This window comes from Azospirillum agricola (assembly GCF_020005195.1).
GTDB lineage: Bacteria > Pseudomonadota > Alphaproteobacteria > Azospirillales > Azospirillaceae > Azospirillum > Azospirillum agricola.
On the sequence record NZ_JAIFZR010000005.1, the window covers coordinates 56653 to 111337 of the forward strand.

58 protein-coding genes and 1 tRNA gene (1 of these 59 cut by a window edge) are annotated in these 54685 nt (G+C 69.3%); 28 read left to right on the plus strand and 31 right to left on the minus strand.

Annotated elements, in window-relative coordinates:
• The 5 genes from JN22_RS15040 to JN22_RS15060 all read left to right on the plus strand — a co-directional run.
• Positions 1 to 419: the 3' portion of a DUF1013 domain-containing protein gene (locus JN22_RS15040; protein WP_085557171.1), read on the plus strand. It extends 196 nt beyond the left edge of the window; the window shows 419 of its 615 coding nt (coding positions 197-615); its start codon lies off the left edge, out of view; its stop codon occupies positions 417 to 419.
• A 55-nt stretch (positions 420 to 474) separates the two neighbouring features.
• Entirely contained in the window at positions 475 to 1080 is a 606-nt protein-coding gene (locus tag JN22_RS15045; RefSeq protein ID WP_085554758.1) for a UbiX family flavin prenyltransferase, read from the plus strand.
• A gap of 113 nt (positions 1081 to 1193) precedes the next feature.
• Positions 1194 to 1871, plus strand: a complete 678-nt coding sequence (locus JN22_RS15050) for a carbonic anhydrase (protein ID WP_085554759.1) — start codon at positions 1194 to 1196, stop codon at positions 1869 to 1871.
• An 85-nt stretch (positions 1872 to 1956) separates the two neighbouring features.
• Positions 1957 to 2214 (plus strand): hypothetical protein, encoded by a 258-nt coding sequence (locus tag JN22_RS15055; protein WP_085554760.1) that lies wholly within the window; start codon positions 1957 to 1959, stop codon positions 2212 to 2214.
• 237 nt (positions 2215 to 2451) lie between these two features.
• Positions 2452 to 2883 (plus strand): hypothetical protein, encoded by a 432-nt coding sequence (locus tag JN22_RS15060; RefSeq protein WP_085554761.1) that lies wholly within the window; start codon positions 2452 to 2454, stop codon positions 2881 to 2883.
• Here the strand turns inward: JN22_RS15060 and JN22_RS15065 are convergent.
• The gene (locus JN22_RS15065; RefSeq protein ID WP_085554762.1) at positions 2873 to 3337 is read right to left on the minus strand and encodes a TIGR02444 family protein; all 465 of its coding nucleotides are present in this window, start codon (positions 3335 to 3337) and stop codon (positions 2873 to 2875) included. The genes JN22_RS15060 and JN22_RS15065 overlap by 11 nt on opposite strands.
• A 5-nt stretch (positions 3338 to 3342) precedes the next feature.
• Complete coding sequence (locus JN22_RS15070) at positions 3343 to 4437, minus strand: ATP-dependent 6-phosphofructokinase (protein ID WP_085554763.1); 1095 nt, start codon at positions 4435 to 4437, stop codon at positions 3343 to 3345.
• Positions 4438 to 4729: 292 nt separating this feature from the next.
• Between JN22_RS15070 and JN22_RS15075 the strand changes: the two genes are divergently transcribed.
• On the plus strand, positions 4730 to 4930 hold the full coding sequence (locus JN22_RS15075; RefSeq protein ID WP_085554764.1) for a YdcH family protein: 201 nt from the start codon (positions 4730 to 4732) through the stop codon (positions 4928 to 4930).
• 173 nt (positions 4931 to 5103) lie between these two features.
• Here JN22_RS15075 and JN22_RS15080 read toward each other — a convergent pair whose 3' ends face one another.
• The gene (locus JN22_RS15080; RefSeq protein ID WP_223677741.1) at positions 5104 to 5550 is read right to left on the minus strand and encodes a group III truncated hemoglobin; all 447 of its coding nucleotides are present in this window, start codon (positions 5548 to 5550) and stop codon (positions 5104 to 5106) included.
• A 263-nt stretch (positions 5551 to 5813) separates the two neighbouring features.
• On the opposite strand from JN22_RS15080, the gene purE reads away from it, so the two are divergent.
• The 4 genes from purE to JN22_RS15100 all read left to right on the plus strand — a co-directional run bounded on the left by purE (position 5814) and on the right by JN22_RS15100 (position 10416).
• The gene (purE, locus tag JN22_RS15085) at positions 5814 to 6281 is read left to right on the plus strand and encodes a 5-(carboxyamino)imidazole ribonucleotide mutase (protein ID WP_085557173.1); all 468 of its coding nucleotides are present in this window, start codon (positions 5814 to 5816) and stop codon (positions 6279 to 6281) included.
• Between the two features lies 1 nt (position 6282).
• Positions 6283 to 7374 carry a 5-(carboxyamino)imidazole ribonucleotide synthase gene (locus tag JN22_RS15090; RefSeq protein WP_085554765.1) on the plus strand — a complete coding sequence of 364 codons (1092 nt, stop codon included), beginning with the start codon at positions 6283 to 6285 and terminating at the stop codon, positions 7372 to 7374.
• 33 nt (positions 7375 to 7407) lie between these two features.
• Positions 7408 to 8520 (plus strand): alkaline phosphatase D family protein, encoded by a 1113-nt coding sequence (locus tag JN22_RS15095; protein ID WP_085557174.1) that lies wholly within the window; start codon positions 7408 to 7410, stop codon positions 8518 to 8520.
• Positions 8521 to 8727: 207 nt separating this feature from the next.
• Positions 8728 to 10416, plus strand: coding sequence for an EAL domain-containing protein (locus JN22_RS15100; protein WP_085557175.1), 1689 nt, complete (start codon positions 8728 to 8730; stop codon positions 10414 to 10416).
• Between the two features lie 25 nt (positions 10417 to 10441).
• On the opposite strand, the gene JN22_RS15105 is transcribed toward JN22_RS15100, so the two are convergent.
• The 4 genes from JN22_RS15105 to fumC form a co-directional block, all read right to left on the minus strand.
• Complete coding sequence (locus tag JN22_RS15105; RefSeq protein WP_179166166.1) at positions 10442 to 10612, minus strand: hypothetical protein; 171 nt, start codon at positions 10610 to 10612, stop codon at positions 10442 to 10444.
• Positions 10613 to 10787: 175 nt separating this feature from the next.
• Entirely contained in the window at positions 10788 to 11510 is a 723-nt protein-coding gene (locus JN22_RS15110) for a DUF599 domain-containing protein (protein ID WP_223677742.1), read from the minus strand.
• Positions 11511 to 11556: 46 nt separating this feature from the next.
• Entirely contained in the window at positions 11557 to 11823 is a 267-nt protein-coding gene (locus JN22_RS15115; RefSeq protein ID WP_085554767.1) for a ribbon-helix-helix domain-containing protein, read from the minus strand.
• Positions 11824 to 11919: 96 nt separating this feature from the next.
• Positions 11920 to 13311 carry a class II fumarate hydratase gene (gene fumC, locus JN22_RS15120; RefSeq protein WP_085554768.1) on the minus strand — a complete coding sequence of 464 codons (1392 nt, stop codon included), beginning with the start codon at positions 13309 to 13311 and terminating at the stop codon, positions 11920 to 11922.
• Positions 13312 to 13524: 213 nt separating this feature from the next.
• On the opposite strand from fumC, the gene JN22_RS15125 reads away from it, so the two are divergent.
• On the plus strand, positions 13525 to 13785 hold the full coding sequence (locus JN22_RS15125) for a hypothetical protein (protein WP_085554769.1): 261 nt from the start codon (positions 13525 to 13527) through the stop codon (positions 13783 to 13785).
• Positions 13786 to 13794: 9 nt separating this feature from the next.
• On the opposite strand, the gene JN22_RS15130 is transcribed toward JN22_RS15125, so the two are convergent.
• Positions 13795 to 15324, minus strand: a complete 1530-nt coding sequence (locus tag JN22_RS15130; RefSeq protein ID WP_179166167.1) for a radical SAM protein — start codon at positions 15322 to 15324, stop codon at positions 13795 to 13797.
• Positions 15325 to 15552: 228 nt separating this feature from the next.
• Here JN22_RS15130 and JN22_RS15135 point away from each other — a divergent pair, with 228 nt between their 5' ends.
• The gene (locus JN22_RS15135; protein WP_085554771.1) at positions 15553 to 17307 is read left to right on the plus strand and encodes a thiamine pyrophosphate-dependent enzyme; all 1755 of its coding nucleotides are present in this window, start codon (positions 15553 to 15555) and stop codon (positions 17305 to 17307) included.
• Between the two features lie 25 nt (positions 17308 to 17332).
• On the opposite strand, the gene JN22_RS15140 is transcribed toward JN22_RS15135, so the two are convergent.
• Positions 17333 to 17647: an HNH endonuclease family protein gene (locus tag JN22_RS15140; protein WP_085554772.1), complete on the minus strand. Its 315-nt coding sequence runs from the start codon at positions 17645 to 17647 to the stop codon at positions 17333 to 17335.
• A gap of 87 nt (positions 17648 to 17734) precedes the next feature.
• Between JN22_RS15140 and JN22_RS15145 the strand changes: the two genes are divergently transcribed.
• A complete protein-coding gene (locus JN22_RS15145) occupies positions 17735 to 17968 on the plus strand; it encodes a hypothetical protein (RefSeq protein WP_085554773.1) in 234 nt (77 codons plus the stop codon).
• 73 nt (positions 17969 to 18041) lie between these two features.
• On the opposite strand, the gene carA is transcribed toward JN22_RS15145, so the two are convergent.
• On the minus strand, positions 18042 to 19214 hold the full coding sequence (gene carA, locus JN22_RS15150) for a glutamine-hydrolyzing carbamoyl-phosphate synthase small subunit (protein ID WP_085554774.1): 1173 nt from the start codon (positions 19212 to 19214) through the stop codon (positions 18042 to 18044).
• A gap of 387 nt (positions 19215 to 19601) precedes the next feature.
• On the opposite strand from carA, the gene JN22_RS15155 reads away from it, so the two are divergent.
• The 5 genes from JN22_RS15155 to JN22_RS15175 all read left to right on the plus strand — a co-directional run bounded on the left by JN22_RS15155 (position 19602) and on the right by JN22_RS15175 (position 25318).
• A complete protein-coding gene (locus JN22_RS15155; protein WP_085554775.1) occupies positions 19602 to 20063 on the plus strand; it encodes a GatB/YqeY domain-containing protein in 462 nt (153 codons plus the stop codon).
• A 140-nt stretch (positions 20064 to 20203) separates the two neighbouring features.
• Complete coding sequence (gene dnaG / locus JN22_RS15160; protein ID WP_085554776.1) at positions 20204 to 22120, plus strand: DNA primase; 1917 nt, start codon at positions 20204 to 20206, stop codon at positions 22118 to 22120.
• 156 nt (positions 22121 to 22276) lie between these two features.
• On the plus strand, positions 22277 to 24268 hold the full coding sequence (gene rpoD, locus JN22_RS15165) for an RNA polymerase sigma factor RpoD (protein ID WP_085554777.1): 1992 nt from the start codon (positions 22277 to 22279) through the stop codon (positions 24266 to 24268).
• 198 nt (positions 24269 to 24466) lie between these two features.
• On the plus strand, positions 24467 to 25135 hold the full coding sequence (locus JN22_RS15170; protein ID WP_085554778.1) for a DUF6232 family protein: 669 nt from the start codon (positions 24467 to 24469) through the stop codon (positions 25133 to 25135).
• A 107-nt stretch (positions 25136 to 25242) separates the two neighbouring features.
• Positions 25243 to 25318 (plus strand) — tRNA-Ile (locus JN22_RS15175).
• A gap of 35 nt (positions 25319 to 25353) precedes the next feature.
• On the opposite strand, the gene JN22_RS15180 is transcribed toward JN22_RS15175, so the two are convergent.
• Both JN22_RS15180 and serA read right to left on the minus strand, forming a co-directional pair.
• Positions 25354 to 26091 (minus strand): hypothetical protein, encoded by a 738-nt coding sequence (locus JN22_RS15180; protein ID WP_085557176.1) that lies wholly within the window; start codon positions 26089 to 26091, stop codon positions 25354 to 25356.
• A gap of 62 nt (positions 26092 to 26153) precedes the next feature.
• Entirely contained in the window at positions 26154 to 27398 is a 1245-nt protein-coding gene (serA, locus tag JN22_RS15185; RefSeq protein WP_085557177.1) for a phosphoglycerate dehydrogenase, read from the minus strand.
• 244 nt (positions 27399 to 27642) lie between these two features.
• Here serA and arsC point away from each other — a divergent pair, with 244 nt between their 5' ends.
• The 3 genes from arsC (at position 27643) to JN22_RS15200 (ending at position 30102) form a co-directional block, all read left to right on the plus strand.
• Entirely contained in the window at positions 27643 to 27984 is a 342-nt protein-coding gene (gene arsC / locus JN22_RS15190) for an arsenate reductase (glutaredoxin) (RefSeq protein ID WP_085554779.1), read from the plus strand.
• Between the two features lie 33 nt (positions 27985 to 28017).
• Positions 28018 to 28971, plus strand: a complete 954-nt coding sequence (gene prmB, locus JN22_RS15195) for a 50S ribosomal protein L3 N(5)-glutamine methyltransferase (protein WP_211099668.1) — start codon at positions 28018 to 28020, stop codon at positions 28969 to 28971.
• 120 nt (positions 28972 to 29091) lie between these two features.
• On the plus strand, positions 29092 to 30102 hold the full coding sequence (locus tag JN22_RS15200; RefSeq protein WP_085554780.1) for an alpha/beta fold hydrolase: 1011 nt from the start codon (positions 29092 to 29094) through the stop codon (positions 30100 to 30102).
• On the opposite strand, the gene JN22_RS15205 is transcribed toward JN22_RS15200, so the two are convergent.
• Positions 30099 to 30692: a GNAT family N-acetyltransferase gene (locus JN22_RS15205; RefSeq protein ID WP_085554781.1), complete on the minus strand. Its 594-nt coding sequence runs from the start codon at positions 30690 to 30692 to the stop codon at positions 30099 to 30101. The genes JN22_RS15200 and JN22_RS15205 overlap by 4 nt on opposite strands.
• Positions 30693 to 30898: 206 nt before the next feature.
• On the opposite strand from JN22_RS15205, the gene JN22_RS15210 reads away from it, so the two are divergent.
• Positions 30899 to 31285 carry a hypothetical protein gene (locus tag JN22_RS15210; RefSeq protein ID WP_223677743.1) on the plus strand — a complete coding sequence of 129 codons (387 nt, stop codon included), beginning with the start codon at positions 30899 to 30901 and terminating at the stop codon, positions 31283 to 31285.
• A 4-nt stretch (positions 31286 to 31289) separates the two neighbouring features.
• Here JN22_RS15210 and JN22_RS15215 read toward each other — a convergent pair whose 3' ends face one another.
• Both JN22_RS15215 and JN22_RS15220 read right to left on the minus strand, forming a co-directional pair.
• The gene (locus tag JN22_RS15215; RefSeq protein ID WP_085554782.1) at positions 31290 to 32225 is read right to left on the minus strand and encodes a CDP-alcohol phosphatidyltransferase family protein; all 936 of its coding nucleotides are present in this window, start codon (positions 32223 to 32225) and stop codon (positions 31290 to 31292) included.
• On the minus strand, positions 32222 to 32920 hold the full coding sequence (locus JN22_RS15220; RefSeq protein ID WP_085554783.1) for a phosphatidylserine decarboxylase: 699 nt from the start codon (positions 32918 to 32920) through the stop codon (positions 32222 to 32224). Before JN22_RS15220 ends, JN22_RS15215 begins: the two co-directional genes overlap by 4 nt.
• A 131-nt stretch (positions 32921 to 33051) precedes the next feature.
• Between JN22_RS15220 and JN22_RS15225 the strand changes: the two genes are divergently transcribed.
• A complete protein-coding gene (locus tag JN22_RS15225; protein ID WP_085554784.1) occupies positions 33052 to 33510 on the plus strand; it encodes a hypothetical protein in 459 nt (152 codons plus the stop codon).
• Between the two features lie 12 nt (positions 33511 to 33522).
• Here the strand turns inward: JN22_RS15225 and JN22_RS15230 are convergent, their stop codons facing one another.
• The 5 genes from JN22_RS15230 to JN22_RS15250 all read right to left on the minus strand — a co-directional run bounded on the left by JN22_RS15230 (position 33523) and on the right by JN22_RS15250 (position 38797).
• Positions 33523 to 33960 (minus strand): DUF29 domain-containing protein, encoded by a 438-nt coding sequence (locus JN22_RS15230; protein ID WP_085554785.1) that lies wholly within the window; start codon positions 33958 to 33960, stop codon positions 33523 to 33525.
• 74 nt (positions 33961 to 34034) lie between these two features.
• The gene (locus JN22_RS15235; RefSeq protein WP_085554786.1) at positions 34035 to 35108 is read right to left on the minus strand and encodes a BMP family ABC transporter substrate-binding protein; all 1074 of its coding nucleotides are present in this window, start codon (positions 35106 to 35108) and stop codon (positions 34035 to 34037) included.
• A gap of 72 nt (positions 35109 to 35180) precedes the next feature.
• Positions 35181 to 36113, minus strand: coding sequence for an ABC transporter permease (locus JN22_RS15240; protein ID WP_085554787.1), 933 nt, complete (start codon positions 36111 to 36113; stop codon positions 35181 to 35183).
• Positions 36110 to 37186, minus strand: a complete 1077-nt coding sequence (locus JN22_RS15245) for an ABC transporter permease (protein WP_085554788.1) — start codon at positions 37184 to 37186, stop codon at positions 36110 to 36112. Before JN22_RS15245 ends, JN22_RS15240 begins: the two co-directional genes overlap by 4 nt.
• Positions 37187 to 37219: 33 nt before the next feature.
• Positions 37220 to 38797, minus strand: coding sequence for an ABC transporter ATP-binding protein (locus JN22_RS15250; RefSeq protein ID WP_085554789.1), 1578 nt, complete (start codon positions 38795 to 38797; stop codon positions 37220 to 37222).
• A 250-nt stretch (positions 38798 to 39047) separates the two neighbouring features.
• Between JN22_RS15250 and ygfZ the strand changes: the two genes are divergently transcribed.
• Together ygfZ and JN22_RS15260 are read left to right on the plus strand one after the other, a co-directional pair.
• Entirely contained in the window at positions 39048 to 39953 is a 906-nt protein-coding gene (gene ygfZ / locus JN22_RS15255; protein WP_223677744.1) for a CAF17-like 4Fe-4S cluster assembly/insertion protein YgfZ, read from the plus strand.
• Positions 39954 to 40053: 100 nt separating this feature from the next.
• A complete protein-coding gene (locus JN22_RS15260) occupies positions 40054 to 40578 on the plus strand; it encodes a PRC-barrel domain-containing protein (protein WP_085554791.1) in 525 nt (174 codons plus the stop codon).
• A 105-nt stretch (positions 40579 to 40683) separates the two neighbouring features.
• On the opposite strand, the gene JN22_RS15265 is transcribed toward JN22_RS15260, so the two are convergent.
• Genes JN22_RS15265 through crcB form a run of 4 tightly spaced genes read right to left on the minus strand, consistent with a single transcriptional unit; the run spans position 40684 to position 43524 of the window.
• Positions 40684 to 41382 (minus strand): ATP12 family chaperone protein, encoded by a 699-nt coding sequence (locus JN22_RS15265; protein WP_085554792.1) that lies wholly within the window; start codon positions 41380 to 41382, stop codon positions 40684 to 40686.
• A complete protein-coding gene (locus tag JN22_RS15270; protein WP_223677745.1) occupies positions 41382 to 42083 on the minus strand; it encodes an HAD-IA family hydrolase in 702 nt (233 codons plus the stop codon). Before JN22_RS15270 ends, JN22_RS15265 begins: the two co-directional genes overlap by 1 nt.
• On the minus strand, positions 42080 to 43123 hold the full coding sequence (locus JN22_RS15275) for an RluA family pseudouridine synthase (RefSeq protein WP_085554794.1): 1044 nt from the start codon (positions 43121 to 43123) through the stop codon (positions 42080 to 42082). Before JN22_RS15275 ends, JN22_RS15270 begins: the two co-directional genes overlap by 4 nt.
• Positions 43120 to 43524 (minus strand): fluoride efflux transporter CrcB, encoded by a 405-nt coding sequence (gene crcB / locus JN22_RS15280; RefSeq protein WP_085554795.1) that lies wholly within the window; start codon positions 43522 to 43524, stop codon positions 43120 to 43122. The genes JN22_RS15275 and crcB overlap by 4 nt, the downstream gene beginning before the upstream one ends.
• An 86-nt stretch (positions 43525 to 43610) precedes the next feature.
• Here crcB and JN22_RS15285 point away from each other — a divergent pair, with 86 nt between their 5' ends.
• Positions 43611 to 44192: a cysteine hydrolase family protein gene (locus JN22_RS15285; protein ID WP_085554796.1), complete on the plus strand. Its 582-nt coding sequence runs from the start codon at positions 43611 to 43613 to the stop codon at positions 44190 to 44192.
• Here the strand turns inward: JN22_RS15285 and JN22_RS15290 are convergent.
• Together JN22_RS15290 and dnaE are read right to left on the minus strand one after the other, a co-directional pair.
• Positions 44155 to 45066 (minus strand): hypothetical protein, encoded by a 912-nt coding sequence (locus JN22_RS15290; RefSeq protein WP_085554797.1) that lies wholly within the window; start codon positions 45064 to 45066, stop codon positions 44155 to 44157. The genes JN22_RS15285 and JN22_RS15290 overlap by 38 nt on opposite strands.
• 4 nt (positions 45067 to 45070) lie before the next feature.
• Positions 45071 to 48556 carry a DNA polymerase III subunit alpha gene (gene dnaE, locus JN22_RS15295; protein ID WP_085554798.1) on the minus strand — a complete coding sequence of 1162 codons (3486 nt, stop codon included), beginning with the start codon at positions 48554 to 48556 and terminating at the stop codon, positions 45071 to 45073.
• A gap of 163 nt (positions 48557 to 48719) precedes the next feature.
• Here dnaE and JN22_RS15300 point away from each other — a divergent pair, with 163 nt between their 5' ends.
• Both JN22_RS15300 and JN22_RS15305 read left to right on the plus strand, forming a co-directional pair.
• The gene (locus JN22_RS15300; RefSeq protein ID WP_085554799.1) at positions 48720 to 49328 is read left to right on the plus strand and encodes a hypothetical protein; all 609 of its coding nucleotides are present in this window, start codon (positions 48720 to 48722) and stop codon (positions 49326 to 49328) included.
• A 163-nt stretch (positions 49329 to 49491) separates the two neighbouring features.
• Complete coding sequence (locus tag JN22_RS15305) at positions 49492 to 50373, plus strand: EamA family transporter (protein WP_085554800.1); 882 nt, start codon at positions 49492 to 49494, stop codon at positions 50371 to 50373.
• 229 nt (positions 50374 to 50602) lie between these two features.
• On the opposite strand, the gene JN22_RS15310 is transcribed toward JN22_RS15305, so the two are convergent.
• The 5 genes from JN22_RS15310 to JN22_RS15330 all read right to left on the minus strand — a co-directional run bounded on the left by JN22_RS15310 (position 50603) and on the right by JN22_RS15330 (position 54405).
• The gene (locus JN22_RS15310; RefSeq protein WP_085554801.1) at positions 50603 to 51460 is read right to left on the minus strand and encodes a dienelactone hydrolase family protein; all 858 of its coding nucleotides are present in this window, start codon (positions 51458 to 51460) and stop codon (positions 50603 to 50605) included.
• A gap of 86 nt (positions 51461 to 51546) precedes the next feature.
• Positions 51547 to 52296 carry an ABC transporter ATP-binding protein gene (locus JN22_RS15315; RefSeq protein ID WP_179166168.1) on the minus strand — a complete coding sequence of 250 codons (750 nt, stop codon included), beginning with the start codon at positions 52294 to 52296 and terminating at the stop codon, positions 51547 to 51549.
• A complete protein-coding gene (locus tag JN22_RS15320; RefSeq protein ID WP_085554803.1) occupies positions 52289 to 53536 on the minus strand; it encodes a lipoprotein-releasing ABC transporter permease subunit in 1248 nt (415 codons plus the stop codon). The genes JN22_RS15315 and JN22_RS15320 overlap by 8 nt, the downstream gene beginning before the upstream one ends.
• Positions 53537 to 53660: 124 nt before the next feature.
• Positions 53661 to 54116: a hypothetical protein gene (locus JN22_RS15325; protein ID WP_085554804.1), complete on the minus strand. Its 456-nt coding sequence runs from the start codon at positions 54114 to 54116 to the stop codon at positions 53661 to 53663.
• A gap of 1 nt (position 54117) precedes the next feature.
• Positions 54118 to 54405, minus strand: a complete 288-nt coding sequence (locus JN22_RS15330; RefSeq protein WP_085554805.1) for a hypothetical protein — start codon at positions 54403 to 54405, stop codon at positions 54118 to 54120.
• Positions 54406 to 54685: the final 280 nt, after the last annotated feature.

Genomic DNA, 54685 nt, shown 5'->3' on the forward strand with positions numbered 1-54685 from the left:
GCTGCGAGAAGAACGAGGCCCTGCGCCTGAAGCTTCTGGTGGTCGATCTGCCGCAGGTGGCCGCGCGCTCCAAGGGTCCGCGCTACACCCCGATCACCAAGCGCGGCGACAAGCCCGACGCCATCGCCTGGCTGCTGAAGCACCACCCGGAACTGTCGGACGCGCAGACCTGCCGGCTGATCGGCACCACCAAGCCGACCATCGCCGCGGTGCGCGACCGCACCCACTGGAACGCCGCCAACATCAAGCCGCGCAACCCGGTCATGCTCGGCCTCTGCTCGCAGCGCGAGCTGGAGGAGGCGCTGGCCCTGGCGATCCGCCGTGGCGGCACCCCGCTGCCCCCGCAGGATCCGGACGAGGACGGCTACGGCAGCGAGCGGGACGACGAGTCCTACTCCGAGCAGGAAGACGCGCATTGATCTCGCACCGGGCCTTCCCCCTTGCCGGCGGGAAGGCCCGCGGGACATCCCACCCATGACCTCCCCCTCCCCCGCGCCCTCCCGTCTCGTCGTCGGCATCAGCGGGGCGTCCGGCGTCGTGCTGGGCATCCGCATGCTGACCACCCTGCGCCGCATCGGCGTCGAATCGCATCTGGTGGTCAGCCGCTCGGCCGAGGTGACGCTGGCGCACGAGACCGACCTGAAGGTCTCGGATTTGCGGGCGCTGGCCGACGTCAACTACGCCGCCGCCGACATCGGCGCCGCCATCGCCAGCGGCAGCTTCCGCACCCTGGGCATGGTGGTCGCCCCCTGCTCCGTCCGGACGATGAGCGAGATCGCCAGCGGCGTGACCTCCACCCTGCTGACCCGCGCCGCCGACGTGGCGCTGAAGGAGCGGCGGCGGCTGGTGCTGATGGTGCGGGAGACCCCGCTGCATCTCGGGCACCTGCGCACCATGACCGCGCTGGCCGAAATGGGGGCCGTCATCGCCCCGCCGGTCCCCGCCTTCTACGCCAAGCCGCAAAGCATCGACGACCTGATCGACCATTCGGTCGGCCGCGTCCTGGACCTGTTCGGGCTGGACGCCGGCAACCTGCGACGCTGGGGCGAGCCGTCGCCGAAGCCGGCCACGGAAGGTTGAGGGCTCTTTTCGCCGCGCCGCAACGGGGACTTGGACTGCAAGAGCAATGCCGCTATACCCCAATGGAGCGGGGCCGGCATCGCGCCGGCCGGCAGGACGAGGGACAACCGGCGATGCCTGACAGCCAACAGAGTCAACCCATCCGTCAGCTTCTGGCCGGCATCAAGGGGTTCCGCGCCCGCTATTACGAACGACGTCCCGACAGCATGCGGCAATTGGTCACGGAAGGGCAGCACCCCGAGATCCTGATGATCGGCTGCTCCGACAGCCGGGTCGATCCGGCGCTGCTGACCCAGGCCGAACCGGGCGAACTGTTCGTCGTCCGCAACGTCGCCAACCTCGTGCCGCCCTACCAGCCCGACGGCAGCTACCACGGCACCTCGGCGGCCATCGAATACGCGGTCCGCTCGCTGGGCGTCTCGCACGTCATCGTGCTGGGCCACGCCCAGTGCGGCGGCATCCAGGGGCTGATCCGCCTGCGCACCGGCCAGACGACCGACGACGATTTCGTGTCGCCCTGGGTGTCGATCGCCGGCTCGGCGCTCGACCCCTACCTCGGCGGGACCGGGAACGAGGCCAGCAAGGCGGACGCCGAGCGGCTCCAGCAGAATCCCGGCGTCATCGAGCGCGCGGCCATCCGCACCTCGGTCGACAACCTGATGACCTTCCCCTTCGTCCGCGAACGGGTGGAGGCCGGCACGCTGAGCCTGCACGGCTGGTGGTTCGACCTGGAAAGCGGCGAGCTGTGGGCGACCGAAGGCAAAAGCAGGGTCTTCCTGCCGGTCGAATGAACCCGCGAAGGGAATGGAGGGCGGCCTTTCGCTGTTGAGGGGGGATGGATCAACCCATCAATCCCCCAACAGGAAAGGCATCACCATGAAATCCGCCCTCCGCCTCGCCATTCTGGTGGCCGCCCCGCTGGCGCTGGCCGCCTGCAACCAGTCCGGCAACGACCGTGGCCTGTTCGGCAGCAGCGGCGGTGGCGGCCTGTTCGGTTCGGGCGACTCCGACGCGCGCTACGCCCGCAACGGCCGCTGCGACGATCCGCGCTACAACACGTCCAACGGCGGCCGCGCCGAGGCGGGCACCGACGATTACGACTGCTCGCGCCACGGCGACGGGGTCAAGCGCTGACAAGGATACGGCATCGGGCCGGCCCCCTCCGGCCCGATGCCGCATTCCGACCGCAAATCCCGACATTTGGTTTCACAAAGTAACCTTTGTTGTCTTGCGTGATTGTCGAGGCGGATGCTTAAAACGGTCATGCCTTGCCTTTGCCGGAGCGGATTAAGGTCCGCATCCGGAATAGCCCTGGATTGTGCCGTGACCGACGCCTTGATATCCCCCGCTTCGTCCAACCAGGAGCGGGCCATGACACGCCTTTCGAGCCGACCGCCGCGCCGTCCGTCCGGCCGCCTCATCCGGCTCCTTCCGGTTGCCGCCGCGCTGCTCGCCGGCGTTCCCTTCACCGATTCGACCGCGCTGGCGAACGAAGGGGCCAAACCCGGCGGCGGCTGCCCTTGGGCACAGGACGTGTCGCTGGAGGTCAACGGCAAGACGCTGACGCTCAACCAGGCGGTGTTCGCCACCGCCGGCGCCGAGCCGGTCGTCATCGAGCCCTACCAGATCTATCCCCTGGTCGATCAGCTCAAGCTGCGGATCGTCGGCCCCAAGGGACGGGAATGGGAAGCCTCGCTCACCCGTCTGGTCAGCGGCAAGCGGTGCAGCGCCTTCTACGTCGGCAAGGCCTTCCTGGTGTCCGACGTCGAGCGCGATCCGAACACGCTCATTCTCAACCGCTGAAGCCGCCTCCGCCGGCCAGCGCCGCGACCAGCGCGGCCAGAGCCGGGTCGCCGCCCGGCACCAGCAGCGCCATGTTCGCCGCCGCCAGGGCCACGCCGCCGCCAGGGCACGGCGACAGCCCGCCGGCCGCGAACAGCCGGTCCTGCTGGATGCGTTCGGCCTCCAGCTCCACCGCCTTCATCCGGGTGTACAGCCCGTCGTCCTCGGCCTTCACCCGGCGGCGCACGGCGCGCAACGGCCGGACCACCTCCCGCCGCCAGTCCGCCACGGCGGCGTCGATCCGCTCCAGCGTGGCCGGCGACAGGGCCGCCGCGCAGTCCATCCCCGCCCAGGCGGCGAACAGCAGCAGGTTGACGTCGACGCCGCGCCCGTCCTGGAGCGCCAGACAGGCGGCGGGCACCCCCGGCCGCCCGTAGACGGCCAGGGAGAAGGCCCAGAACGGGTTGGCGGCCATCCGCCTCAGTCGCCGAAGCTGATGCTGAGACCGCGCGCCGTCTTGACCAGCGCGCTGTCCAGCTCGACGCAGGAATACTGGGCGATGGCGTCGGTGATCGGCACGTCGATCACGCCGCGGTTCGACCAGGCGACCATGCGGTCGAACTTGCCCTCGGCGATCAGGTCGACGGCGTGGACGCCGAAGGCCGAGGCGACCAGACGGTCGCGCGGGCTGGGCATGCTGCCGCGTTGGACATGGCCCAGCACGGTGACGCGGGTCTCGGCCCCGGTCGCGTCGGCGATCTTCTCGCCGATGTAGTCGCCGATGCCGCCATAGCGCTTCTCACCGCCCTGGAGCACCTTCTTGACGCCGGTGCCCTCCAGCGTCTTGACCGCCTCCGACACCACCACCAGGGCGAAGTTGCGGCCGGTGGAGCGCACCTCCTGGATCTTCTCGGCGATGCGTTCGATCGAATAGGCGATCTCCGGGATCAGGATCACGTCGGCCCCGCCGGCGATGCCGGCGGCCAGCGCGATGTGGCCGGCGTCGCGGCCCATCACCTCCAGCACCATGACGCGCTGGTGGCTGGCGGCGGTCGGCTGGAGACGGTCGAGCGCCTCGACCGCCACGGCGACGGCGGTGTCGTAGCCGACCGAGACCTCGGTCATGCCGAGGTCGTTGTCGATGGTCTTCGGCACGCCGACCATCGGGAAGCCGCCCTTCTGGGCCAGCTTGTGGAGGATGGCGAAGCTGCCGTCGCCGCCGATGCCGATCAGCGCGTCGAGGCCAAGCTCGCGGTAGCCGCCGATGATCTCGTCGGAGCGGTCCTTCAGCGTCCCGTCGCTCATCGGGTAGGCGAAGGGATCGCCCCGGTTGGTGGTGCCGAGGATGGTGCCGCCCTGGCGCATCATGGTGCCGTCGACGTTGCCGAGGTCGAGCGTCTGGTACTGGACCGGACGCTGCAACAGGCCCTGCGTCCCCTCCTTGATGCCGAGAACCTGCCAGCCGTAACCCGCCGCGCGGTGGACCGCGGCGCGGATGACCGCGTTCAGGCCGGCGCAGTCGCCGCCGCTGGTGAGGATGCCGATGCGCTTGCCGGCTTTGATGGGGGCGTTCATTGAGGGTTTCCGTCCCGTTTCGACTGTTTGTTGCGGTGGGCGCCCATGTTACCGGAACAGGCGTTTCCCGCAATCGCCGAAGGGGAAAAGTCCCGTCCGGATTCCCGGACCGCCACCGAACCATAACCTGCGGGAGAGGCTTAGGTTTCGCGCTGCCGCTTTTCCGGAAATCTGATATAGTCCCGCCCGCTTGAGCAAGGGGCACCCCGTGACGCCGCCACGGCGGGCGCGGGTCAGGAACAGACGAAGACGCAAAAGTTTCAAGAGCAACCGGCCACTCGCAACGGGCGCAATGAACGAGCAAGAGATCCTGAAGGAAAAGCTGGCCACCCTGCGCAGCGAACACCGTGATCTGGACGACGTCATCGCCCGGCTGGTCGAGCGCGCGCCCTACGACCAGCTCCAGATGCAACGCCTGAAGAAGCGCAAGCTGATGTTGAAGGATCAGATCATGCTGCTGGAAAGCCGTCTGCTTCCCGACATCATCGCCTGACGGCGGCGGACCATCCCCGATCCTTTCGCGATTGCCCGGTCACTTCCTCACTCCCGTTCCCGGTCATGACCGGGCTTGTCCCGGTCGTCCGCGGGCAACCGTCGAGTCACGGCTTGCGGCCGCGGGTGCCCGGCTCAAGGCCGGGCATGATCAACGAAGGACGAGCGGAACCCTCAGGCCTCCGGCTTCTTCGGCACGGTGAAGAACTGGATTCCCATCTGGAAGCTGCGGGCGATGTTCTCCGCCTTGCCGATCAGGAAGGCGGCGCCCTCGCCGGGGAACAGCTCGTTGGCGGTCTCGCGGAACAGGCCGAGCCAGCGCTCGAAATGCTGCGGCTCCAGACCGAGCTGGATGTGGACCGGCATCGGCCGGCCGTCGTAGCGCTGGGTCAGCAGGGCGATCGAGGACCAGAAATCCATCATCTTGCGCAGATGCGGCTCCCAGTCGGTGATGGCGCGGCCGAAGATCGGCCCCAGCACCTCGTCCGTCATGATCTTGCCATAGAAGGTCCGCACCAGCGTCTCGATGGACGCCTCGTCGATGCCCACGGACGCCATGCGCTCCTCGGCCATGGCGGTGCGGATGTCGCGGCGGTTCTCGGCGTCGGTGGCGTCGGTCATGGGGTGCGGTCCGGTTGAGTGCGATGATCAGGACATATGGGCACGCAGCATACGGGGAGCCATGCGGCGGCGAAAGGTCCGGGATGTCGCAGCGGCGCGCTCGGTTTTCGCCGCGTCCCCGGCCCGGCGCGCGCCGATGCGCTGGACTCCGGCCCGACTCCTCCTATAATCCGCCGCTTTCCGGCTCTTGAGGAAAGCGCGCCGCCGTGTCCGCCGAATCCCAGAACAGCACCCCGAACGGTTCGCCGCTGGTCGGCATCATCATGGGCAGCCAGTCCGACTGGACCACCATGAAGCACGCCGCCGACACCCTGACGGCGCTCGGAATTCCCCACGAGGTCCGCATCGTCTCGGCCCACCGCACGCCCGCCCGGCTGGTGGAGTACGCCACCACCGCGAAGGCGCGCGGGCTGAAGGTGGTGATCGCCGGGGCCGGCGGCGCCGCCCACCTGCCCGGCATGGCCGCGTCGATGACGCCGCTGCCGGTCTTCGGCGTCCCGGTCGAGAGCCACGCGCTGAAGGGCATGGACAGCCTGCTGTCGATCGTCCAGATGCCGGGCGGCGTGCCGGTCGGCACGCTGGCCATCGGCAAGGCCGGCGCCATCAACGCCGCGCTGCTGGCCGGCTCGGTCATCGCCCTGATGGATCCGGCGGTCGCCTACGCGCTCGACGTCTGGCGCGCCCGCCAGACCGCCGCCGTGGCCGAGGCCCCGGTGGACGAGACCGCCTGAGATGTCCGCTTCCCTTCCGCCCCGCCTCGCCCCCGGCGCCACCATCGGCATGCTCGGCGCCGGTCAGCTCGGCCGCATGACGGCGCTGGCCGCCGCCCGGCTCGGCTACCGGACCCATGTCTACGCGCCCGACGCCGCCGGAAGCCCCTGCGCCCAGGTCTCGGCCGCCGCGACCATCGCCGGCTGGGACGATCTGGCGGCGCTGGAGCGCTTTGCCCGCTCGGTCGACGCGGTGACTTTGGAATGGGAGAATGTCCCGGTCGCCACCGTCGAGCATCTGCGCCGCTTCACCAGCGTCAATCCGGGACCGAACCTGCTGTCGGTGGCGCAGGACCGCGTCAAGGAGAAGTCCTTCGTCAACGCCCTCGGCATCGCCACCGCCCCGTGGCGCGCGGCGGGGAGCGCCGACGACGTCGCCCGCGCGGTGGCGGAGATCGGGCCGCGCTGCGTCCTGAAATCGACCCGGCTCGGCTATGACGGCAAGGGGCAGGCGCGCATCGGCGAAGGGACCGACCCGGCCGAGGCCTGGGCCGCCATCGGCGCCGTCGACGGCATCGTCGAGGGCTTCGTCACCTTCGCCTGCGAGGTCTCGGTGATCGTCGCGCGCGGCGGCGACGGCGCCATGGTCGCCTATCCGGCGGTGGAGAACCGCCACAAGGACGGCATCCTCGACGTCACCCTCGCCCCGGCCCGCGTCGCGCCGGAGACGGCGGCCGAGGCCGAGCGGGTCGCCCGCCGCATCGCCGAGGCGCTCGATCTGGTCGGCGTGCTGGCGGTGGAGATGTTCGTCACCGCCGACGGCGCCGTGCTGGTCAACGAGATGGCGCCGCGCCCGCACAATTCCGGCCACTGGACGATGGACGCCTGCGCCGCCTCGCAGTTCGAGCAGCTCGTCCGCGCCGTCTGCGGCCTGCCGCTGGGCTCGGTCGAGCGGGTGGCCGACGCCGAGATGACCAACCTGATCGGCGAGGACGCCCTTCGCTGGCCGGAGCTGATGGCCGAGCCGGGCGCCCGCCTGCACCTCTACGGCAAGGCGGAAGCCCGCCCCGGCCGCAAGATGGGACACGTCACCCGCCTGCTGCCCCGGACCTGACCCAGCGGACGCATTCCAGCAAAGGACATGGCCATGAGCGACACGCCCCCAGCCCCACCCGCCGCCCCACCGCGCCGGACGGTGCTGCTGGGGGCGCTGGCCTCCGTCGCCGTGCCGCAGGCCGCCGCCGCCGCGCTGGCGGGAATCGACGCCGCTCCGGTCCTCGCCCCCGACGCCGCGCTGACCCGCATCGCCTTCGGCTCCTGCGCCGACCAGAAGCGGCCGCAGCCGATCTGGGACGCCGTGCTCGCCGCCAAGCCGGAGCTGTTCCTGTTCGCCGGCGACAACGTCTACGGCGATTCCGAATCCCCCGATCTGGCCGAACTGCGCACCGCCTACGCCCAGGCGATGACCATCGACGGCTACCGGACCCTGCGCCGGACGGTGCCGGTCATGGCCGTGTGGGACGACCACGACATGGGCCGCAACGACGGCGGCGCCTCCTACCCGCTCCGGCGGGAGTCGCAGCGGCTGTTCGCCGAGTTCTGGGAGCTGCCGCCCGAGGATCCCCGCTGGAACCGCGAGGGCGTCCACACCGCGCGCGTCATCGGCCCGCCAGGACGGCGGGTGCAGGTGATCATGCTCGACACCCGCAGCTTCCGCTCGCCGTTGCTGAAGACCGACCAGCGCGGCGCGCCGGGCCGCGAGCGCTACCTGCCCGACCCGGACCCGGCGAAGACCATGCTGGGACCCGACCAATGGGCGTGGCTGGAGGAGCGGCTGAAGGAGCCGGCCGAGGTCCGGCTGCTGGTCTCCTCGATCCAGCTGCTCGCCGAAGGCCACGGCTGGGAGCGCTGGGGCAATCTGCCGCAAGAGCGCGACCGGCTCTACGCCCTGATCGGCCGCAGCGGCGCCGAGGGGGTGATCCTGCTGTCGGGCGACCGGCATGTCGGCGCGCTCTACCGCGAGGCGGCCGGCCTGCCCTACCCGCTGACCGAGATCACCTCGAGCGGCCTCAACCAGGTGGCGCCGGCGAACAGCCGGGAATCCGGGCCGAATCGGCTCGGTGACCGCTTCATCGCCGCCAATTTCGGCCGGATCGACCTCGATTGGGAGGCCGGGACCGTCGCCCTCGCCCTGGTCGACGCGGCGGGAACCGACCAGCGGGCCACCACGTTGCGTCTGTCGGACCTGCGCCGTTCGTAACGGAGGCGGGCGATCGGCCCCAGCCTCTTCGCGCCGGGGTCGATATTGCGGGAAGATAGATAACGCTTAACGGATATTAAGGACAAATCCTTCTCTTTTAACCCTGTCCGATCTTCGTTACTCTCCAATTGAAAAGAAGGAAAATCTCTAAACTTTGATTCAATTTGCGTTTGGGCGATGATGAACTCCGCGCAGCAGGACACCGCAATGCGACCCACCTTGCCCGCCGCCGGAACACGCCGGCCGCAGTCCAGCCGCGACCGGGACCGCTTTGTCGGCTTCGCCTTCGCCGCCGCCGACCTGCTGCTCGAAACCGACAGCATGGGGACCATCCTGTTCTCCGCCGGCGCCCGCTGCCACCTGACCCGCGGGGAGGTCGGCACCCTGGTCGGCAGCAACCTGCTCGACGTGGTGGCCCCCAGCGACCGCAAATACGTCCATGTCCTGTTCAAGCGCATCCAGGAAAAGGCCCGCATCAAGCCGGCCCGCGTCGTCTTCCAGGCGATCGACGGCCAGAAGTTCCCGGCGCTGCTCGGCGGCTGCCGGCTCGATTCCTGTCCGGGCTCGCTGTTCCTGACCGTCCTGCTCGCCTCCGGTCCGCGCAACAGCGCCGCCGGCACCGCCCCGGTGGGGGAGCTGATGGACGAGCACGCCTTCAACAGCATCCTGGAGGAGCGCATCCACAGCGCCCGCGAACGGGGGCTCGACCAGGGGCTGACCCTGCTGCTGGTCGACGGCTTCCAGGCGATGGTGCAGGCGATGCCCGAGGGCGCCGCGGAGGAGGTGAAGGAGGGCATCGACGCCTATCTGCGCGGCCTGTCGGTCGACGGCGACAGCGTCGGGCAACTGGCCGGCGACCGCTACGGCATCGTGCACGCCGCCGACATCGACGGGCGCGAGGTGCAGGGCCACATCACCCAGATCATCCAGGCGGCGGGCGGCGCCCTGCCGGGCGGCATCCGCTCCTGGACGATGGACATGACCGACGACCGGCTGGACGCCGCCGACGCGGCGCGCGCGCTGGTCTACACGGTGCAGGCCTTCGCCTCGGCGCAGGGCGGCGAGTTCACCATCTCGAGCCTGGAGGACGGCGCCAACCGGATGATGGCCGACGCGGTGGAGCGCATCGGCCGGCTGCGCGCCACCATCGAGAACAAGGACTTCTTCGTCGTCTACCAGCCCATCGTCGACATGGAGACCCAGGCGGTCCATCACCTGGAGGCGCTGACGCGGGTCGACGGAATGAACTCCCCGGCCGCCTTCATCGCCTTCGCCGAGGATGTCGGGCTGATCTACGATTTCGACCTGCTGCTGACGCAGACGGTGCTCGACACGCTGAACAGTCACCGGCGGGAACCGAACCTGCCCGACGTGGCGATCAACCTGTCGGCCAAGACGCTGATGAGCCCGATCTTCCTCAAGCAGTTCCAGTCGGTGGTCGAGCCCTACGGCGACCTGCGCCGCAAGCTGCTGATCGAGGTGACGGAAACCGTCGTCGTCACCGACATCGCCCGGCTGAACGAGGTGCTGCAAAAGCTGCGGCAGTCCGGCTACCGCATCTGCCTGGACGATGTCGGCGCCGGCTCGACCTCCTTCCAGTCGCTGTACGGCATCCAGGCCGATTACGCGAAGATCGACGGGCAGTTCGTGCGCGGCGCGGTCGAGAACCCGCGCGACATGGCGATGCTGCGCTCGATGGTCGACGTCTGCCGCCAGCTCGGCATGATCCTGATCGGCGAGCAGGTGGAGGAGCCGGTCCACGCCCAGCTTCTGGCCGACCTGAAGGTGCCGCTGGCCCAGGGCTTCCTGTTCAGCCGCCCGTCGCGGGACTTCGCCTATTTCGCCAAGGACTGGACCAAGGTGCGCGGCGGCGGCAAGGTGCTCTGGAAGAGCTGATCCGCCACCCGGCGGCGGAGGGCGCTCACTCCATCGCGTGGGCTTGTTCGAGCCGCTGGCGGGCCGCGTCGAGAAGGCTGCGGTTCTGCGCCAGAGCGCTGGCGCCGGCCTGACCGTCGCGCAGATGCATCCGGCTCAACAATTCTTCCGCTTCATCCAGAGAAGCCATGATCGCCCATGCGGTGTCGGCATCCATTTCTTTGCCCTCTTTGCTTTGCGCTTTGCGCTTCGCTTTGCAATCCCGTTTTGCGATGCCGCGGCGCTTCCTTCGAGAGTTCGCCGTGCAACGGTCAACACTGAAGCATCCCGACACCCGGTCGAGTAGAGGATATTTGGTCGCACGCCCCGTATATCGTGTGGCTTTTGATGTATTATTGAGGTTTGGTTGATTGGCTTCTTTCCAACCGGGCCATCTGCACGCGGATCACCTTCTCGGTCGGCGAGAAGGCTTGGCGCCGGGTGAGAACGACAATGACGGCGGTGGTCGCCAGCATGAACAGGATCGGGCCGACGATCCAGGCCAGCACCGCCAGCGCGAAATAATAGGCGCGCATGCCGCCGTTGAGCGCGGCGATGGCCAGCGTCAGCGCCTGGGCGATGGTGTCGGCGGTCGGGCGGAGATCCTCCGGCGGCAACGGCGGCAGCGGTGCCGCGCCGATCAGCGCGCAGCAGTAGTTGTACTGGCGCAGGGCCCAGGTGAACTTGAAGAAGCCGAAGGTGAAGATCGCCACAAGCGTCACCATCTTGATCTCGAAGAGCTGGCGCGACGTCTTCACCGTGAAGGACAGGCTCAGCACCAGATCATGCGCGTGCTCGATGGCGCCGAAGGACCCGACGAGGCCGGCCAGCACCAGCATGTTGGTCGAGGCGAAGAAGGTGCAGCTGTGCATCGTGTGGCCGAGCAGCTGCGAATCCATGATGCGGTTGTCGCGCTCCAGCATCCGCTCCATCCAATGGCGGCGGATGACCTTCAGATGCTGGTTGACCATCCGGCGCCCGGACATCAGATGGTCCTGGATGATGGTGAATCCGGTCCAGCCGGCGATGAACCAGACGAACGCGACCAGATCGAGCCACGCGAAATCGTACGGCAAGGGGCGGCACCCGCGGCGGTGGGAGTGTTGTGGGCAGGCCGCTCGTTTACGCCCCATCCGGACGGCTGTCCAGGGGGTGGCTCTCCAGGGAGCGGCTCTCCAGGGCGTCGGCCTCCCGCGCCAGCAGGCTGTTCAGGATGTGGACGCGGATGGCGCTCGACAGGTTGCCGGAGCGCGTCCGGTCGATCTCCTCGATCAGCGCGTTGACCGACAGGTCGCGCGCCTGGGCGACCCGCTTCAGGGCCTCCCAGAACTCCTCCTCCAGCGAGACGCTGGTGGGATGGCCGGCGATCAGCACCGAACGCTTCTTCATGGCGGCGCGTCTCCGGCGGGACGGTCGGGAAGTGGGGGGCCGTGAGGCGGGGACGGCTCTCCGCCCCCGCCCTATCCCCTTACCCTACCCCCGTCGTCAGCCCGGTCCAACCATGCTTTCGGGACGGACCCAGGCGTCGAACTGCTCCTCCGTCAGCAGCCCCAGCGCCAGCCCGGCCTCCTTCAGGCTGGTGCCCTCCTTGTGGGCCTTCTTGGCGATCCTAGCAGCGTTGTCGTAGCCGATGTGCGGGTTGAGCGCCGTCACCAGCATCAGGCTGTTGCCGACCAGCGTGCCGATGCGCTCGCGGTTGGCCTCGATGCCGACGACGCAGTTGTCGGTCAGGCTGACCGCCGCGTCGCCCAGCAGCCGGATCGATTGCAGCACGTTGTAGGCGATCACCGGCTTGAAGACGTTCAGCTCGAAATGGCCGGTCGCCCCGGCGACGGTGACGGTGGTCTGGTTGCCCATCACCTGGGCGCAGACCATGGTCATCGCCTCCGACTGGGTCGGGTTGACCTTGCCGGGCATGATGGAGGAGCCGGGCTCGTTCTCCGGCAGGGAGATCTCGCCGATGCCGGAGCGCGGCCCCGACCCCAGCATCCGCAGGTCGTTGGCGATCTTCATCAGCGACACCGCCACCGTGTTCAGGTGGCCGTGCGCGTCCACCAGCGAATCGTGGGTCGCCAGCGCCTCGAACTTGTTCTCCGCCGTGACGAAGGGCAGCCCGGTGGCCGTCGCGACCTCCTCGGCGAAGGCTTCCGCGAAACCGATCCGGGCGTTCAGCCCGGTGCCGACCGCCGTGCCGCCCTGGGCCAGCCGGTAGAGCTGCGGCAGGGCCGAGCGCACCCGCTCGATCCCGTAGGCGACCTGCGCGGCGTAGCCGGAGAACTCCTGCCCCAGCGTCAGCGGCGTCGCGTCCTGGAGGTGGGTGCGGCCGATCTTGACGATGTCGCGGAACGCGTCGGCCTTGGCGGCCAGCGCCGCGCGCAGCTTTTCCAGCGCCGGAACCAGGGCGTGGGCGATCTGCTCGGCGGCGGCGATGTGCATCGCCGTCGGGAAGCTGTCGTTCGACGACTGCCCCATGTTGACATGGTCGTTGGGGTGGACCGGCGCCTTGGAGCCCAGCACGCCGCCCAGCCGCTCGATGGCGCGGTTGGCGATGACCTCGTTGGCGTTCATGTTGGTCTGGGTGCCCGAGCCGGTCTGCCAGACGACCAGCGGGAAATGGTCGGCCAGCGTGCCGTCGATCACCTCGTCGGCGGCGGCGGCGATGGCGTCGCCGAGCGTCGGGTCGAGAGCCCCCAGCCGCATGTTGGCCACCGCCGAGGCGCGCTTCTGGATGCCGAGCGCGCGGACCAGCGGGGCCGGCATGCGCTCGCCGCCGATGCGGAAATTCTGGAGCGAACGCTGGGTCTGGGCGCCCCAGTAACGGTCGGCGGGAACCTCGATGGGACCGAAGCTGTCGGTTTCGGTGCGGACGCCGCTCATGATTGTCCTCTTTTTGTTCACATCGTCGGCTTGCATTCGCTGGCTGTCCTCCTGATCTTTCCACAAGCGCCGCCAAGGGCAAGGGATCTCCGGGCAAAAGAGTCGGATTTCTCCTTTTCGTTCTTGTTTCGTTCGGTTTCGGGCGGTAGGCTTTTCCCATCGCCAGCCTGTCATGGCCGTCTGCCGTGCTCACCTGTCATGGGGGACCAGAGTATGGACGCGTTCGCTCCCGACCACACCCGCGCGCTGATTTCCAGGACGCGCGTCGCCGAGATGAAGAGCCGCGGCTGGCGCGTCGTCGGCCCCGGCGAGGAAGGCTCGCTGCTGATGGAAGGCCCGCAGTTCGCCCGGCCGGACCCGCTGGAGCGCCCGATGGGCTCGTTGTTCGACGACCTGATCGCCCGCGCCCTGGAGCGCGCCGACGCGGCCGATAGGGCCATGAAGCGCCGCACCGCCGCCCGCCGCGCCGCCTGACAGCCCTTCTCAGACGCCCGCCGCCCGCCGCGAGGCCGCGACGCCGGCGGGCACCGCGCCCAGCATGTGGCGGACCTGGGCGTAGCGGCTGAGGAACTCGACGACCGCCCGCTGCGCGTCGGGCCGCGCCATGGCCGCGCCCAGCACCCGCAGGATCATCCGCTTCTCCGCCTCGCCCAGCCCGGACAGACGCTTGATCAGCGCGCGCTCGGTCGGCGGCAGGGGAACCATTTGCGGCGTGTCCGCCGGCCGGGCCTCCGGGGCGCCATAGGCGGCCAGGAAGTTCATGACCCGCCGCTCGAAGGCCGCCGGGGCGTAGAGATCGGCGCACAGCCGCGACACGCCGTCGAGCAGTTCCGGCTGGCTCATGCCGGCGGGCTGGATGTTGGTGGCGAAGGGGCTGCTGGCGCTCTGCCAGTCGGCGCCGACCAGCCGGCCCTCGGCCTTCAGCCGGTCGTGCAGCGGCGTGCCGTTGGGCGCCACCAGCGCCCCGACCGACAGCATCGGCACCGGCGAGTCCTGGAGGAAGCCGGCCAGCCGCGCGAAGATGTCCGGCCGGTCGGCGTCGAAGCCGACGATGATGCCGGCGTAGACGGCGATCCCGTGCGACAGGATGGCGGCCAGCGCGTCGGCCGCCCCCTGGTACAGGTTCTGCCGCTTTCCCGACTCGCGCAGGCTGTCCTCGTTCACCGTCTCGATGCCGATGAAGACCGTGTCGAGCCCCGCCGCCTTGCACGCCTCCATCAGCTCCGGGTCGCGGGCGAGGTCGACCGACACCTGGGTCATGAACTGCATGGGGTCGTCGGCGTGCGCCGCGTTCCAGGCGCGCAGGGCCGCCAGCACGGCGTGCGCGTGGCGGCGGTGAACGGTGAAGTTGTCGTCGGCCAGCAGGACGCGCCGGTAGCCGTGACGGTACAGGACCTCCAGCTCGGCGATCACCTGCTCGGGATCCTTGTGGCGCTGGCGGCGGCCGAGATACTGGATGACGTCGCAGAAGTCGCACTGGAACGGGCAGCCGCGCGAGGTCTGGAGCGTCCCGAGATTGGCCCCCCGGTTCGGGTAGAGGTCCCAGCGCGGCACCGGCGACGACCGCAGGTCGGGCCGCCCGCCCTCGTAGCGGTCCCTCCAGGTGCCGGCGGCGAGGTCGGCGAACAGCCCGGCGGCGATGTCCTCGATCTCGCCCGTGACCAGCACGTCGGCGTGCGGCCGGACATCGTCCGGGCTGAGCGAGGCGTAGGACCCGCCGATCATCACCAGCGCCCCGCGCGCCCGGTGGAGCGCCGCCAGTTCGAACATGCGGGCGCGCTGCGTCACCTTCCCGGTGATCGCCACGACGTCGTACCCATCACCGGCGGAATCGAGCGGCGCGATCGCCTCGTCGGTGATCCGGATGTCCCACCCCTCCGGCACGAAGGCGGCCAGGGTGGCGGTCGCCAGATCGGCCACCGCCGTCCGGCCCTCCAGCCCCCAGGCGGCGTAGACCTCGGCGCCGTGGTAGCTGGGCAGATCGACGGCAGGGTTGATGATGTGGATCTTCACGGGCGGCTGACCTTTCGGCCGGGGGGCGGACAGGATCGCACCGGCGGGAGGCGGGCGAATGCTTCGTCCACCCATAAAGCGGCAATCACCCGACCACAAGACGGCCGTCCGCCCGGAACCGGCCCGCGCACCTCCTGTTGGCAAGGCGCGGGAGCGGTGGGCGGCGGACGGACACAGGCCCCCCGCCCTTTCCCCCGCCTCCCCTCACGCGGCACGGAGACAGCGCCCATGGCTCGCACGGCATCCGACATCCTGGTGGACGTCCTGGTGGATTGGGGGGTCGACACCGTCTTCGGCATTCCCGGCGACGGCATCAACGGCATCATCGAGGCGCTGCGCCGCCGCAAGGACGAGATCCGCTTCATCCAGGTCCGCCACGAGGAGGCCGCCGCCTTCGCCGCCTGCGGCTACGCCAAGTTCACCGGACGGCTCGGCGTCTGCATCGCCACCTCCGGTCCCGGCGGCCTGCATCTGCTGAACGGCCTCTACGACGCCAAGCTCGACCACCAGCCGGTGCTGGCGATCACCGGGCTGCAATACCACGACCTGATCGGCACCAGCACCCAGCAGGACGTCGAGCTCGACAAGGTCTTCCAGGACGTCGCGCTGTTCAACCAGCGCATCATGGGCGCCGCCCACGTCGCCAACATCGCGACTCTCGCCTGCCGCACGGCGCTGGCCCACCGCGGCGTCGCCCACGTCACCATGCCGGTCGACCTCCAGGAGCAGGCGGCCAAGGACGACACGCGGGCGCCGCGCAACGTCAAGGGCCACACCAACGCCCTGTTCGCCCCGGAACTCCCGGTGCCGGCCGAGAGCGAGATGCGCCGCGCGGTCGAGATTCTCGACGCCGGCCAGCGCATCGTCATCATGGCCGGCCAGGGCGCGCTGCGCGCCACCGACCAGCTCGAACGGCTCGCCGACAGGCTGGGCGCCGTCATCGTCAAGGCCCTGCTCGGCAAGGCGGCGGTGCCCGACGACAGCCCCTTCACCACCGGCCAGATCGGGCTGCTCGGCACCGAGCCGTCGCAGACGGCGCTGGAGAGCTGCGACACGCTGCTGATCGCCGGATCGACCTTTCCCTACATCGAGTATTACCCGAAGCCCGGACAGGCCCGCACCATCCAGATCGACCTCGACGCGTCGCGCATCGGCCTGCGCTGCCCGGCGGAGGCGGGGCTGGTCGGCGACTGCGCGCTGGCGCTCGATATCCTGCACGACCGGGTGCGGCGGCACGAGGACCGCTCCTTCCTGAAGAGCGCGCAGGAGGGCAAGGCGGAATGGATGCGCCTGATGGAGGAGCGCGGCAGCCGCCCCGACGTGCCGATGAAGCCGCAGGTCGCCGCCTGGGAACTCGGCAAGCGGCTGACCGACACCGCCATCGTCGCCTGCGACAGCGGCACCATCGCGACGTGGTGGGCGCGCCAGATCCCGGTCAAGCGCGGGCAGATGCACACGCTGTCCGGCAATCTGGCGACGATGGCCCCCGGCCTGCCCTACGCCATCGCGGCGCAGATCGCCTATCCCGACCGGCAGGTCGTCGCCTATGTCGGCGACGGCGGCTTCTCCATGCTGATGGCGGAGTTCGCGACGGCGGTGAAGTACAGGCTGCCGGTCAAGGTGATCATCAACAACAACGGCTCGCTCGGGCAGATCCGCTGGGAGCAGATGGTGATGCTCGGCAACCCCGAATATGTCTGCGACCTCCAGCCCATCGACTTCGCCAAGGTGGCGGAGGCCTGCGGCGGCACGGGCTTCACCGTCCGCGATCCCAAGGAGTGCGGCGCGATCCTCGACGCGGCGCTGGCCCACCCCGGCCCGGTGGTGGTCGACTGCCTCGTCGACAACAACGAGCCGCCGATGCCGGCCAAGGTCCAGGCCAAGCAGGCGGCGCATTTCGTCGAGGCGCTGGCGCGCGGCACCCCGGACGCGCTCGGCCTCGCCGCCGCCATGTTCAAGGGCCGCGCCCGCGAGATCATCTGACGCGCCCTGCGGCCGGTGGAGGCTTTCAACGCCTCCGCCGCCGATCCCCCTTGGCGTGGCCGTCGACGAACTCCGGCGGCTTGCGCCGCACCCAGCGGACGAAGGCGGCGAGGTCGGGCTGGCCGCGCAGGCTGTCCAGGTCGTGGTAATGGTCGCGCAGCTGCTGCTCGGTCAGCACCGCGTGGATCTTGGCGTGGCAGATGCGGTGCATCGTGACCGTCTCGCGTCCGCCGTAGGTGCGCGGAACCAGATGGTGCTCGTTGAGGCTGGCGCCCGGCACCATCGGGCGGCCGCACAGCGGGCACAGGGCCCGGGATGAGAGAGACGGTTGAATCGGCATGGCTGTTCGGAACCCGTCGGCACAACCAAATGTTGGAGCGGGAATGGACCAGCGAAGGATATGGTCCGCCCGTGATGGGAGGTCACGATGAACGACCGCGACACCGACCCGAAGGACCGACGATCCAGCGAAAATAAGGCCGAGAAGAGGGCCGATCAGGGCTCCGGCGAGAGGAACAAGGACAGGCCGGCCCCCGACGCCACCGACTATGGCCAGCCCGCCGGCTCGCCCGGCGGACGCGGGGGGACCACCTGCTACGGCGGGGTGCAACGGGTGCCGCCGCGCGGCGGCGCCAAGGACGAGCCGCCCGCCGGCCGCTGAGCCGGCCAATGAAAAGGGGGGAGCCGCGCGACGCGGCTCCCCCCTTTTTCTCGTGCGCGTCAGGCCGGCGGCCTTACGCCGCCTTCTTCTCCGCCATCAGCTCGACGAAGCGGTCGAACAGATAGTGGCTGTCCTGCGGGCCGGGCGAGGCTTCCGGGTGGTACTGCACCGAGAAGACCGGCTTGCCCTTCAGGCGGATGCCCTCGTTGCTGCCGTCGAACAGGCTGACATGGGTCACCTCGGCGTCGGCCGGCAGCGACTCGGGGATGACGACGAAGCCGTGGTTCTGGCTGGTGATCTCGACCCGGCCGGAGGCGAGGTCCTTCACCGGATGGTTGGCGCCGCGATGGCCGAGCGGCATCTTGGTGGTCTTGGCGCCCAGCGCCAGCGACAGCATCTGGTGGCCCAGGCAGATGCCGAACATCGGCACGCCGGTGTCGAGCAGGCCCTTGATGGTCGGCACGGCGTAGGCGCCGGTCGCCGCCGGGTCGCCGGGGCCGTTGGACAGGAAGACGCCGTCCGGCTTGTGGCGCAGCACGTCCTCGGCGGTCGCGGTCGACGGCACCACCGTCACCTTGCAGCCGGCGGCGGCGAGGCAGCGCAGGATGTTGCGCTTGGCGCCATAGTCGATGGCGACGACGTGGAACTTCGGCGCCTCCTGGGTGGCGTAGCCGGCGCCCATGGTCCAGCCGGCCTCGGTCCAGTCGTAGGTCTGGCGGCAGGACACGTCCTTGGCCAGATCCATGCCCTCCAGCCCGGCCCAGCCCTTGGCCTTGGCGACCAGCGCGTCGAGGTCGAACCTGCCGTCGGGCGCGTGGGCAACGACGCCGTTGGGCGCGCCCAGGTCGCGGATGCGGCGGGTCAGGCGGCGGGTGTCGACCCCGGCCAGACCGATCAGGTCATGCGCCTTCAGCCAGTCGTCGAGATGGCGGGTGGCGCGCCAGTTGGACGGGTCGGTGATGTCGGCGCGCAGGATCAGGCCGCGCGCCGCCGGGGTCACCGTCTCGATGTCCTCCAGGTTGGCGCCGGTGTTGCCGATGTGGGGGAAGGTGAAGGTGATGATCTGGCCGGCGTAGCTGGGATCGGTCAGGATCTCCTGGTAGCCGGTCATCGAGGTGTTGAAGCACACCTCGCCCACGGAATCCCCCACGGCCCCGATGCCTCGGCCGCGGAACACCGTGCCGTCGGCGAGAACCAGCACGCCGGTGTGAACGGCATCGTCGGAGGGGGGGGCGGCGAGAGTCATTCCTATGAACCTTCCCAAAAACCGTGGCCGGCGACGGAACGGCGATGCGGCGGAACGGCGACGGCCTGACGTCCCACCGGGCGCGCACACGGATCCGCTCGCACCCCACCTCCGCCGGAACGGGCGGTGACGGGATCGAGGGAGCGGATCGGTTGGGCCGGACATCCTATATGACGATTGGCCGCAAGATTTCCAGCAATAGCTTTGCAGGGCGGCCTTGCGGCCCGACGCGCGATGCCAATCTGGAGGAATGGCGGTGGCCGCGCCCGCGCGCCCAATCATTCCTTTCAAGCCCTTTAGGCGTGGAAATCGGCGGCGTTTTTCGAAATAGTCCGCCTCCGCCGACGGCGGTTGCGCCGGCCGGCCCGACGAACGAGGAACATGGATATGCTGCGCACGCGGTTCAACGAGGCTCTGAAGGAGTCCATGCGCGCCAAGGAGATGCGCGCCGTCTCGACCATCCGCATGATCCTGGCGGCCCTGAAGGACCGCGACATCGCGGCCCGCACGCGCGGCGTGACCGACGGCATCGACGAGGCGGAGATCATGTCGATGCTCCAGGGCCTGATCAAGCAGCGCAACGAATCGGCGGCGATGTACGAGCAGGGCGGCCGCCCCGAACTCGCCGAGAAGGAGCGCGAGGAGATCGCCGTCATCGAGGGCTTCCTGCCCAAGCAGATGAGCGAGGAGGAGGTGACCGCCGCCATCTCCGCCATCGTCGGTGAACTCGGCGCCTCCAGCATCAAGGACATGGGCCGCGTCATGGCCGAGCTGAAGGCCCGCCACGCCGGCCAGATGGACTTCGCGAAGGCCGGCGGCCTGGTGAAGCAGAGCCTGTCGGGCAAGTGACGCGGCGGCGCCATCGGTCCGCGCGCCCATCGGTGCGCGAATCGGGGTAGGATGAGGAAGCGACCGCCGGAGCCGTTGGTGCGTCCGGCGGGCTTCTGCTATAGCCTCGCCCCCATCACGACCCGGTGACGTTCAGAGCCATGGCCTTCCCCCCCCAATTCCTGGAGGAGCTGCGCAGCCGGCTGGCCTTGTCGGATGTCGTCTCCAAGCGGCTGCGGCTGATCCGCGCCGGCCGCGAGTTCAAGGCCCCCTGCCCGTTCCACAACGAAAAGTCGCCCTCCTTCTACGTCAACGACCAGAAGGGCTTCTTCCATTGCTTCGGTTGCGGCGCCCATGGCGACGTCATCGGTTTCGTCATGCGCCACGACAACCTCGGCTTTCCGGAGGCGGTGGAGCATCTGGCCGGCGAGGCCGGGCTGGCCGTGCCGCGCCCGACCGAGGAGGACCGCCACCGCTACGAGCGCCGCAAGACCCTGCATGATCTGGTCGAGCAGGCCGCCCGCTGGTTCGAGCAGCAGCTCCACGGCCCCGCCGGCCGCGCCGGGCTGGAGTATTTCCGGCGGCGCGGCCTCGACACCGACTCGATGGCGCGCTTCCGGCTCGGCTTCGCGCCCGGCGATTCCGGCGCGCTGCGCCAGCACCTCCTCAAGCTGAATTACGAGGAGGAGGACATGGTCACCGCCGGCCTGCTGAAGCGGCCGGAGGACGGGCGCACGCCCTACAGCTTCTTCCGCAACCGCGTCATGTTCCCGGTCACCGACCGGCGCGGGCAGGTGGTCGCCTTCGGCGGGCGCATCCTGGAAGGCGACGGCCCGAAATACGTCAACAGCACCGAAACCCCCCTCTTCCAGAAGGGCACGCTGCTCTACGGCCTGTCGCGCGCCCGCCAGGCGGCGGCCGACGGCAAGCCGGTGATCGTCGCCGAGGGCTACATGGACGTCATCGCGCTGGTGCGCGCCGGCTTCGAGGGCGCCGTCGCCCCGCTCGGCACCGCGCTGACCGAGACCCAGGTCCAGGAGCTGTGGAAACTGATCCCGGCCGCCGAGAAGGTGCCCTTCCTCTGCTTCGACGGCGACAACGCCGGTCGGCGGGCGGCGTGGCGGGCGGTGGAGCGCATCCTTCCCCACCTCGCCCCCGGCCAGTCGGCCCGCGTCGCCTTCCTGCCCGAGGGCGAGGATCCCGACAGCCTGATCCGCGCGCAAGGGGCCAAGGCGATGGGCGCCCTGCTGGAGCAGGCGATTCCGCTCGCCGACGCCGTCTGGCGCATGGAGACGGAGGGCCGTCCGACCGACAGCCCGGAATCGAAGGCGGCGGTGAAGGCGGCGCTGGAGGCCCGCGTCGGCACCATCGGCGACCGCGACGTGCAGTCCTTCTACCGCACCGAGATGCGCCGCCGCGTCGACGAGGCCTTCGCCCCGCCGCCGCGCGAGCGCTTCGGCCAGGGCTTCGGGCGCGGGCCCTGGCAGCCGGGCCGCCGCTTCGGCGAGCCGCCGCGCCGGCACGTCGCCGGCACGCCGGGACGGCTGACCTCCAAGCCGGCCGGCGAGGGGCGCGGGCGGGTGTCGCGCCTCGCCTCGGTGCGCGAGCGCATCCTGCTGGCGACCATCATCAATCATCCGGAGCTGTTCGGTGAGCTGGGCGAACCGCTCGGCTTGTTGCCGTTCGGTGACCAGGACCTCGAAAAACTGCGCTGGGCGGTGCTGGAATGCCTGTCGGACGACCGCAACGCCGACTCGGCACTTGACGGCGCTGCCCTTTGTCGCCACTTGTCATCCGCCGGCCATGAGACGATGGTCGGTGCTTTGTTGAGCGAGTCGACGTATGTCCATGCCGGCTTCGCCCGACCGGAGGCCTCGACCGAGGACGCCCGGAAGGGATGGTGGCCCGCGTGGCGTCATCTGCATCACCGGCAGATGCTCGACGATCTTAGGGAGGCGAAGGCGGCTTTGACCCGTGACAACAGCGAGGCGAACTTCGCGCGGGTCGTGGCTCTTCAACAGGAGGTCATAAAGTCCGGAATGGGTATGACGGATGACAGTGACTTTGACGATGCCTAACTGTTGGTACGGTTTGGCTTCGCGTTGAAAGGGCAAGGCCGCGATGTCGGGTTCGGGGTTGGGACAGGGTTGGTTGGGGGGCGGACGGTGCGGGTGACCGCGGCCGAGCGCTCCTTTCGTCTTTTTTCAATGGGGTAATGCGGGGGCACCGATCGCATGGCCACGAAAGCTGCGAACAGCGTGGAAGTTTCCGAGACGCGTGAGGAGTCCGGCGACGGTCCTCTGATGGATGGCATGGGTCTTGCCGTCAAGAAGATGATCGCGCGCGGCAAGGAGCGCGGGTATGTCACCTATGACGAGCTGAACGCGGCTCTGCCCCAGGATTCGTCCTCGTCCGAGCAGATCGAGGACACGATGGCGATGCTGTCCGAGATGGGCATCAACATCGTCGAATCGGAAGAGCAGGATTCGGAGAACAACGCCGAGGCCAACAGCGACGGCGAAGGCCGTTCGTCGGGCAATCTCGACGACGACGACATCGGCCGCACCGACGACCCCGTGCGCATGTACCTGCGCGAGATGGGATCGGTGGAGCTGCTGTCGCGCGAGGGCGAGATCGCCATCGCCAAGCGCATCGAGGCCGGGCGCGAGATGATGATCGGGGCGATCTGCGAATCGCCGCTGACCATCCGCGCCATCCTTGAGTGGCACGACGCCCTCATGGAAGGGAAGATGCTGCTCCGCGACATCATCGACCTGGACGCCACCTACGGCGGCGGCCCGGACGGCGAGGAGATGCCGCCGGAGGCCCTGGCCGAGGCGGCCGAGGGCGCCGCTCCCCCTGCCCCCGCCGCCGAGGGCGAGGAGTCCGACGAGCCGCAGCCGCCGCGTCCCGAGGGCGAGGGCGAGGACGGCGAGGACGGCGAGGAGGGCGACAACAGCCTGTCGCTCTCGGCCATGGAAGCCGCGCTGAAGCCGCAGGTCATCGAGACCTTCGAGGCGATCAAGGCGACCTACGACAAGCTGCACAAGCTGCACGAGTCGCGCATCGTCGCCATGCAGCGCGGCGAGGACATCACCAAGCAGACGGACAAGAAGTACGAGAAGCTGAAGCTCGAGATGGTCGAGCTGATGAACACCGTCCGCCTGAACAACCAGCGCATCGAGCAGCTCGTCGAGCAGCTCTACATCCTGAACCGCAAGCTGACCGGTTTCGAAGGCCGCCTGCTGCGCATGGCGACCGACTGCCGCGTCAAGCGCGAGGATTTCCTCAACCAGTATTTCGGCCATGAGCTGGACCCGAACTGGCAGGAGCGCATCCGCGGCCTGAACCCCAAGACCTGGGGCAAGTTCGCCGAGAAGTACGACGCCGACATCCGCAAGGTGCGCGAGGGCATTTCCGGCGTCGCCGAGGAAGGCCGCCTGCCGATCAGCGAGTTCCGCCGCATCGTCTCGACCGTCCAGAAGGGCGAGAAGGAGGCGAGCCGCGCCAAGAAGGAGATGGTCGAGGCCAACCTGCGCCTCGTGATCTCCATCGCCAAGAAGTACACGAACCGCGGCCTTCAGTTCCTGGACCTGATCCAGGAGGGCAACATCGGCCTGATGAAGGCGGTCGACAAGTTCGAGTACCGGCGCGGCTACAAGTTCTCGACCTACGCGACCTGGTGGATCCGCCAGGCGATCACCCGCTCGATCGCCGACCAGGCGCGGACCATCCGCATCCCGGTCCACATGATCGAGACGATCAACAAGCTGGTCCGCACCAGCCGCCAGATGCTGCACGAGATCGGCCGCGAGCCGACCCCGGAGGAGCTGGCGGAGCGTCTGATGATGCCGCTGGAGAAGGTCCGCAAGGTCCTGAAGATCGCCAAGGAGCCGATCTCCCTCGAGACGCCGATCGGCGACGAGGAGGATTCGCACCTCGGCGACTTCATCGAGGACAAGAACGCGGTGCTGCCGCTCGACGCCGCCATCCAGGCGAACCTGCGCGAGACGACGACCCGCGTGCTGGCCTCGCTGACCCCGCGCGAGGAGCGCGTGCTGCGCATGCGCTTCGGCATCGGCATGAACACCGACCACACGCTGGAAGAGGTCGGCCAGCAGTTCAACGTGACCCGCGAGCGCATCCGCCAGATCGAGGCGAAGGCGTTGCGCAAGCTGAAGCACCCGTCGCGGTCGCGCAAGCTGCGCAGCTTCCTCGACACCTGAGCCGCCCGGCGATTTTGTGAGGAGAACGGAGGCCGCGAGGCCTCCGTTTTCGTTTGCGGGGGTTGCAAATCCGACAGGGCCTGCGGCTTTTCCTCTCCGGAATGCTTCGATCCGCAAACCGCAAACTCGACAGGATCCTGGAGGTTTGCAACAATTGGGCGTTTGGTCAGGCCGCTTCGGTACCCTTGGGAGAGCTTCGTGGAAAACCCGATCTACATCGATGCCGACGTCACCATCGCACCATCCTACGTGCTGATCGCGGGCGCCACCTACCCCATCGATGCGGTCCATTCCGTGCGCCTCGAGAAGCTTTCGGGCCGGATCAGCGCCGGTCCGATCGCGCTCATCGTCATCGGATCTTGCGTGGCCCTGCTCTCCCTCGGTGGCTTCGTGAAAGGCGATACGGTCGCCGGGACGGTCGTCCTGACGATTGGCCTCGCTCTCTTCGCTCTCGGCATGCGGGAACTGAGGCGGGGAGGGAAATACGCCCTCATCGTCTCGACCTCGTCCGGTCAGCAGAGGATTCTTCACGGGCGCCGTTACGAACAGCTCGAGATGATCCGGCATGTCCTCGGCAACGCCATCATGTCCGCCCGGGAGGCCGCGCCTGTCCAGAAGCGGTCCGATGACGGCACCAAGCCATGCCCGCTCTGCGCGGAAACCATCAAGACCAACGCCGTGGTCTGCCGCTTCTGTGGCCACGATCTGGCGGCCGCCGCCGAACCCTCCGTCCCGGAAGCCGAGCCGGACGTGGCGGGCCGCCTGCGGAATCTCAAAGCCCTGCATGACAAGGACCTGATCACCGAGGCGGAATACGAGGAGCATCGGCGCGCGCTTCTTGCGGCAACCTTCAAGGTGCCGACCTGAGTGACGCCCGCTCAGCGGGGCAAGCTGCGCTCATGACTGGCAATGACATTCTGATGAACGGGGGTTGCAAAGCCCTGGCTTCCTGTCGCACAGTGCGGCCCTCGGTAGGGCCTGTAGTTCAGCGGTTAGAACGCGCCGCTCATAACGGTGTTGTCGTCGGTTCAAATCCGGCCGGGCCCACCATTTCCCCCTTCCGATCGGTCAACTCACGGCGCGGCTCACGCCCGGCGGCGGACCTGTGGCTGCGGCAGGTATTTGGCAACCTCGCCGTTGCAGACCTGCCGGATGCGCGCGTACTCCTCCACGGTGTCGACCTGCGCCTGCCGGCGGTCGCGTTCGCGCCCGAACTCCTGCATCGCCGTGCGCATCGCCGCCTCCAGCGGGCGGCGGACCGACGCCATCGCCTGCTGCTGGCTGCGCGAGCGGACCGGCGCCAGACGGGCGACCGCCTCGTCGAGCCGCTGACGGATCACCGGGGCGAATTCGCGCAGCAGCGCCTCGTCCACCGCGACATGCCGCATCTCATGGGCCAGCACCTCGCCGTGAATGCAGCTGCCGGGCGGCAGCTCGCGGGCGACATGCACGACACGCTGCTGGAAACCGAAGGAAACGGTGAGGACGTTCGCCGAGGCGCAGTAGCTGCCGTCGGGCAGCCGCTGGAACAGCGCCGACACCTGGGACTGCTCGCCATAGCGCGCCTGGGTCAGCCCCAGCACATGGCCGCGCGCCGATCCCGCCGGACCCGAGGTCCGGCCCGGCAGCCGGGTGAGCTGCGCGATCGCCAGCCCGTCGTTGCGCTGAAGCGGCGCCAGCGTGATGTCGAAGGAAACCGAGGCGGGCGGAAACACCGGGCAGCTCAGCCCCTGCGCGCCCAAACCTTGTCCGGCGGCCGGGAGTGCCAGCAGCACCCCCGACACGGCACCCAGCGGGAGAAACGGCAGCCGGCGGACGATCATGCGGCCCCATGTCGCGATGCGCCCGCCCGCAAACAAGGCCCCCGCCCTCTCCTTTTTCCGGCTCAGCGCTTGCCGGGGAAGAGGAAGCGCGCCTTCAGCGTGCCCTCGATGGCCTTCAGGTCGTTGGTGACCTCCAGCTCGTCGACGTCGCCGTCGACATCGACCACGACATAGCCCAGCTCCGGATCGGTTTGCAGGAACTGCGCGGCGATGTTCAGGCCGCGTCCGGAGAACACCTCGTTCACCTTGCGCAGCATGCCCGGACGGTTCTCATGGACGTGCAGGAAGCGGGTGCAGCCGAACTGCACCGGCAGCGCCACCTGCGGGAAGTTCACGGCGCCAACGGTCGAGCCGTTGTCCGAATACTCGATCAGCTTCTGCGCCACCTCGGTGCCGATGTTGGCCTGGGCCTCCATCGTCGAGCCGCCGATGTGCGGGGTGAGGATGGCGGTCTTGATGCCGCGCAGCGCGCTCTCGAACTCCTCCTTGTCGGAGCCGGGCTCCTTGGGGAAGACGTCGATGGCGGCGCCGATGATGTGGCCGTTGTGCATCGCGGCGGCCAGCGCCTCGATGTCCACGACCTGCCCGCGCGCGGCGTTGATCAGGTGGCTGCCCTTCTTCATGACCGCCAGTTCGGTGGCGCCGATCATGTTGCGGGTCTGCGCGGTGTCGGGAACGTGCAGCGTCACCACGTCGGACACCGACAGCAGCTCCTCCAGCGAGTCGCAGGGGCGCGCGTTGCCGAGCGCCAGCTTGCGCACGGTGTCGTAGTAGCGGACCTGCATGCCCATGGCTTCCGCCAGGATCGACACCTGGGTGCCGATGTGGCCGTAGCCGACGATGCCCAGCGTCTTGCCGCGGATCTCGTAGCTGTCCTTGGCCGACTTCATCCAGCCGCCGCCATGGACCAGCGCCGACTTCTCGAAGATGCCGCGCATCAGCATGATGATCTCGCCGATCACCAGTTCGGCGACCGAGCGCGTGTTGGAATAGGGCGCGTTGAAGACCGGGATGCCGAGCCGGCGCGCCGCCTTCAGATCGACCTGGTTGGTTCCGATGCAGAAGCAGCCGACATTGATCAGCCGGGTCGCCGCCTCCAGCACCCTGGCGGTCAGGTGCGTGCGCGAACGGATGCCGAGGATGTGGACGGGCCCGATCCGCTCCAGCAGCTCTTCCTCGTCCAACGCGCGCGGCAGGCGCTCGACGGAGGCGTAACCGCCTCGGGCCAGTTCGTCGATGGCGTTGTCGTGGACACCTTCCAGCAGAAGGATGTTGATCTTGTCCTTGGAAAGCGAAAGCTTGGTCACGGCCGGCATCCGTCTCGGTCATCGGCCCGGATGCGGCGGATCGCGTCGCGTCGGGCCACGGAAAAAGCGAGCGCGCAAGGTAATACCAACGGCGGGGCTTGTCACCTGAACGATGTTGCGCCGCCGCACCCGCTTTTCGCATGCCGGAATGGCGCGGCGCACAGGACGGGTGTATCTCTCGGAAAACCAACGCGCAGGCAGCCGCCGAACAGCCGCAGCACAGCCGAAGACGAGGGCGAGACCGATGAGCGACGTGACCATTTACCACAACCCGCGCTGCACCAAGTCGCGGCAGACGCTGGAGCTTCTCCGCGAGAAGGGCGTCGAGCCGACCGTCGTCGAGTATCTGAAGACCCCGCCCTCCCCCGCCGAGCTGACCGCCATCCTCGCCAAGCTGGGCAAGGGGCCGCGCGACATCACCCGCGCCAAGGAAGCGGCGGAAGCCGGCATCGCCGCCGACCTGGACGGCGAGGCGCTGGTCGCCGCCCTGTCCGCCAACCCGTCCGCCATCGAGCGGCCCATCGTGGTGAAGGGCGACCGCGCCCGTGTCGGGCGGCCGCCGGACTCGGTTCTGGACCTTCTGTAAGCCCCCGCCTTCCGCCCCAACGGAGAAGACCCCGTGCCCGACCAAACCGCCGTCGCCTCGACCCTGCATTCGGCAGCGACCGCCGCCGCCGAGCTGTCCACCATCCGCGACTTCCTGCGCTACGGCGTCAGCCGCTTCAACCAGGCCGACCTCGATTACGGCCACGGCACGACGACGGCCTTCGACGAGGCGGTGTTCCTGATCCTGGAGTCGCTGCACCTGCCGATCGACCAGCTCGACCCCTATCTGGACGCGCGGCTGACGGCGGCGGAACGCAAGACGGTGGCCGACATCCTGCACGCCCGCATCGACACCCGCAAACCGGCGCCCTACCTGCTGAACAAGGCCTACATCCAGGGCATCCCCTTCTACGTCGACGAGCGGGTGCTGATCCCGCGCTCCTTCATCGGCGAGCTTCTGTTCTCCGACATGTTCGGCGGCGACGACTTCACGCTGGTCGAGGATCCGACCTCGGTGGAGCGGGTGCTCGACCTCTGCACCGGGTCGGGCTGCCTCGCCATCCTCGCCGCGCGCATCTTCCCCGAGGCGCAGGTCGACGCGGTGGATCTCTCCGCCGACGCGCTGGAGGTGGCCAGGCGCAACGTCGCCGACAGCGGCTTCGGGGACCGCATCACGCTGCACCAGGGCGACCTGTTCGCACCGCTGAAGACCCGCAAGTACGACGTCATCATCACCAACCCGCCCTATGTGGACGCCGAGGCGATGGACGCCCTGCCAGCCGAGTTCCGCCACGAGCCGGCGCTGGCGCTGGCCGGCGGCGACGACGGGCTGGACATCGTCCGCCGCATCCTGAAGGAGTCGGCCAAGCACCTGACGCCGGAAGGCGGGCTGCTCTGCGAGTTCGGCACCGGGCGCGAGATCCTGGAGGCCGATTACCCCAATCTCGACTTCTTCTGGCTGGAGACCGCCAACAGCTTCGGCGAGGTGTTCTGGCTGACCCGCGACCAGTTGAAGGGCGTCAGGTAAGGCATCCCCAAAAGACCCCGCGCCGGAGGGAACGCTTTCCCCCGGCCCACGGTTGTCTTCCGGCAATGCTGCGGCGCAACCAAACCGGTGCGCCGCCCCTGCCCTGCCGGGAGAGACCGTATGAGCATCGAACCGCGTCACCAACCGGCCGCCCGAACGACGAACGGGCACTCCACCGCATCCCGCGTCGGGTTGGCGCTGGGCATCACGGCGGCGGCGCTGGCCGGGCTGGCCGTCGCCAACACGCTGGCCGCCCGCGCGGCGGAGCGGCGCAACCCGCCGAACGGCCGCTTCGTCACGGTGGACGGCGTCCGGCTGCATTACCTGGAGGACGGCGTCGGGCCGCCGGTGGTGCTCATCCACGGCAACGTCTCCACCGCCGAGGATTTCCGCGTCAGCGGCCTGTTCCAGCGCCTGCGCCGGCGGCATCGGGTCATCGCCATCGACCGGCCGGGCTTCGGCCACAGCGAACGGCCGCGCGGCTCCCTGTGGACTCCGGCCGAGCAGGCCACGCTGCTGCGTCACGCCTTCGACGCGTTGGGGATCGAGCGGCCGGTCGTCGTCGGCCATTCCTTCGGGGCGACCGTCGCCGTCGCCATGGCTCTGGACCATCCCGAGACGGTCGGTGGCATCGTGCTGCTCGCCGGCTATTACTTCCCAACAGCGCGCATCGACGCCGCCCTGGCGGCCCCGCCGGCCATTCCGCTTCTGGGCGACGTGCTGCGCCACACCCTGTCGCCGCCCCTCGGCGCGGCGGCCATGCCGCTGCTGGTCAAGGGCATGTTCGCGCCGCTTCCGGTGCCAGACGGCTTCAGCGACCGCTTCCCGGTCTCGCTGGCGGTGCGGCCCGGCCAGATCCGCGCCAGCGCCGAGGACGGCGTGACGATGGTGCCCGCCGCCAGGGCGATGCGGGACCGCTACGGCGAGCTGCGGATGCCGGTGGCGATCCTGACCGGCACCGAGGACCGCGTCGTTGGCCCCGACGAGCAGAGCGGCGGGCTGCACGCCGCCATCCCTCACAGCACCCTGCATCGGGTTCCGGGAGCCGGCCACATGGTCCATTACGCCGACCCCGACCTCGTGGTGCGGGCGATCGACCGGGTGGCGGCCCAGACCAGAGCGGAAGCCTAGTCCACGGAACGGCGGAGCAGGACGCTGCCGCCCTCGTGCGGCAGGCGGGGATGCCAGGGAATCGCCGCGCGCCCCGCCTCCGCGAAGCCCTGCCCGGCGTAGAGCCGCCGCGCCGCCGCGTTGTCGGCCCAGACATGCAGGGTGACGCGGTCGAAACCGCCCGTCCGCGCCCGTTCGTAGAACCAGCCCAGCAACCGGCCGGCGACGCCCCGGCGGCGGAACTCCGGATCGACCGCCAGCGCCGACAGGAAATAGCTGCCCCAGTCGTGCGTTCCGGCGAAGCTGGCGAGATGCGCGACCCGGTCGGGGGGCAGGCCGCTGTAATCCTCGGTCTTGATCCAGTCCGCCGGATAGCCGTGCGCCACCCCGACGACCCGGCCGCCGATCTCGGCCACCCCGCTCTGCCGGTGCGACAGCGACCCCGCCGTGCCGGCCAGACCGGGCGCCAGCATCTCCCGCGCGGTCAGCCCCGGCACCAGCCCGTCGAGCAGGAACTCATAGACCCCGCCGCCGGCCAGATCGATCAGCCGCGCCAGATCCAGCGCGTCGTCGGCCTCGGCCGGGCGGATGGTGATGCTGTCCTCGGTCATTCCCGGTCTTCACCCTGTTCAGAACGTCCGTCCGCGCAAGGCGCGGCGTCTCGCCGGTTGACGGAGCCGGCTCCACACCGTAGCTTACCCGCCATGAACGCGCACCGGCTTCTCGGCATTCTGCGAATTAGCGGCCCGGTTCTCCTTTGAGAGCCGGGGAAACGCTCGTCCACACCGCAGAAACGCTTCGAGATCCGAGAGACATCATGTCCAGCAGCGTCGCTTCGTCCGCCGCCATGTTCACCGTCACGCCCACCGTCACGCTCACGCCGCCCGCCGCCGAGGCACGCGCCTGCGCGCCCGAGCGCCGCGTCGGCTTTTCCGTCGTCGCCGATGCCGATCCCGGCACCCTGCCCCGCATCCTGGAACTGGTCGCCAAGCGCGGCCTGGTGCCCGAAGCCCTGAGCAGCCTTCTGGCCGGCGACACGCTCGTCGTCGAGATGGAGGTGACCGGCCTGCCGAAGGCCGAGTCGGACCACATCGGCAACTGCCTGCGCCAGATCCCGATGGTGGCGCGCGTCACCATGGCGGAGCGCGCGCCGACGGAGATGGCCGTCCGGTCCGTCGGCGACCTGCTGGTCGCGGCGGAATAGCCGGTCACGGCGTCTTCGGGGGGCCGTCGGAAACCGGTGCCGGCGCGGCGTCGGCCGCCGGGCTGGCCGCCGGATCGGCCGGGGCGTCCCCCGCCTCGCCCGGCGCCGCCTCGACCATTCCGCTCTGCATCAGTTCGGCGGCGCGTTGCAGCTTGCGGAACTGGGCGACCGAGAATGGCAGGGTGGCGAGATAGACGAGACCGATGATCGACAGCGTCCACCAGGGCTGGCTGACCATCATCGCGGCGATCAGCCCGACGCCGGCCAGGGCCGGCACCACCCACTGCGCCGGCACCCGCGTGCCCTTGAAGGAGAAGGTCGGCAGCGTGCTGACCATCAGCCCGCCGATCATCAGCGTCCAGGGCACGATCACCACCGGATGGCCGGTCACCTCGGCCCCGGTCTCGAAGCCGAGGATCATCGGCAGCAGCACCAGCCCGGCCCCGGCCGGGGCCGGCACGCCGGTGAAGTAGTTGTAGGCCCAGGGCGGCAGGTCGACGACGCCGAGCCGCGAGTTGAAGCGGGCCAGCCGCAGGGCGCAGCACACGGCGTAGGCCATGGCGGCGATCCAGCCCAGGCTGCCCGCCCCGTTCAATCCCCACAGATACATCATGAAGGCCGGGGCGACGCCGAAGCTGATGGCGTCGGACAGGCTGTCCAGCTCCGCCCCGAACTTGCTCTGCCCGTTCAGCAGCCGGGCGATCCGCCCGTCCAGCGCGTCGAGGATGGCGGCGATCACGATGGCGATCACCGCCGGCTCCCAGCGCTCCTGCATGGCGAAGCGGATCGCCGTCAGGCCGGAGCACAGCGCCAGCACGGTCAGCACGTTGGGCAGCAGGTGGTTGATCGACAACCCCTTCAACCGCGGGTGCGGACGGCGCGGGCGGCGGACGCGGCCCTGCCGGAAGATCGGCTGCTTGAAGACGGGCGGACGCTTCATCGCCGCACGTCCCCGACCCGCTGCGATTCGGTGCCGTTCAGGTCGGCGAGGATGGTCTCGCCGCCGATGGCGGTCTGGCCGACGCAGACCAGCGGAGCCACGCCGTCCGGCAGATAGATGTCGGTGCGGCTGCCGAAGCGGATCAGGCCGAAGCGCTCACCCGCCTTCACCTCCTGCCCGGCCTTGGTCCACCACAGGATGCGGCGCGCCACGAGGCCGGCGATCTGGACATAGGCGATCTCGCGCCCGTCGGGCAGGCGCTGGCGGAAGGCCATGCGCTCGTTCTCGTCGCTCGCCTTGTCCAGCGCGGCGTTGACGAAGGTGCCCTTGTGGTACTCGGCGGCGACGATGGTGCCGTCGGCCGGGACCCGGTTCACATGGACGTTGAAGACGTTGAGGAAGACGCTGATCCGGGTCAGCGGCTTGTCGCCCATGCCCAGTTCCCGGGGCGGCACGGCGGGGACGATCATGGTGACGCGGCCGTCGGCCGGGCTGACCAGCAGACCGGGCCGGGTCGGCGTCACGCGGTCGGGGTCGCGGAAGAAATAGGCGCACCACAGGGTGAGGATCAGGCCGATCCAACCCAGCGGCGCCCAAACGGCGAGACCCAGGACCAGGGAGACCACGGCGAAACCGGCGATGAAGGGCCAGCCGGCGCGGTGGATCGGAACGACAACGGTATCGATGGCGGACATCGCCCTCTTTCTTCATTCTTCAGCCGATTACGAACAGGCATTCTAGACGCCCGTTCCGAGCCTTTACAGAATTTTAGCGGCGGCGGAGGATGCTGGCCGCAACTCCACTCTCCAGAATCGAGCGCCGTCCCTTGTCCGTCCCCGATTTGCAGACCATCCAATCCCTGGCCGAGGTGCCGGACGGCGCGCTGCCGATCACCCCCGGCTCGATCATCATGACTCCGGAAGGGGTGCTCGGCATCGCCAAGCCGCCCAGGCCGTGCAAGCTGCATTTCATGGCCGACGGCCTGCCCTTCAACGTCGCGGTGCGCCACGAGGGCGACGGGTCGGTCTGCCAGATCTGGGCCGACGTCGGCCACGTCCCCTACACCGCGCAGGCGCCGGAGCGCCGCCGCGCGCTGCTGTCGATCCTGCGCGGGGTCGAGGGGCTGAAGACCGTGAAGTTCGTCATCCAGGGCGGCCAGAAGATCATCCTCTTCTCGGAGACGAGCTTCGAGCACCACGCGGCGCCGGAGGATCTGTTCCACCAGACCATCCTGGTGTTGCAGGAGGCGCGCCCCTTCCTGCGCCTGATGGGGCCGTATCTGTAGGAAACCGCTGCGTCAGGCGTCGGGCCAGAAGCCGTCGTCGACCATCTGGTCAAAACTCCACGGGCATTGTGCCGGCAAGCCGCGGCGGGGCATGCCGGTTTCCCGTTCCACCTCGATCAGCGCCAGACGATAGGCGCTCTCGATGGCTTCATCGAGCTTCGCCTTCAGACTCGGATTGTCGTCGAGGTGGTCGGCGATCCGGTAGCGCTGCTCCTCGACGCTGAGGCGCCAACTGTTGCCGCGCCGGTCCGGCTGGAAGCGCCATTTCAGGAGATGGAGCATCAGGACCGTCAGGCGGCTCACCAGCTCGCGCTTCTCGGTCTTGCCCATGCTCTCGATCTCCTCGGCGATGTGCGCGATGTCCGCCGCGTCGAGCCGGCCGGCCCGCAGCAGGGCCGCCTGTTCGTTCGCCCAGGCGTAGAAATCGCGCTCGTAGAGGTTCGAGTCCATCCTGCCCTCCTCACGGGCGAGCCGCGAGGCGGCGGACCGGGATGGGCTCCGGTCCGCCATCGCACGCGCTCCGCTTACTTCGGAACCTTGCCCTGAACGCCCTCGACGTACCAGTCCATCTTGAGGATCTGCTCGTCCGTGGCGGTCTTGCCCTCCGGGATCACCACCTTGCCGGACTGGTCCTTGACCGGGCCCTGGAAGGAATGGCGCTTGCCGGACATGATGTCGGCCTTGATCTGGTCGGCCAGCGCCACGACGTCGGCCGGGATGCCCGGGTTGTAGGGGGCCAGGAACAGCATCTTGTCCTTGAAGCCGCCCCAGGTGTCGACCGACTTCCAGCTGCCGTCGAGCACCGCCTTGACGCGGTCGATGTAGTAGCCGTTCCAGTCGTCGACGATGGCGGTCAGGTGCGACTTCGGACCGAAGCGGGTCATGTCGGAGCTTTGGCCGACCGACCACAGGCCGCGCTCCTGCGCGGTCTGGATGGGGGCCGGGCTGTCGGTGTGCTGGACGATGACGTCGGCGCCCTGGTCGATCAGCGCCTTGGCGGCCTCGGCCTCCTTGCCGGGGTCGTACCAGGAATTCACCCAGACGACGCGGACCTCGGCCTTCGGGTTCTGCTCGCGCATCGCGATGGTGAAGGCGTTGATGCCGCTGACCACCTCGGGAATCGGGAAGGAGCCGACATAGCCGATGATGTTCGACTTGGTCATCTTGCCGACGATGGCGCCGATCACCGTGCGGCCTTCGTAGAAGCGCGCGGAGTAGGTGGCGACGTTGGCCGAACGCTTGTAGCCGGTGGCGTGCTCGAACTTCACGTCGGGGTAGCGCTGGGCCACCTTCAGCGTCGGGTTCATGAAGCCGAAGGAGGTGGTGAAGATCAGCTTGTGGCCGCTGGCGGCGAGCTGCTCGATCACCCGCTCGGCGTCGGCGCCCTCCGGCACATTCTCGACATAGGTGGTGGTGACCTTGTCGCCCAGCGCCTTCTCGACCGCGAGGCGGCCCTGGTCGTGCTGGTAGCTGTAGCCGTGGTCGCTGATCGGCCCGACATAGACGAAGCCAACCTTCATCTTGTCCTGCGCGCTCGCGACGCCGACGCTCAGCGCGACGGCGGCGGCACCGGCCAGACCCAGAAGCGTCTTGCCCATCGTCCTTCTGTTCACGTCAAAGCTCCTTGGGTGTTTGGTTTCAGCGTCTTGTTTCGTTTTTTGGCGGCTTGGTCAAGAATCCGGATGAAACAGCTTGCCCAGGCAAGCCGGCGCGTTCAGGCGGATGCGGGCGACGTCCCGCGAGATCAGCACGAGAACGAGAACGGTAGCCAGATAAGGCAGCATCGACAAGAGCTGCGAGGGGATGGCGATGCCCATGCCCTGCACATGCAGCTGGGCGATGGTGACGCCGCCGAACAGCCACGCCCCCAGCATCACGCGCACCGGCTTCCAGGTGGCGAAGACGACCAGCGCCAGCGCGATCCAGCCGCGCCCGGAGGTCATGTTCTCCGCCCACATCGGCGTGTAGTCCATCGACAGGAAGGCGCCGCCCAGCCCGCTCATGGCGCCGCCGAACATCACCGCCAGGAAGCGGATGCGGATCACCTTGTAGCCGAGCGCGTGGGCGGCGTGGTGGTTCTCGCCGACCGCGCGCAGCACCAGACCGGCGCGGGTGCGGTAGAGGAACAGATGCACCAGCGGCACGGCGAGCACGCCGAGATAGACCAGCAGATCCTGCCCGAACAGCGCCTGCCCGATCACCGGCAGGTCGGTCAGGCCGGGGATGTTCAGCTTGGGCAGCCCTTCCAGCGGGATGCCGACGAAGCCCTGCCCGATCAGCGCCGACAGCCCGACGCCGAACAGGGTCAGCGCCAGCCCGGTCGCCACCTGGTTGGCCAGCAGCAGCAGCGTCAGCACGCCGAACAGCGCCCCCATCGCCGCGCCGGCGCCGGCGGCGACCAGCAGCCCGAGCGGGGCCGAGCCGGTCTTCACCGTGATGGCGAAGCCGCAGACCGCCCCCATCAGCATCATGCCCTCGACGCCCAGGTTGAGGACGCCGGATTTCTCGACCACCGTCTCGCCGAGCGCCGCGAACAGCAGCGGCGTCGCCGCCGCGAACATCGCCGCCAGGATGGGGCCGATCAGAGCCAGCTCGGCGCTCATGCCACGGCCCTCCGCGCGCCGAAGCGGATCCGGTAGCGGATCAGCACGTCGCTCGCCAGCAGGAAGAACAGCAGCATGCCCTGGAAGACTCCGGTGATGGCCTTGGGCAGGCCCATCGCGATCTGCGCCGCCTCGCCGCCGATGAAGGACAGCGCCATCAGCAGCGCCGCCAGCAGGATGCCGACCGGGTGCAGCCGGCCGAGGAAGGCGACGATGATGGCGGTGAAGCCGTAGCCGGGCGACACGCTGGGGGTGATCTGGCCGATCGGCCCGGCGACCTCGCCCATGCCGGCGATGCCGGCCAGCGCGCCGGAGAGCAGCAGGCTGAGCCAGATGATCCTCTTCTGGTCGAAGCCGGCGTAGCCCGCCGCCGCCGGGGTCAGGCCGATCACCTTGATCTGGAAGCCGACGAAGGTCCGCGCGATCAGCACCCAGCCGGCCGCCACCGCGAGCAGGGCGAAGGCGGTGCCGAGATGCACGCGGGTGCCCGACCACAGGACCGGCATCACCGCGTCGGCCTCGAACAGGCGCGACTCGGGGAAGGCGAAGCCGTCGGGGTCGCGGTAGGGGCCGTGGACCAGATAGTTCAGCAGCAGCAGCGCGACGTAGGTCAGCATCAGGCTGGTGAGGATCTCGCTGGCGTTGAAGCGGACGCGCAGGAAGGCGGGAATCGCCGCCCAGGCGGCGCCGCCGGCGGCGCCGGCGACCACCATCAGCGGCAGCAGCCACCAGCCGCCCTCGCCGTAGAAGGCCAGCGCCAGACCGCCGCCGGCGATGGCGCCGACGGTGAGCTGCCCCTCCGCCCCGATGTTCCAGACGTTGGCGCGGAAGCCGATGGCGAGCCCGACGGCGCAGAGCACCAGCGGCGTCGCCTTGACGATCAGCTCGCCGATGCCGCGCTTGGAGGAGACGGGATCGATGAAGAAGGCGTGCAGCGCCTTCACCGGATCGAAGCCGAGCAGAAGAAACAGGACGAAGCCGCTGAGCAGGGTCAGCGCCACCGCCAGCAGCGGCGTGACGTAGACCATGGTCTTCGACGCCTGCCCGCGCGGTTCCAGACGGATCAGGCTCATGCGTGGATTTCCTTGAACACCTTGCCGGACACCTTACACCGCACGCGCGATCTCCCCGTCTTCGTCCGGCGGCGTGCCGAACAGCCCGCCCATCAGCAGGCCGATGCGCTCCACGCTGGTCTCGTGGGTCGGCCGGCTGTCCGACAGGCGGCCGTGGAACAGCACCGAGATGCGGTCGCTCAGCACGAACAGCTCGTCGAGATCCTGGCTGATGACCAGCACCGCGGCGCCCGAGCGGGCCAGCGCGATCAGCGCCTTGTGGATCGCCGCCGCCGCCCCGGCGTCGACGCCCCAGGTCGGCTGCCCGACCACCAGCAGCTTCGGCTTCTGGAGGATCTCCCGGCCGATGATGAATTTCTGGAGGTTGCCGCCCGACAGCGACCGCGCTTCCGCCCGGTGGCCGTGGGCGACGACGTTGAAGCCCTTGATGATGGTCTCGGCGTAGGCGCGCGCCCGGCCGAAATGCACCAGCCCGCCGCGCACCAGCGGTTCGCGGGCGTAGCCGGACAGCAGCGCGTTCTCCGACAGGCTCAGCTCCGGCACGGCGCCGCGGCCCAGCCGCTCCTCCGGCACGAAGGCGAGGCCGAGCGACCGGCGGGCGCGCGGCCCCAGATGGCCGGCCGGCACCCCCTCGATCGTCACCGCCTGCGGGTCGCCGATCAGCGCCTCGCCGCTCAGGGCCGCCATCAGCTCGGCCTGCCCGTTGCCGGCGACCCCGGCGACGCCGAGGATCTCGCCGGCCCGCACCTCGAAGCAGACGTCCTTCAGGCTGGTGGCGAAGGGGTTGTCCGAGGTGGTGGACAGGTGCCGCACCACCAGCCGGGCCGCCCCCGCCTCGCCCGGCGGCAGCCGTTCCGGCGTCGACAGCTCGCTGCCGATCATCATCTCGGCCAGGCCGCGCGCGGTCTCGCGGCGCGGGTCGCAGGCGCCGACCACCCGGCCGGCGCGCAGCACCGTCGCCCGGTCGCACAGCGCGCGGATCTCCTCCAGCTTGTGGGAGATGTAGAGGATGGTGCAGCCTTCCGCCGCCAGCCGGCGCAGGGTCTCGAACAGCTTGGCGGCCTCCTGCGGCGTCAGCACCGAGGTCGGCTCGTCCATGATCAGCAGCCTGGGGTCCTGCAACAGGCAGCGCACGATCTCCACCCGCTGCCGTTCGCCGACCGACAGGTGGAAGACGTGCCGCTCGGGGTCGAGCGCCAGCCCGTAACGCTCCGAGACGGTGCGGATGCGCTCCGACAGGGCGTCCATCCTGCCCGGCTCGTCGAGGCCGAGCGCGATGTTCTCCGCCACCGTCAGCGTGTCGAACAGCGAGAAATGCTGGAACACCATGCCGATGCCCAGCCGCCGGGCGCCGGCCGGATCGGGGACGACGGTCTCCCGCCCCTGCCACAGCAGGCAGCCGGAATCGGGGTGCAGCACCCCGTAGATCATCTTCACCAGCGTCGATTTGCCGGCGCCGTTCTCGCCCAGCAGCGCGTGGATCTCGCCCGGCCGGAGAAGGAGGTCGACATGATCGTTGGCGAGACAGCCGGGAAAGCGCTTGGTGATGCCGCGCAGCTCCAGTCGGGGCGGCGAGGCGTCCGGGGCGGGTGTCTTGGCGTGCGAATCCAAGGAGGAGGGATCCAAAAGAGGGAAAACCTTCGGGGCAATGCCAAAGCCGTGCCACCATCGGACACAGTAACGCGGTCGGCACACCGTGCGTCAACAGCGGATCCTTTGCCCATCGGTCAGGCAGATGCCCTTTTGGGCGGCAGGCGAGGCGCCGGGTCGGGAATGGAGGCGCGGCGATCCGTCAGCACCCTTGCCATACCCCAGCGATCCGCCCAACTATCCCTTCGGTACGAGGTCAGTGGAGACGGCCATGACAGTTGGCATGAGGGCGGGTTACGCGGTGCTGGAGCATCGCGGCGTGGTGGCGGTCTCCGGCGAGGACCGGGCGGCCTTCCTGCAAGGGCTGGTGTCCAACGACGTCCTCAAGGTCGGCCCGGCGCACGCGGCCTACGCGCTGTTCCTCACCCCGCAGGGCAAGTTCCTGCACGATTTCACGCTCGTCGACATGGGCGGCGCCCTGCTGCTCGACCCGGAGACGGAGCGGCGGGCCGATCTGCTGCGCCGGCTGAAGATGTACAAGCTGCGCTCCAGGATCGCGCTGGAAGACCGCGCCGAGTCGCTGCGGGTCGCCGTCGCCTTCGGTGAGGGCGCGCTGGCGGCGCTCGGCCTGCCGGCTGAACCGGGGGCCGCCGTGCCGTTCGGCGGCGGCGTCGCCTTCACCGACCCCCGCCTGTCCGCCCTCGGCGCCCGGCTGTTCCTGCCGGCGGAAGGCATCGCCGCCCTGGAAACCGCCGGGCTGACCCGCCGCGACGCCGCCGACCACGACCGCCTGCGCCTGTCACTGGGCGTGCCGGAGGGCGGCCGCGACCTGATCCCGGAGAAGTCGATCCCGCTGGAGAACCGGCTCGACGCGCTGAACGCGATCGCCTGGGACAAGGGCTGCTACATGGGGCAGGAGCTGACCGCCCGCACCAAGTACCGCGCGCTGATCCGCAAGAAGCTGTTCCCGGTGACCGTCGAGGGGCCGCTGCCGGAGCCCGGCACCCCGGTGACGCGCGACGGCAAGGACGTCGGCGAGATCCGCAGCGGGCGCGACGGGCTGGCGCTCGCCCTGCTGCGGCTCGATGACGTGGCGGAGACGGCCGGAGGCGGCCCGCTGACGGCCGGCGGCGCGGTCCTCACCCACCGCGTGCCGGAGTGGGATGTTACCTCCTAAGGAGGGGGACTCGCCAAAAGAGTTCGCGGCGCGCGAAATCAAACCTCTTCCTTCGCTGTTGTTGACGGGTATCCGGTCCACAATGACGAAGGAGCCACCCATGCGCCGTACTCTTATCGCCGCCACCGCCACCCTGGCCCTGTTCTCGGGCGCGGCGTTCGCGCAGACCACGTCGCCGACGGTCGCCAACCCGTCCAGCTCGACCTCGTCGATGTCGAACACGGCGACGCCGGACAGCGCGGCGGCCACCGGCTCGGCCGCGACGGGCAGCACCCTGGGCGCCGGCCAGATGGCCAGCGCCGACCAGCTGCTCGGCAAGAACGTCTACGGCCGCGACAACGACAAGCTGGGCGAGGTCGACGACGTGATCCTCGACAGCAACGGCCAGGCCAAGCAGCTCGTCATCGGCTCGGGCGGCTTCCTCGGCATCGGCGAGAAGAAGGTCGCCGTCGATTACACCGCCGCCAACTGGGACGCGCAGAACAACCGCCTCAACATGTCCGGCCTGAGCCGCGACGACGTGAAGGCGATGCCGGAGTTCAAGTACGACGACACCATGACGTCGCTGAACCGCACCCGCAAGCCGGCCGACAGCACCACGACCGGCACGACGATCGCCAAGTAAGGCATCGCCGGGCAGCCGCGTCCTTCGGCGTCCCGCGCTGAAGCGAAAGCGCTGAAAGCGGAAAGCCCCCCTTCCGTCGGAAGGGGGGCTTTTCCGTTGTGGGCGTCAGGCCCGCAGAAGATCGACGAAGCGCCGGCAGGCTTCGATGTCGGCGCGGAGGGCGGCGCGCCGCTTGGTCGTTTCCGGATCCTCGCCCCAGCGCTCGATCTCGAAGGTCTCGTCGATCTGCGAGACCTCGAACGCCCCGGCGGCGTCGATGCGGCCCTCGACCAGCGCCAGCGCGACGACCAGCGATCCGCAGGCGCCCGTCGCGGTCTGCAACGCCGCCAGCATCCAGTCGTCATAGCCCTCGACCGCGCTGCGCAGGGCGCGCAGGGCTTCCGGCGTCTGCGGCTGGGGCATCAGCCCGGCGCAGACCCGCAGGGGGGCGTCGTACTGCAACGCCGCCCAGTCGAGCAGCGGCTGCCACGCCCGCGCCTGACGCTCGACCAGGCTTTCCGGATGCTCGGCGCGGTAGCAGAGCAGATCGGTCCCGGCGTAGGCGGCGACCGCGTCGACGATGCCGTCGCGCTTGGCCGGAATCAGGTCCACCGCCGTGCTGGCGAGCTGCATCAGCGGCATGGCGTTGGCGTCGATCTTGTCGCCCTGCGCCTCCCACTCCGCCGCCACGCCCTCGGCCAGCGCCCTGGAGCGGAAAAGCAGCGGCGCCTTGGCCGGGCTGCGGACCGGGCGGCCGTCCAGCTCGACCTGGAATCCGCCCTCCGGCGCCGCGCCGACGCCGGCCGCCTTGTAGAAACGCTTCATCATTCGCCTTTCAACAGATCCAGCACCGCGCCGGCGACCTCGACGCCGCCATGCACGATGCGGTCGGCGCCGGCCGCCTCAAGCTCCGCCACCGCGTGGTATCCCCAGGAGACGCCGACCGACGCCACCCGCGCGTTGCGCGCCATCTGGATGTCGTAGGTGGTGTCGCCGATCATCACCGTGCCGGCGGCCTCCGCCCCCGTTTCGGCCAGCGCGCGCTGGACCATGTGGGGGTTCGGCTTGCCGGGCGAGACGTCGGCGGTCTGCAAGGTCACGAAACGGTCGGCGATGCCGTGCAGCTTCAGCACCGCGTCCAGCCCGCGCCGCGACTTTCCGGTCGCCACGCCGAGCAGCACCCCGGCGTCGGCCAGCGCGGTCAGCGTGTCGAGGATGCCGGGGAACAGCGGCTCATGCACCTCGCCACGGCCGCGCTTGGCGGCGAAGGCCCGCTTGTAGCTTTCGGCGACGGCGACGTGCAGGTCCGGGGTCCGCCCCGGCAGCAGCAGCCCGACCGCCTCGACCAGCGACAAGCCGACCATGCGGCGCACCGCCATCGGATCGGGCACGCCAAGGCCATGCTCCTCCCAGGCGGCGGTCATCGCGTCGATGATGGCGAACTGGCTGTCGACCAGCGTCCCGTCGCAGTCGAACAGCGCCAGCCTCAACGGGGCGGTCGATGGTCTGGCCGGGGCGCCGCTCACTCCACGTCCTCGAACGGGTCGTCGCGCAGGTTGGCGCTGAAGCCGAGATACTTCCAGGTCGCCAGCATGTGGTCGGGCAGCGGGGCCGTCACGTCGATGGTCTTGCCGCCGCGCGGGTGCGGCAGGATCAGCCGGCGCGCGTGCAGGTGCAGCTTCCTCGCCACCTCCGCCCCCGGCAGGAAGGCGCCCTGCCCGGCGTACTTCCCGTCGCCGAGGATCGGCGTGCCGATCGCCGCCATGTGGACGCGGAGCTGGTGGGTGCGCCCGGTGCGCGGCCACATCGCGACGAAGGCCGACTGCTTCCCGGCGTTCTCCAGCACGGTGTAGTAGGTGACGGCGCGCTTGCCCTCCTCCTTGGCCTCGGCGACGCGCTCGCCGTGCGGCCCGCCCTCCTTGGCCAGCGCCAGATCGATCTTGCCCTGGTAGGGCTTCGGCACGCCGACCGTCGCCGCCCAGTAGGTCTTGCGGACGTCCGAGCCGCGGAACATCTCGGTCAGCTTGGTGGCGGCGAAGCTGGTGCGGGCGAGCAGCAGCACGCCCGAGGTGTCCTTGTCGAGGCGGTGGACCAGCTTCGGCCGCTCCTTGCCGTCGAAGCGCAGGGCGTCGAGCATGGCGTCGAGATGCTTGGAGGTGCCGGTGCCGCCCTGCACCGCCAGACCGGCCGGCTTGTTGATGGCGATGACGTCGGCGTCGCGGAACAGCACCAGCGCCTGGAGTTCGGCGATCTGCTTGTCGGACATCGCCGGCTTCTTCGGCGCCGTGGCCTGGGCCGGGCTTCTGGCCGGGGCCGCCCAGTCGGCGAGTGGCGGGATGCGCACGCTCTGCCCGGCGGCCAGCCGGTCGGAGGTCTCGGCCCGCTTGCCGTCGATGCGGACCTGCCCGGTGCGCAGCAGCTTTTGCAGATAGCTGTGGTTCACGTCGGGGAAGTGGCGCTTGAACCAGCGGTCGAGGCGCATGTCGGCCTCGTCCCCCGTCACGGTGCGGTTTTCGACCCGGCTTTCGGCGGCGGGCTTGGGAGCGGGCTGGGCGGAATCAGTCATGACAAGGACACCGGAACAAGAGAACGCACGACCCACAGGCCGGCAAAGAAACCCAGGATGGTCAACACCACCGAGGCCAGAAGATACCCCATCGCCGCCGCCATCTCGTTCCGCCCCACCAGGACGCCGATGTCCAGGGTGAAGGAGGAGAAGGTGGTGAAGCCGCCGAGCACGCCGACCAGGACCAGCGCGCGCAGTTCCGGCGACGGCGACCAGACCAACGCCGCCAGCTCCGACAGCACGCCCATCGCGAAGCAGCCGGAGGCGTTCACGATCAGCGTCCCGTAGGGAAAGCGCGTGCCGACCCATTGCCCGACCAGCAGGATCAGCAGGTAGCGCGCCACCGATCCGGCGGCGCCGCCCACGGCGACCGCAAGCAGCGAGACAGGCGAAGCGAGCACGGACCCTCCCGGCGACGGAACAGGCCGAATAGAGCCAGAAACGCGCCCGCTTGTCACGCGGCGCACGCGGCGGCAGGATGGTTGCCATGGAAAGATCGGATACCCTGCCCGCCAGCGCCGCCCTGCTGGTGGTGGATCTGCAAAGGGCCATCGACGACCCGCGCTGGGCCGCCGTCGGGCCGCGCAACAACCCGCGGGCCGAGGCCAACATCGCCGCCCTGCTGGCCGCGTGGCGGCGGACGGGGCGGACGGTGGTCCACATCCGCCACGATTCGACGGAGCCGGGTTCGACCTACCGCGCCGGCGGACCGGGGCACGGCTTCAAGGAGGAGGCGACGCCGCTGCCCGGCGAGCGGGTGGTGGGGAAGAGCGTGCACAGCGCCTTCATCGGCACCGACCTCGACGGCTGGCTGCGCGAACGCGGAATCGGCACGCTGGTCGTCACCGGGGTCATCACCAACAACAGCGTCGAGGCGACGGCGCGGATGGCCGGCAACCTCGGCTACGACACGCGGGTGGTCGGCGACGCGACCTTCACCTTCGCCCGGCTCGACTGGTCGGGACGGCACCGTACGGCCGAGGAGGTGCACGACCTGTCGCTGGCGAACCTGTCGGGGGAGTACGCGGCGATCATGGACACGGCGGGGGTGCTGGCGGCGCTGGGGTAGTCCGCGCGCCCACCCCGAAAATCCAGCCCTCCTGTCGTCGCGCCCGCCCGTCGAGCGCGGGCGGTGCCCAGACCTCCGGCTGACCGGCCAGCCGGCGCAGGCCCGCCGCCGAGACCAGCGCGTCGGCCGCGTGGTCGCTGACCGCCCCCGCCAAGCCCAGCGGCCGCGACCCGAGCTGCGTCAGCGCCGCGTCCACGTCGGCGCCGTCGCGGATCTTGCGCTGGCCGAAGCCGGTGCGCTTCAGGAACAGGCGCGGGTAGATCTCGGCCAGCACGGTGCGGCCGGGCGCCGGCTCGTCAAAGGGCCACACCGCGACGCGCTCCGGTTCCGCCATCCGCAGCGCCCGCAGCATCCGCATGCCGGCCAGCCCGCCCTTCCCCACCTGCTTGGAGCCGATCAGCTTGTAGGGGCTCTGCGGGTTGCCCAAACCCTCGGCGCGGCAGGCGTGCTCGGCGGCCCGGTGCGGGTCGCAGTACCAGTCCGGCTGCGGCCCGGCCCGCCAGAAATCGGCGCCATGCCGTTCATGCTCGGCGAAGGGGGCGCCGCCGAAGTCCGGCTCCCCGGCGCAGACGCTCTCGACCAGATCCCACAGGTCGAAGACGGTCGGCACCCGGCCCGGAAAGCCGCGTTCCGCCACCGCGAAGGGCAGCGAGAAGGCGCAATCGATGCCGACCAGCGCCGGCCCGCGCTCCAGCCCGGCGCGCAGCCAGTCGAACACAGCCGTCCGCGACCACCAGCCTCCCGGCCCTTCCACCGGCACCGGCGGCGCGTCGCCCGGCCCGCATTCGGCCACGGCGATGCCCGCGTAGCGTCGGCCCCGCGCGCCCGACCAGTCGATGGCGACGAAGCGGTCAAAGACCGGCGGGCCGCTCACCGGCTCACAGCTCCGCCACCTCCACCACCCCCGGCACCGCCTTCAGGGCCGAGCGGCTCTGCGCGGTGATGGCGTAGGCGCCGGGAAGCTCGATCTCGACCTCCTTCAGCGGTTCGATCTCGACCAGCACGTTGATCTTGCTCTTGCCGCGCGACAGGCGCTCCAGCGTGGACTTCAGCGACTCGATGGGGCCGCCATCGCGCAGCACCACCCGCAGGCCGGCGCTGACCGAGGCGACCGCCTCATCCAGCGGGCGGATCTCCTGGCAGGTCAGGCGGATCTCCTCGCCGTTGAGCTGGGCGTCCACCGTGATCAGAACCGGCGTGCCCGGCTCCAGCAGGTCGCGGTTGACCGCCAGCACCTCCGAGAACAGCGTCACCTCGTAGCCGCCGGTCGCGTCCGACAGCTCGACGAAGGCGAAGCGGTTGCCCGACTTGGCGGTCTTCTCCTTCTTGGAGACGACGATGCCGGCCATCTTGTAGCGGGTCGAGCCGCCCCGCTGCACCGCCGCCATCAGCTCGGCCGAGCGCACCACCTTCATCCGGCCGAGCGGACCGGCGTAGGTGTCCAGCGGGTGGGCCGACAGGTAGAAGCCGATGGCCGAGAACTCGTGCTTCAGCTTCTCCAGCGGCTCCCAGTCCTTGACCTTGGGGAGGTCGGGTTCCGGCAGCCCGCCGCCCCCGCCGCCGAACAGGTTGCCGATGCCGCTGTCGCGCTCGGCCGCTTCGGCCTGGGCGTAGCGGATGATGGTTTCCAGCGCCGCGTGGACCTGCGCCCGGTTGGGGTTCAGCCCGTCGAAGGCGCCGGCGCAGGCGAGGTTTTCCAGCTGCCGCTTGTTGATGGTCTTCAGATCCAGCCGGCGGGCGAAGTCGAACAGGCTTTTGTACGGGCCGTTCCTCCGCCGCTCCTCCACCACCGCCTTCATCGCCGGGGCGCCGACGCCCTTGACGGCGGCCAGGGCGTAGCGCACCGCCTTCACCCCGTCGCCGAGATGCTCGACCCCGAAGATGGCGTCCGACCTGTTGATGTCCGGCGTCAGCAGCTTGATCTTGAGGCGCGCCAGCTCCTGCCGGAAGACGTTCAGCTTGTCGGTGTTGCCGAGGTCAAGCGTCATCGACGCCGCCATGAACTCGACCGGGTAGTTCGCCTTCAGATAGGCGGTGTGGTAGGCGACCAGCGCGTAGGCCGCCGCGTGGCTCTTGTTGAAGCCGTAGCCGGCGAACTTCATCACCTGGTCGAAGATCAGGCTGGCGAGTTCCGCCTTCACGCCGCGCTGCTCGGCGCCGTCGCAGAAGATCTTCCGCTGGGCGTCCATCTCCTCCTTGATCTTCTTGCCCATGGCGCGGCGCAGCAGGTCGGCGCCGCCCAGCGAATAGCCGGACAGCACCTGCGCGATCTGCATGACCTGCTCCTGGTAGATCATGATCCCGAAGGTCTCCTTCAGGATGCCCTCCAGGCTGTCGTGCATGTAGTCGGGCTTTTCCTCGCCGTTCTTCACCCGGATGTATTTCGGGATGTTGTCCATCGGGCCGGGACGGTAGAGCGACACCAGCGCGATGATGTCCTCCAGCCGGTTCGGCTTCAGCCGGCGCAGCACGTCGCGCATGCCCGAGCTTTCGAGCTGGAACACGCCCGTCGCCTCGGCGCGGCTGAGAAGCTGGTAGCTCTTCTCGTCGTCCAGCGGGACGGTGGTCAGGTCCGGCTTGCCGGGAATCAGGTTGACCGCCGTCTGCAACACGGTCAGCGTCTTCAGGCCGAGGAAGTCGAACTTCACCAGCCCGGCCTGCTCGACGAACTTCATGTTGAACTGGGTGACCGGCATGTCGGAGCGCGGGTCGCGGTAGAGCGGCACCAGTTCGTGCAGCGGCCGGTCGGAAATCACCACGCCGGCCGCGTGGGTCGAGGCGTGGCGGTAGAGCCCCTCCAGCTTCAGCGCGATGTCGATCAGGTGGGCGACGGTCTCGTCGCCGTCGCGCGCGGCGCGCAGCATCTCCTCGCTGTCGAGCGCCTGCTGGAGCGTGACCGGGTTGGCCGGGTTGTTCGGCACCATCTTGCAGATCTTGTCGACCTGACCGTAGGGCATCTGCAACACGCGCCCGACGTCGCGCAGCACGGCGCGCGCCTGGAGCTTACCGAAGGTGATGATCTGGGCGACGCGGTCGTAGCCGTACTTGTCCTGGACGTATTTGATGACCTCCTCGCGGCGGTCCTGGCAGAAGTCGATGTCGAAGTCGGGCATCGACACGCGTTCGGGATTCAGGAAGCGCTCGAACAGCAGGCCGAAGCGCAGCGGGTCGAGGTCGGTGATGGTCAGCGCCCAGGCGACGACCGAGCCGGCGCCCGATCCGCGCCCCGGCCCCACCGGGATGTCGTGGTTCTTGGCCCATTTGATGAAGTCCGACACGATCAGGAAATAGCCGGGGAACTTCATCTTGACGATGACGTCCAGCTCGAACTCCAGCCGCTCGAAATAGGTCTTGCGGGTCTCGGCGCGCTGCTCCGGCGTCATCTCCGGCGTGTAGACGACCTTCTCCAGCCGTTCCTCCAGGCCGGCGCGCGACTGGGCACGCAGCTCGTCGTCCTCGGTCCGCCCGCCCTCGCAGGCGAAGGGCGGCAGGATCGGCTTGATCGGCTTCAGCAGGAAGGAGCAGCGGCGCGCGATGGCCAGCGTGTTGTCGAGCGCCTCCGGCAGGTCGGCGAACAGCAGCCGCATGTCCTCCGCCGACTTGAAGCAATGATGGGGTGTCAGGCGCCGGCGGCTGTCCTGGCTGATGTAGGCGCCCTCGGCGATGCAGAGCAGCGCGTCGTGCGCCTCGTACATGTCCTCGGTCGCGAAGTGGCAGTCGTTGGTGGCGACCAGCGGCAGGCCGTGGGCGTAGGCGAGGTCGATCAGCGCCGGCTCGACGGCGTTCTCCAGCGCCTCGAAATGGCTGTCGGGATGGCGTTGCAGCTCGACGTAGAGCCGGCCGGGGAACAGCCGCTTCAGCCGCTCCAGCACCTCCAGCGCCAGATCCTTCTGCCCCTCGCCGAGCAGCCGGCCGAGCGAGCCGCCGATGCCGCCGGTCAGCGCGATCAACCCGGCGGACTGGCCCTCCAGCGCGTCCAGCGCCACCTGGGGGCCGGCCAGCGGGTCGGACTCCAGGAAGGCCTTGGACACCAGCTTCATCAGGTTGCGGTAGCCCTCCTCGTTCTGGCAGAGCAGCACGAGCTGGTCGGGCGTGGAGGCCGCCTTGCCGGGCAGGCCGGGCTTGGTCGCCGCCGGGCCGACGCGGGTGATGCCGAGCACCGTGCCGAGGATCGGCTGCACGCCGGTGTCGGCCGCCGCCAGCGCGAACTCCAGCGCGCCGAACAGGTTTCCGGTGTCGGTCACCGCCACGGCGGGCATCTGCTTCTTGTGGCAGAGCTTCACCAGCTCCTTCATCTTGATGGCCCCTTCCGACAGCGAATAGGCGGAATGGACGCGCAGATGGATGAAATCGGCGTGGGGCATGGCAACCGTTGGCGATCGGGGACGGGAGGGGGCGGGCGGGCAAGGCGGACCGGGTGGGTCCGGTTCTAGCACAGCCGGCGCTTCCGCCTCCACGGTCGCCCGCCGCACGCGTTCGTGGTATGCAGAAAGACGAAACGCGAACAACGCTGGGGAGGATGCCGCGATGGATCGGCTGCGCCTTGCTCGAACGGCCGCCCGGGTCGCCACGCCGCCGGCCACGCTGGCGACCCTGCTGCTGCTGGCGGCCTGCCAGACGACGGTGGCCCCGCCCACCCCTCCGCCGGTCCCGCGCGGACTGGAGGAGGCGTCCGGAACCCCCTACAACACCCCGACGCGCGGCTGGAGCGTGACCATCCACAAGCCGGCCAGCGGCAAGACCTACTGCCAGGCGGTGCGCACGGCGCCGGTTCCCGCCGCCCCGACCGGGGAAAGGGGCGGACCGGGCATGGTGTTCCGCACCGCCGCCGTCGAATCGGGCTTCACCCTGACCGGCACCGGGGCGGCGGTGACGGCCGGCGAGCGCTACGACCTGACCGCCAGCTTCGACCAGGGCTCGAAGGTAATGCTCGGCGCGCGCGGGCTTCCCGGCGGCGGCCTCTACGTCGCCATCCCCAGCAAGACCTATCTGGAGGAGCTGGAACCCTTCGCCCGCAACCGCCGCGTGACCTTCCGCAGCGCCGCGCTGGGGGAACTCGGCACCCTGCTGCTCAACGGGTCGTCCTGGGCGATCAACGCGTCGGACGAATGCCGCATTCTGCACGCCGACAGCTGACCCGCACGGCGCACGGGTCCGCCCGCGTTGACGCAACGGAAAGGCGCGCCTATGGCATCGTGCGTTTGATATGAAACGCACGATGCCATAGCTTTGTGTTTGGCGATCGGATTCACGCTTCAAATCGATTCCGATTTTACGCGATCCGATCTAGGGTCGGATCATGCGCCTTCCTCACATCCTGCTCGCCGTGGCGGTCGCCGCCGTCTGGGGCGTGAACTTCGTCGCGATCAAGCTGGGATTGCGCGACCTCCCGCCCTTCCTGTTCACCAGCCTGCGCTTCATGCTGGCCTCGCTGCCGGTGCTGGCGCTCGGGATGCGGGCGGGGCCGCCGATTCCCTGGCGCTACGTCATCGGCATCGGCGTGCCGCTGGGCGCCGTCCAGTTCCCGCTGCTGTTCCTCGGCATGGATGTCGGGATGACGGCGGGTCTGGCCTCGCTGGTCCTGCAAAGCCAAGCCTTCTTCACGGCGCTCTTCGCCGTCTTCGCGCTGGGCGACCGGCCGGGCCCCCGGCAGATCGCCGGCATGCTGCTGGCCTTCGCCGGCATCGGGCTGATCGCCACGGAGATGCCGACCGGCGATTCGCTGCTCGGCCTCCTCCTGACGCTGGCGGCGGCGGCGTCCTGGGGCCTCGCCAACATCGTGATGAAGAAAGCCAAGGCGCCCGACCTGTTCCGCATGATGGTGTGGGTCAGCCTGATTCCGCCGCTGCCGCTGCTGGCCCTCTCCTTCCTGGCCGAAGGGCCGGACCGCATCGCCCACGCCTTCGCCAACCTGACCTGGGTCGGGGTCGGCGCGCTGGTCTACATCGCGGCGGGCGCCACGCTGTTCGGCTTCGCCGCCTGGGGCTTCCTGATGCGCCATTACCCGGCGAGCCTCGTGGCGCCCTTCTCGCTGCTGGTGCCGATCTTCGGCATGAGCAGCAGCGCCCTGCTGCTGGGCGAGACCTTCACCACGCTGAAGCTGGCGGGCGGGCTGCTGGTGTTCTGCGGGCTGGCGCTGTCGGTGCTGAAGCTGCCGGCCTTGGCGCGCGCAAAGGCGTGATAGCGCCCCTCTCCCGTTCCGGGAGAGGGTGGCCCGCAGGGCCGGGTGAGGGGCTATCGGAACATGGATCCGTCGCACGCCCGATCGCCCCTCACCCTTCCCGCTTCGCGGGCCCCGAGGTCGCTCGCAAGTCTCGCGACCGCGCGTCACCTACGATCGCCTTCGGCGCTCGTCCGGCCTGCGGCCGTCGGCTCTGCGCCCTCTCCCGGGGCGGGAGAGGGACCTTTCCCTACGTCAGCTTGGCCTTGAGGAACTCGACGCTGCGCTTCCACGCCAGATCGGCAGCCTCCTTGTTGTAGCGCTCGGCCGAGGTGTCGTTGTGGAAGGCGTGGTTGACGCCGTCATACATGAACACTTGGTGCTCGACCCCGGCCTTGGTCAGCGCCGCGTCGTAGGCCGGCACGTTGGCGTTGATGCGCTGGTCCAGCCCGGCGTAATGCAGCATCAGCGGCGCCTTGATCGTCTCGACCAGCGCCGGGTCGGGGGTCGGCCCGTAGAAGGCGACGCCGGCCTTCAGGTCGGCCGCCTTGATCGCCAGCCGGTTGACCATGCCGCCGCCCCAGCAGAAACCGACCGCCCCGACCTTGCCCGACGAATAGCGGTAGGCCAGCAGATGGCTCATCGCCGCGACGAGGTTGTTGACCGTCTTGTCGGCGTCGAGCTGGGCGATCATGTCGCGCGCCTTGTCGGCGTCGGACGGCGTGCCGCCCAGCGGCGACAGCAGGTCGGGGGCGAACGCCACGAAGCCCTCCGTCGCCAGACGGCGGGTGACGTCCTCGACATAGGCGTTGAGGCCGCGGTTCTCGTGGATGACGATCACCGCCGGGGCCTTGTCGCTCAGCTTGGGCCGGGCGATGTAGCCGGAGACGTCGCCGGTCGCTCCCTGGAAGCTCACCTTCTCGGCGGCGAGCCGGCTGTCGGTTTCCTCGACCACGGCGGCGCGGGCGTGGTTCGGCTCGATGGCGGCGAGGATCGCCGGGATGGCGGCGGCGCTGCCGGCCAGCGCGGCCAGCCGCTCCAGGAACACCCGGCGCGGCAACGGCGCGTGGGTGTATTCGTCGTAGAGATCGATGATCCTCTGGTCCATCCCCTCAAGCCCCTGCCATTGTTCGGTTGCGCTGAGTGTGGTGACGCCGCCTTTTTCCGGCAACGGCATAGAGGAAAGATTCCGGACTACACCTCCCCTTGCACCTCCCCTTGCACCTCTCCCCGCCCCCGCTCCCGGGCATCCTCCGGCGCCGGCGCGTGCTCCACCAGCACCCCGTCCCGCATCTCCAGCACCCGGTCCATCCGGCGCGCAAGGTCGAGGTTGTGGGTCGCCACCAGGGCGCCGACGCGGGCCTGCCGGACGATGGCGGTCAGCATCGCGAAGACGTTCTCCGCCGTGTGGGGGTCGAGGTTGCCGGTCGGCTCGTCGGCGATCAGCAGCGAGGGGGCGTTGGCCAGCGCGCGGGCGATGGCGACGCGCTGCTGCTCGCCGCCCGACAGGCGGGCCGGGCGGTGGCTGCCGCGCGCCTCCAGCCCGACCATGCGCAGCAGCTCGTCCGCGCGCTGCTTGGCGACCCGCTTCGGCACCCCGGCGATCATCTGCGGCAGGACGATATTCTCCCGCGCCGAGAATTCCGGCAGCAGATGGTGGAACTGGTAGACGAAGCCGATCGAGCGCCGCCGCACCTCGGTCCGCCTGCCGTCGTCGAGGTTCGACACGTCGGTCCCGGCGATGCGCACGGTGCCGCCGGTCGGCTTCTCCAGCAGACCGGCGATCTGAAGCAGGGTCGACTTGCCGGCGCCGGACGGGCCGACCAGCGCCACCAGCTCGCCGGCGCGCACCGTCAGCTCGGCCCCGCGCAGCACCTCGAGCACCGTGCCGCCCTGTTCGAAGCGGCGGACGATCCCGGAGAGTTCCAGCATCGGCTCATTCATAGCGCAGGGCCTCCACCGGATCGAGACGGGCGGCGCGCCAGGACGGGTAGATCGTCGCGGCGAAGGACAGGCCGAGCGCCATCAGCGTCACCTGGACCACCTCGCTCCAGTCGATCCGCGCCGGCAGTTGCGACAGGAAATAGATCTCGGCGGAGAACAGGTTGGTGCCGGTCAGGCTCTGGATCGCCTGCCGGATGCTCTCGATGTTCAGCGCGAAGGACACGCCGAGCGCCAGCCCGAGCAGCGTCCCGGTCACGCCGACGCTGGCGCCGGACAGGAAGAAGATGCGCATGATCATGCCGCGCGTGGCGCCCATGGTGCGCAGGATGGCGATGTCCCGCCCCTTGTCCTTCACCAGCATGATCAGGCTGGAGATGATGTTGAAGGCCGCGACCATGATGATCAGCGACAGGATCAGGAACATCACGTTGCGCTCGACCTGGAGCGCGGTGAAGAAGCTGGCGTTCGACTGCTGCCAGTCGACCACCCGCCCGACCCCGGCGACCACCGACTGCACGGCGTCGCGCGCCGCGCGGATCTGCACCGGGTCCTGAACGAAGACCTCCAGCGAGGACACCGCGTCGCCGGTGCGGAAGAAGGCCTGCGCCTCCTCCAGCGGCAGGAAGACGAAGCTGTTGTCGTACTCGAACATGCCGACGTCGAAGATGGCGCCGATCGGGTAGCTGCGCAGGCGCGGCACGGTGCCGAAGGCGGTGACGTTGCCCTGCGGCGCGATCAGGGTGAGCTGGTCGCCGACCGACAGGCCGAGCCGCTGCGCCATGCGGCTGCCGATGGCGATGCGGTCCTCCCCGAAATCCTCGGCCGAGCCGCGGACGATGTTGCGCGACAGGGTCGGGCGGACGCGGAAATCCTCCGCGCGCACGCCGCGCACCACGGCGCCCGAGGCGAGCCCGCGCACCGAGACCAGCGCCTGCCCTTCCACGGTCGGGGTGACGTTGGTGACGCCCGGCGTGTTGCGCAGCTTGCCGGTCAGGATGTCGAAGTCGGGAAGCGGCCCGCCGCGGACGTTGTAGACGTTCAGGTGCCCGTTGAGGCCGAGCACGCGGCCGAGCAGCTCCGCCCGGAAGCCGTTCATCACCGACATCACGATGATGAGCGTCGCCACCCCCAGCGCGATGCCGAGCAGCGAGAATCCCGCGATGACCGAGATGAAGCCTTCCTGGCGGCGCGCCCGGAGGTACCGCATCGCGACCATGCGTTCGAAAGCGTTGAAGATCATGGGGGTTTCCGGCCTGCCGAAGTGGCGGTGAGAAAGGTGGCGAACCGCCGGGATCCAATCCCGGGATTCGCCACCGGAAGATAGGTCAGCTTGCGGGCCGGCGCAAAGGCTGCCTTTTGTTCGATCAACCGCTTAAGCCGATCTCCATTACCTCGGCGAAGGTGAAGGCGGCGGCCACGGCGCTGGCGCTCGTGGCCTGGCTGATCCGCAACTGCACCGGCACCGCTCCGGTCCTTGTGTCGACGATGGCATGGCTGACCGGCTGTTCCGCCATGAAGACGCCGCTGGTTCCGGGAATGTGCCGCGAGCCCGTTCCGACCGCAAACCCGCCGGCGGTGTGAAACCAGAGCGTCCGCGCGGTTCCGTCGCCGGCGGAAAAGTTGAAGGCCGTGCTAGCCATCAGACGGAACACCCGTCCGGCCGGCAGCAGGATGGCGTAACCGGCAAGCTCCAGCGTTCCGCTGGTCACCGTGTCGAATCGAACCGGACTGTCCACCGCCAACCCGACCGTCTGGTTGGCCGAAAGTCCGAAGACGCCCCAGGAACGCAATGATGGCGGAGCGACGGCGCGCAGCGCCATGTCACTCGCCCTCGCCGGTGGTGACGTCCAGCACGGTGCCACCGTTCACGCCGATGCCCGTGATGAAGCCGTTGGCCTGACGGTCGAAGATCTCGACCGTCCGGGCCATGATCGTCAGCGTGTTGGCGGTGGAAGAGGTGAAGGAGGAAGTGAACTTGATGAGCGCGTCCGACGGCCCCAGGTTGGCCACGCGGACATTGCGCCCGATGTTGGGCAGGGCGTGGGTGCCGGCGCTTAACGCCGTGAAGCTGAGGCGCTGGTTTTCGATGGGGGAAAAGGCGAAACCCATGGTCGTGTCTCCCGTTTCGGTTCGAAATCGAACGATCTTGCGCGGCGCATCCGTATGTCCGATACGCATCGCCGGCCGATCAAGGCCGAAACCGAGTGTTTCTTCAGAAAGAGAACGAGTCAAAGGTTGTAGGAAAAAAAGTCTGTTTTCCGCTCATGATTATCACAAGCGATGCGCGGACGGCCGGACTTTCGGCCAGTGAACCGAAGGCGGCCCCTGCTCCTTGCCGAACGGTCGCCGACTCGAAAAAAAAGCGCCGGGCAAAAAAAAGCGCCGGGCT

Coding starts and splice junctions, on each gene's coding strand:
- JN22_RS15095 (WP_085557174.1), top strand. CDS start 7,408: ATGAGCGACACGCCCCCAGCCCCACCCGCCGCCCCACCGCGCCGGACG.
- JN22_RS15265 (WP_085554792.1), bottom strand. CDS start 41,382: ATGAAGCGTTTCTACAAGGCGGCCGGCGTCGGCGCGGCGCCGGAGGGC.
- JN22_RS15145 (WP_085554773.1), top strand. CDS start 17,735: ATGAACGACCGCGACACCGACCCGAAGGACCGACGATCCAGCGAAAAT.
- JN22_RS15245 (WP_085554788.1), bottom strand. CDS start 37,186: ATGAGCCTGATCCGTCTGGAACCGCGCGGGCAGGCGTCGAAGACCATG.
- purE (WP_085557173.1), top strand. CDS start 5,814: ATGGGCAGCCAGTCCGACTGGACCACCATGAAGCACGCCGCCGACACC.
- JN22_RS15310 (WP_085554801.1), bottom strand. CDS start 51,460: ATGGACCAGAGGATCATCGATCTCTACGACGAATACACCCACGCGCCG.
- JN22_RS15215 (WP_085554782.1), bottom strand. CDS start 32,225: ATGAAGCGTCCGCCCGTCTTCAAGCAGCCGATCTTCCGGCAGGGCCGC.
- JN22_RS15330 (WP_085554805.1), bottom strand. CDS start 54,405: ATGGGTTTCGCCTTTTCCCCCATCGAAAACCAGCGCCTCAGCTTCACG.
- JN22_RS15200 (WP_085554780.1), top strand. CDS start 29,092: ATGAGCATCGAACCGCGTCACCAACCGGCCGCCCGAACGACGAACGGG.
- dnaG (WP_085554776.1), top strand. CDS start 20,204: ATGGCCTTCCCCCCCCAATTCCTGGAGGAGCTGCGCAGCCGGCTGGCC.
- JN22_RS15205 (WP_085554781.1), bottom strand. CDS start 30,692: ATGACCGAGGACAGCATCACCATCCGCCCGGCCGAGGCCGACGACGCG.
- JN22_RS15140 (WP_085554772.1), bottom strand. CDS start 17,647: ATGCCGATTCAACCGTCTCTCTCATCCCGGGCCCTGTGCCCGCTGTGC.
- JN22_RS15155 (WP_085554775.1), top strand. CDS start 19,602: ATGCTGCGCACGCGGTTCAACGAGGCTCTGAAGGAGTCCATGCGCGCC.
- JN22_RS15315 (WP_179166168.1), bottom strand. CDS start 52,296: ATGAATGAGCCGATGCTGGAACTCTCCGGGATCGTCCGCCGCTTCGAA.
- JN22_RS15125 (WP_085554769.1), top strand. CDS start 13,525: ATGGACGCGTTCGCTCCCGACCACACCCGCGCGCTGATTTCCAGGACG.
- JN22_RS15275 (WP_085554794.1), bottom strand. CDS start 43,123: ATGACTGATTCCGCCCAGCCCGCTCCCAAGCCCGCCGCCGAAAGCCGG.
- JN22_RS15235 (WP_085554786.1), bottom strand. CDS start 35,108: ATGGGCAAGACGCTTCTGGGTCTGGCCGGTGCCGCCGCCGTCGCGCTG.
- JN22_RS15090 (WP_085554765.1), top strand. CDS start 6,283: ATGTCCGCTTCCCTTCCGCCCCGCCTCGCCCCCGGCGCCACCATCGGC.
- JN22_RS15320 (WP_085554803.1), bottom strand. CDS start 53,536: ATGATCTTCAACGCTTTCGAACGCATGGTCGCGATGCGGTACCTCCGG.
- rpoD (WP_085554777.1), top strand. CDS start 22,277: ATGGCCACGAAAGCTGCGAACAGCGTGGAAGTTTCCGAGACGCGTGAG.
- arsC (WP_085554779.1), top strand. CDS start 27,643: ATGAGCGACGTGACCATTTACCACAACCCGCGCTGCACCAAGTCGCGG.
- JN22_RS15240 (WP_085554787.1), bottom strand. CDS start 36,113: ATGAGCGCCGAGCTGGCTCTGATCGGCCCCATCCTGGCGGCGATGTTC.
- JN22_RS15060 (WP_085554761.1), top strand. CDS start 2,452: ATGACACGCCTTTCGAGCCGACCGCCGCGCCGTCCGTCCGGCCGCCTC.
- JN22_RS15135 (WP_085554771.1), top strand. CDS start 15,553: ATGGCTCGCACGGCATCCGACATCCTGGTGGACGTCCTGGTGGATTGG.
- ygfZ (WP_223677744.1), top strand. CDS start 39,048: ATGACAGTTGGCATGAGGGCGGGTTACGCGGTGCTGGAGCATCGCGGC.
- JN22_RS15210 (WP_223677743.1), top strand. CDS start 30,899: ATGTCCAGCAGCGTCGCTTCGTCCGCCGCCATGTTCACCGTCACGCCC.
- JN22_RS15220 (WP_085554783.1), bottom strand. CDS start 32,920: ATGTCCGCCATCGATACCGTTGTCGTTCCGATCCACCGCGCCGGCTGG.
- JN22_RS15105 (WP_179166166.1), bottom strand. CDS start 10,612: ATGGATGCCGACACCGCATGGGCGATCATGGCTTCTCTGGATGAAGCG.
- dnaE (WP_085554798.1), bottom strand. CDS start 48,556: ATGCCCCACGCCGATTTCATCCATCTGCGCGTCCATTCCGCCTATTCG.
- carA (WP_085554774.1), bottom strand. CDS start 19,214: ATGACTCTCGCCGCCCCCCCCTCCGACGATGCCGTTCACACCGGCGTG.
- JN22_RS15100 (WP_085557175.1), top strand. CDS start 8,728: ATGCGACCCACCTTGCCCGCCGCCGGAACACGCCGGCCGCAGTCCAGC.
- JN22_RS15325 (WP_085554804.1), bottom strand. CDS start 54,116: ATGGCGCTGCGCGCCGTCGCTCCGCCATCATTGCGTTCCTGGGGCGTC.
- JN22_RS15260 (WP_085554791.1), top strand. CDS start 40,054: ATGCGCCGTACTCTTATCGCCGCCACCGCCACCCTGGCCCTGTTCTCG.
- JN22_RS15180 (WP_085557176.1), bottom strand. CDS start 26,091: ATGATCGTCCGCCGGCTGCCGTTTCTCCCGCTGGGTGCCGTGTCGGGG.
- JN22_RS15300 (WP_085554799.1), top strand. CDS start 48,720: ATGGATCGGCTGCGCCTTGCTCGAACGGCCGCCCGGGTCGCCACGCCG.
- JN22_RS15070 (WP_085554763.1), bottom strand. CDS start 4,437: ATGAACGCCCCCATCAAAGCCGGCAAGCGCATCGGCATCCTCACCAGC.
- JN22_RS15065 (WP_085554762.1), bottom strand. CDS start 3,337: ATGGCCGCCAACCCGTTCTGGGCCTTCTCCCTGGCCGTCTACGGGCGG.
- JN22_RS15305 (WP_085554800.1), top strand. CDS start 49,492: ATGCGCCTTCCTCACATCCTGCTCGCCGTGGCGGTCGCCGCCGTCTGG.
- fumC (WP_085554768.1), bottom strand. CDS start 13,311: ATGAGCGGCGTCCGCACCGAAACCGACAGCTTCGGTCCCATCGAGGTT.
- JN22_RS15115 (WP_085554767.1), bottom strand. CDS start 11,823: ATGAAGAAGCGTTCGGTGCTGATCGCCGGCCATCCCACCAGCGTCTCG.
- JN22_RS15285 (WP_085554796.1), top strand. CDS start 43,611: ATGGAAAGATCGGATACCCTGCCCGCCAGCGCCGCCCTGCTGGTGGTG.
- JN22_RS15050 (WP_085554759.1), top strand. CDS start 1,194: ATGCCTGACAGCCAACAGAGTCAACCCATCCGTCAGCTTCTGGCCGGC.
- JN22_RS15230 (WP_085554785.1), bottom strand. CDS start 33,960: ATGGACTCGAACCTCTACGAGCGCGATTTCTACGCCTGGGCGAACGAA.
- JN22_RS15045 (WP_085554758.1), top strand. CDS start 475: ATGACCTCCCCCTCCCCCGCGCCCTCCCGTCTCGTCGTCGGCATCAGC.
- JN22_RS15055 (WP_085554760.1), top strand. CDS start 1,957: ATGAAATCCGCCCTCCGCCTCGCCATTCTGGTGGCCGCCCCGCTGGCG.
- JN22_RS15080 (WP_223677741.1), bottom strand. CDS start 5,550: ATGACCGACGCCACCGACGCCGAGAACCGCCGCGACATCCGCACCGCC.
- JN22_RS15075 (WP_085554764.1), top strand. CDS start 4,730: ATGAACGAGCAAGAGATCCTGAAGGAAAAGCTGGCCACCCTGCGCAGC.